This window comes from Rhizobium sp. BK650 (assembly GCF_014195325.1).
Classification (GTDB): Bacteria; Pseudomonadota; Alphaproteobacteria; order Rhizobiales; family Rhizobiaceae; genus Rhizobium.
This window is the reverse complement of the sequence record NZ_JACIBK010000004.1, coordinates 223,001-280,363: the sequence shown is the minus strand read 5'-3', so window position 1 is coordinate 280,363 and position 57,363 is coordinate 223,001. Positions and strand designations below refer to the sequence as shown.

General features: G+C 59.4%; 50 protein-coding genes and 1 pseudogene (2 of these 51 only partly in view). 33 read left to right on the top strand and 18 right to left on the bottom strand.

Going from position 1 to position 57,363, the window contains the following annotated elements:
- The 5 genes from FHX15_RS13165 to FHX15_RS13145 form a co-directional block, all read left to right on the top strand.
- A protein-coding gene (locus FHX15_RS13165; RefSeq protein WP_184397707.1) for an RDD family protein crosses the window boundary here: on the top strand, positions 1-216 show its end. The gene continues 243 nt to the left of window position 1, outside the view; the window shows 216 of its 459 coding nt (coding positions 244-459); its start codon lies off the left edge, out of view; its stop codon occupies positions 214-216.
- A gap of 182 nt (positions 217-398) precedes the next feature.
- A complete protein-coding gene (locus FHX15_RS13160) occupies positions 399-1,175 on the top strand; it encodes an arginyltransferase (RefSeq protein ID WP_184397705.1) in 777 nt (258 codons plus the stop codon).
- The gene (locus FHX15_RS13155; protein WP_184397702.1) at positions 1,175-2,053 is read left to right on the top strand and encodes a DMT family transporter; all 879 of its coding nucleotides are present in this window, start codon (positions 1,175-1,177) and stop codon (positions 2,051-2,053) included. Before FHX15_RS13160 ends, FHX15_RS13155 begins: the two co-directional genes overlap by 1 nt.
- A 57-nt stretch (positions 2,054-2,110) precedes the next feature.
- Complete coding sequence (locus tag FHX15_RS13150) at positions 2,111-2,332, top strand: AbrB/MazE/SpoVT family DNA-binding domain-containing protein (protein ID WP_184397700.1); 222 nt, start codon at positions 2,111-2,113, stop codon at positions 2,330-2,332.
- A complete protein-coding gene (locus FHX15_RS13145; RefSeq protein WP_184397698.1) occupies positions 2,329-2,721 on the top strand; it encodes a type II toxin-antitoxin system death-on-curing family toxin in 393 nt (130 codons plus the stop codon). The genes FHX15_RS13150 and FHX15_RS13145 overlap by 4 nt, the downstream gene beginning before the upstream one ends.
- Here FHX15_RS13145 and FHX15_RS13140 read toward each other — a convergent pair.
- Entirely contained in the window at positions 2,711-3,208 is a 498-nt protein-coding gene (locus FHX15_RS13140; protein ID WP_184397696.1) for an SRPBCC domain-containing protein, read from the bottom strand. The genes FHX15_RS13145 and FHX15_RS13140 overlap by 11 nt on opposite strands.
- A gap of 148 nt (positions 3,209-3,356) precedes the next feature.
- Positions 3,357-5,612, bottom strand: coding sequence for a DNA topoisomerase IV subunit A (parC, locus tag FHX15_RS13135; protein WP_184397694.1), 2,256 nt, complete (start codon positions 5,610-5,612; stop codon positions 3,357-3,359).
- Positions 5,613-5,843: 231 nt separating this feature from the next.
- On the opposite strand from parC, the gene FHX15_RS13130 reads away from it, so the two are divergent.
- The gene (locus FHX15_RS13130; RefSeq protein WP_184397692.1) at positions 5,844-7,034 is read left to right on the top strand and encodes a hypothetical protein; all 1,191 of its coding nucleotides are present in this window, start codon (positions 5,844-5,846) and stop codon (positions 7,032-7,034) included.
- Positions 7,035-7,106: 72 nt separating this feature from the next.
- On the opposite strand, the gene aspS is transcribed toward FHX15_RS13130, so the two are convergent.
- On the bottom strand, positions 7,107-8,897 hold the full coding sequence (gene aspS / locus FHX15_RS13125) for an aspartate--tRNA ligase (protein ID WP_184397690.1): 1,791 nt from the start codon (positions 8,895-8,897) through the stop codon (positions 7,107-7,109).
- A 250-nt stretch (positions 8,898-9,147) separates the two neighbouring features.
- Here aspS and FHX15_RS13120 point away from each other — a divergent pair, with 250 nt between their 5' ends.
- Together FHX15_RS13120 and rnd are read left to right on the top strand one after the other, a co-directional pair.
- Positions 9,148-10,539 carry a multicopper oxidase family protein gene (locus tag FHX15_RS13120; protein ID WP_184397688.1) on the top strand — a complete coding sequence of 464 codons (1,392 nt, stop codon included), beginning with the start codon at positions 9,148-9,150 and terminating at the stop codon, positions 10,537-10,539.
- Between the two features lie 191 nt (positions 10,540-10,730).
- Positions 10,731-11,882: a ribonuclease D gene (gene rnd, locus FHX15_RS13115; protein ID WP_184397686.1), complete on the top strand. Its 1,152-nt coding sequence runs from the start codon at positions 10,731-10,733 to the stop codon at positions 11,880-11,882.
- Positions 11,883-12,564: 682 nt separating this feature from the next.
- On the opposite strand, the gene FHX15_RS13110 is transcribed toward rnd, so the two are convergent.
- Positions 12,565-14,235 (bottom strand): hypothetical protein, encoded by a 1,671-nt coding sequence (locus tag FHX15_RS13110; RefSeq protein ID WP_184397684.1) that lies wholly within the window; start codon positions 14,233-14,235, stop codon positions 12,565-12,567.
- Positions 14,236-15,284: 1,049 nt separating this feature from the next.
- Positions 15,285-15,374, bottom strand: a pseudogene (locus FHX15_RS31765) (thermonuclease family protein); the annotation flags it as partial.
- A gap of 142 nt (positions 15,375-15,516) precedes the next feature.
- Between FHX15_RS31765 and FHX15_RS13105 the strand changes: the two are divergent.
- Both FHX15_RS13105 and FHX15_RS13100 read left to right on the top strand, forming a co-directional pair.
- Positions 15,517-16,578: an adenylate/guanylate cyclase domain-containing protein gene (locus tag FHX15_RS13105; protein WP_184397682.1), complete on the top strand. Its 1,062-nt coding sequence runs from the start codon at positions 15,517-15,519 to the stop codon at positions 16,576-16,578.
- 109 nt (positions 16,579-16,687) lie between these two features.
- Positions 16,688-18,043 (top strand): esterase-like activity of phytase family protein, encoded by a 1,356-nt coding sequence (locus FHX15_RS13100; protein WP_184397680.1) that lies wholly within the window; start codon positions 16,688-16,690, stop codon positions 18,041-18,043.
- A gap of 92 nt (positions 18,044-18,135) precedes the next feature.
- Here the strand turns inward: FHX15_RS13100 and ppx are convergent, their stop codons facing one another.
- From ppx to FHX15_RS13080, 4 genes are all read right to left on the bottom strand, one after another.
- Positions 18,136-19,656 (bottom strand): exopolyphosphatase, encoded by a 1,521-nt coding sequence (ppx, locus tag FHX15_RS13095; protein WP_184397678.1) that lies wholly within the window; start codon positions 19,654-19,656, stop codon positions 18,136-18,138.
- A gap of 10 nt (positions 19,657-19,666) precedes the next feature.
- Positions 19,667-21,871: an RNA degradosome polyphosphate kinase gene (locus FHX15_RS13090; protein ID WP_184397676.1), complete on the bottom strand. Its 2,205-nt coding sequence runs from the start codon at positions 21,869-21,871 to the stop codon at positions 19,667-19,669.
- Positions 21,872-21,936: 65 nt separating this feature from the next.
- Positions 21,937-22,650, bottom strand: coding sequence for a DnaA regulatory inactivator HdaA (gene hdaA, locus FHX15_RS13085; RefSeq protein WP_184397674.1), 714 nt, complete (start codon positions 22,648-22,650; stop codon positions 21,937-21,939).
- Complete coding sequence (locus tag FHX15_RS13080; RefSeq protein WP_184397672.1) at positions 22,643-23,767, bottom strand: AI-2E family transporter; 1,125 nt, start codon at positions 23,765-23,767, stop codon at positions 22,643-22,645. The genes hdaA and FHX15_RS13080 overlap by 8 nt, the downstream gene beginning before the upstream one ends.
- A gap of 224 nt (positions 23,768-23,991) precedes the next feature.
- Between FHX15_RS13080 and purM the strand changes: the two genes are divergently transcribed.
- A complete protein-coding gene (gene purM / locus FHX15_RS13075) occupies positions 23,992-25,065 on the top strand; it encodes a phosphoribosylformylglycinamidine cyclo-ligase (RefSeq protein WP_184397670.1) in 1,074 nt (357 codons plus the stop codon).
- Positions 25,062-25,727: a phosphoribosylglycinamide formyltransferase gene (purN, locus tag FHX15_RS13070; RefSeq protein ID WP_184397668.1), complete on the top strand. Its 666-nt coding sequence runs from the start codon at positions 25,062-25,064 to the stop codon at positions 25,725-25,727. Before purM ends, purN begins: the two co-directional genes overlap by 4 nt.
- 12 nt (positions 25,728-25,739) lie before the next feature.
- Here purN and FHX15_RS13065 read toward each other — a convergent pair whose 3' ends face one another.
- On the bottom strand, positions 25,740-26,909 hold the full coding sequence (locus FHX15_RS13065) for an alpha-D-ribose 1-methylphosphonate 5-triphosphate diphosphatase (RefSeq protein WP_184397666.1): 1,170 nt from the start codon (positions 26,907-26,909) through the stop codon (positions 25,740-25,742).
- 237 nt (positions 26,910-27,146) lie between these two features.
- On the opposite strand from FHX15_RS13065, the gene FHX15_RS13060 reads away from it, so the two are divergent.
- Complete coding sequence (locus tag FHX15_RS13060) at positions 27,147-27,761, top strand: PadR family transcriptional regulator (protein WP_246778947.1); 615 nt, start codon at positions 27,147-27,149, stop codon at positions 27,759-27,761.
- A 10-nt stretch (positions 27,762-27,771) separates the two neighbouring features.
- Positions 27,772-29,070: an NAD(P)/FAD-dependent oxidoreductase gene (locus FHX15_RS13055; RefSeq protein ID WP_184397664.1), complete on the top strand. Its 1,299-nt coding sequence runs from the start codon at positions 27,772-27,774 to the stop codon at positions 29,068-29,070.
- A 67-nt stretch (positions 29,071-29,137) separates the two neighbouring features.
- Here FHX15_RS13055 and FHX15_RS13050 read toward each other — a convergent pair whose 3' ends face one another.
- Positions 29,138-29,725, bottom strand: coding sequence for an NUDIX domain-containing protein (locus FHX15_RS13050; RefSeq protein ID WP_184397662.1), 588 nt, complete (start codon positions 29,723-29,725; stop codon positions 29,138-29,140).
- Positions 29,722-31,857, bottom strand: coding sequence for a molybdopterin-dependent oxidoreductase (locus tag FHX15_RS13045; protein WP_184397660.1), 2,136 nt, complete (start codon positions 31,855-31,857; stop codon positions 29,722-29,724). The genes FHX15_RS13050 and FHX15_RS13045 overlap by 4 nt, the downstream gene beginning before the upstream one ends.
- An 83-nt stretch (positions 31,858-31,940) precedes the next feature.
- On the opposite strand from FHX15_RS13045, the gene FHX15_RS13040 reads away from it, so the two are divergent.
- Complete coding sequence (locus FHX15_RS13040) at positions 31,941-32,810, top strand: 23S rRNA (adenine(2030)-N(6))-methyltransferase RlmJ (RefSeq protein WP_184397658.1); 870 nt, start codon at positions 31,941-31,943, stop codon at positions 32,808-32,810.
- A 54-nt stretch (positions 32,811-32,864) separates the two neighbouring features.
- Positions 32,865-33,461, top strand: a complete 597-nt coding sequence (locus FHX15_RS13035) for a glutathione S-transferase (protein ID WP_184397656.1) — start codon at positions 32,865-32,867, stop codon at positions 33,459-33,461.
- A 75-nt stretch (positions 33,462-33,536) separates the two neighbouring features.
- On the opposite strand, the gene FHX15_RS13030 is transcribed toward FHX15_RS13035, so the two are convergent.
- Positions 33,537-34,169 (bottom strand): outer membrane protein, encoded by a 633-nt coding sequence (locus FHX15_RS13030; RefSeq protein WP_184397654.1) that lies wholly within the window; start codon positions 34,167-34,169, stop codon positions 33,537-33,539.
- Positions 34,170-34,532: 363 nt separating this feature from the next.
- Between FHX15_RS13030 and FHX15_RS13025 the strand changes: the two genes are divergently transcribed.
- From FHX15_RS13025 to FHX15_RS13005, 5 genes are all read left to right on the top strand, one after another.
- Positions 34,533-35,300: an SDR family oxidoreductase gene (locus FHX15_RS13025; protein WP_184397653.1), complete on the top strand. Its 768-nt coding sequence runs from the start codon at positions 34,533-34,535 to the stop codon at positions 35,298-35,300.
- On the top strand, positions 35,297-37,339 hold the full coding sequence (gene uvrC, locus FHX15_RS13020; protein WP_184397651.1) for an excinuclease ABC subunit UvrC: 2,043 nt from the start codon (positions 35,297-35,299) through the stop codon (positions 37,337-37,339). Before FHX15_RS13025 ends, uvrC begins: the two co-directional genes overlap by 4 nt.
- Before the next feature lie 110 nt (positions 37,340-37,449).
- The gene (gene pgsA / locus FHX15_RS13015; protein ID WP_184397649.1) at positions 37,450-38,040 is read left to right on the top strand and encodes a CDP-diacylglycerol--glycerol-3-phosphate 3-phosphatidyltransferase; all 591 of its coding nucleotides are present in this window, start codon (positions 37,450-37,452) and stop codon (positions 38,038-38,040) included.
- Complete coding sequence (gene moaD / locus FHX15_RS13010; protein ID WP_184397648.1) at positions 38,037-38,291, top strand: molybdopterin converting factor subunit 1; 255 nt, start codon at positions 38,037-38,039, stop codon at positions 38,289-38,291. The genes pgsA and moaD overlap by 4 nt, the downstream gene beginning before the upstream one ends.
- A gap of 33 nt (positions 38,292-38,324) precedes the next feature.
- Positions 38,325-38,786: a molybdenum cofactor biosynthesis protein MoaE gene (locus FHX15_RS13005; protein ID WP_184397646.1), complete on the top strand. Its 462-nt coding sequence runs from the start codon at positions 38,325-38,327 to the stop codon at positions 38,784-38,786.
- On the opposite strand, the gene FHX15_RS13000 is transcribed toward FHX15_RS13005, so the two are convergent.
- On the bottom strand, positions 38,787-39,683 hold the full coding sequence (locus FHX15_RS13000; RefSeq protein ID WP_184397644.1) for a branched-chain amino acid ABC transporter permease: 897 nt from the start codon (positions 39,681-39,683) through the stop codon (positions 38,787-38,789). It lies immediately after the preceding gene.
- 66 nt (positions 39,684-39,749) lie between these two features.
- Here FHX15_RS13000 and FHX15_RS12995 point away from each other — a divergent pair, with 66 nt between their 5' ends.
- Together FHX15_RS12995 and FHX15_RS12990 are read left to right on the top strand one after the other, a co-directional pair.
- Positions 39,750-40,298, top strand: coding sequence for a CGNR zinc finger domain-containing protein (locus FHX15_RS12995; RefSeq protein ID WP_184397642.1), 549 nt, complete (start codon positions 39,750-39,752; stop codon positions 40,296-40,298).
- A complete protein-coding gene (locus FHX15_RS12990) occupies positions 40,295-40,801 on the top strand; it encodes a hypothetical protein (RefSeq protein WP_184397640.1) in 507 nt (168 codons plus the stop codon). The genes FHX15_RS12995 and FHX15_RS12990 overlap by 4 nt, the downstream gene beginning before the upstream one ends.
- Positions 40,802-40,868: 67 nt before the next feature.
- On the opposite strand, the gene ndk is transcribed toward FHX15_RS12990, so the two are convergent.
- Both ndk and FHX15_RS12980 read right to left on the bottom strand, forming a co-directional pair.
- Complete coding sequence (gene ndk / locus FHX15_RS12985) at positions 40,869-41,291, bottom strand: nucleoside-diphosphate kinase (protein ID WP_112565949.1); 423 nt, start codon at positions 41,289-41,291, stop codon at positions 40,869-40,871.
- 83 nt (positions 41,292-41,374) lie between these two features.
- Entirely contained in the window at positions 41,375-42,064 is a 690-nt protein-coding gene (locus FHX15_RS12980; RefSeq protein ID WP_184397638.1) for a glutathione S-transferase family protein, read from the bottom strand.
- Positions 42,065-42,589: 525 nt separating this feature from the next.
- On the opposite strand from FHX15_RS12980, the gene FHX15_RS12975 reads away from it, so the two are divergent.
- The 6 genes from FHX15_RS12975 to FHX15_RS12950 all read left to right on the top strand — a co-directional run bounded on the left by FHX15_RS12975 (position 42,590) and on the right by FHX15_RS12950 (position 50,583).
- Positions 42,590-44,632 carry an SPFH domain-containing protein gene (locus FHX15_RS12975; protein WP_184397636.1) on the top strand — a complete coding sequence of 681 codons (2,043 nt, stop codon included), beginning with the start codon at positions 42,590-42,592 and terminating at the stop codon, positions 44,630-44,632.
- A gap of 239 nt (positions 44,633-44,871) precedes the next feature.
- Positions 44,872-45,924: a sensor domain-containing diguanylate cyclase gene (locus FHX15_RS12970; RefSeq protein ID WP_184397634.1), complete on the top strand. Its 1,053-nt coding sequence runs from the start codon at positions 44,872-44,874 to the stop codon at positions 45,922-45,924.
- Positions 45,925-46,046: 122 nt separating this feature from the next.
- Entirely contained in the window at positions 46,047-47,927 is a 1,881-nt protein-coding gene (locus tag FHX15_RS12965; protein WP_184397632.1) for an ABC-F family ATP-binding cassette domain-containing protein, read from the top strand.
- A gap of 186 nt (positions 47,928-48,113) precedes the next feature.
- Positions 48,114-48,944, top strand: a complete 831-nt coding sequence (locus tag FHX15_RS12960; RefSeq protein WP_184397630.1) for a polysaccharide deacetylase family protein — start codon at positions 48,114-48,116, stop codon at positions 48,942-48,944.
- 88 nt (positions 48,945-49,032) lie between these two features.
- Positions 49,033-49,959 carry a Gfo/Idh/MocA family protein gene (locus FHX15_RS12955; RefSeq protein ID WP_184397628.1) on the top strand — a complete coding sequence of 309 codons (927 nt, stop codon included), beginning with the start codon at positions 49,033-49,035 and terminating at the stop codon, positions 49,957-49,959.
- Between the two features lie 72 nt (positions 49,960-50,031).
- The gene (locus FHX15_RS12950) at positions 50,032-50,583 is read left to right on the top strand and encodes a GrpB family protein (protein ID WP_184397626.1); all 552 of its coding nucleotides are present in this window, start codon (positions 50,032-50,034) and stop codon (positions 50,581-50,583) included.
- Positions 50,584-50,689: 106 nt separating this feature from the next.
- Here FHX15_RS12950 and FHX15_RS12945 read toward each other — a convergent pair whose 3' ends face one another.
- Positions 50,690-51,139 (bottom strand): DNA polymerase III subunit chi, encoded by a 450-nt coding sequence (locus tag FHX15_RS12945; protein WP_184397624.1) that lies wholly within the window; start codon positions 51,137-51,139, stop codon positions 50,690-50,692.
- Positions 51,136-52,629, bottom strand: coding sequence for a leucyl aminopeptidase (locus tag FHX15_RS12940; protein ID WP_184397622.1), 1,494 nt, complete (start codon positions 52,627-52,629; stop codon positions 51,136-51,138). The genes FHX15_RS12945 and FHX15_RS12940 overlap by 4 nt, the downstream gene beginning before the upstream one ends.
- Positions 52,630-52,770: 141 nt before the next feature.
- Here FHX15_RS12940 and FHX15_RS12935 point away from each other — a divergent pair, with 141 nt between their 5' ends.
- From FHX15_RS12935 to FHX15_RS12920, 4 genes are all read left to right on the top strand, one after another.
- Positions 52,771-53,544, top strand: a complete 774-nt coding sequence (locus tag FHX15_RS12935) for a phosphatase PAP2 family protein (RefSeq protein WP_184397620.1) — start codon at positions 52,771-52,773, stop codon at positions 53,542-53,544.
- Between the two features lie 99 nt (positions 53,545-53,643).
- On the top strand, positions 53,644-54,825 hold the full coding sequence (locus FHX15_RS12930; protein ID WP_184397618.1) for an LptF/LptG family permease: 1,182 nt from the start codon (positions 53,644-53,646) through the stop codon (positions 54,823-54,825).
- Positions 54,822-55,910 carry an LPS export ABC transporter permease LptG gene (gene lptG / locus FHX15_RS12925; RefSeq protein WP_184397616.1) on the top strand — a complete coding sequence of 363 codons (1,089 nt, stop codon included), beginning with the start codon at positions 54,822-54,824 and terminating at the stop codon, positions 55,908-55,910. Before FHX15_RS12930 ends, lptG begins: the two co-directional genes overlap by 4 nt.
- Positions 55,910-57,363, top strand: the 5' portion of a protein-coding gene (locus FHX15_RS12920) for an LPS-assembly protein LptD (RefSeq protein WP_184397614.1). The gene runs 901 nt beyond the window's last position; only the first 1,454 of its 2,355 coding nucleotides appear in the window; it begins with the start codon at positions 55,910-55,912; its stop codon lies beyond the right edge, outside the window. The genes lptG and FHX15_RS12920 overlap by 1 nt, the downstream gene beginning before the upstream one ends.

The window sequence follows — 57,363 nt, the reverse complement described above, 5'->3', positions numbered from 1 at the left end:
TCGCAGGCTTCGCTTGGCATGCGCGCGATGGGTATCGCGATCGTTCGCGTTGATGGAAGGCCGATGGACTTCATCCTGGCCGTTGCTCACCTCGCGCTCTTCTGGATCCTGAACTCGGTGCTGACGCCGCTGATTCTGCTGGTCGGCTTGTTCACGGAGCGCTCGCGCCTGCTGCACGATTTCCTCGTCGGCACGGCGACTGTCCGCATCAACTGATCCCGTTCCGGCGGAGACGAAATAAAGTCTCCGCCCGCCCTTTGCCGGCCACAAAAGAACGCCATATCCAAGAAATCGAATGTTCGATTGCGCGGCACTGAATGCCGTGCTGTTGACGTTTTCTATTCTTGCGTCATGCTGTCTGGAATGACAGGCGCCCCGAAAGGAAATCTCCGCAAGAGATGAATACGCAGACTACGCCATCCCCGCAGTTTTACCTGACGGCTCCGGCTACCTGTCCGTATCTGCCGCATGAGATGGAACGCAAGGTCTTCACCCATCTCGTCGGCCCGCGGGCGGCGGAAATGAACGATATCCTGACCCAGGGCGGCTTCCGCCGGTCGCAGAACATTGCCTACCGCCCTGCCTGCGAAGCCTGCCGCGCCTGCGTGTCCGTACGCATCCTGGCACAGGAATTCGAGCCCACCAAATCGATGAAGCGGGTGCTGGCGGCCAATTCCGATGTCATTTCCACGGAGTTTGCGGCCCAGCCGTCGAGCGAGCAATATTCCCTCTTCCGCCGTTATCTCGACTATCGCCATCAGCAGGGCGGCATGTCGGACATGACCGTGCTCGACTATGCGATCATGGTGGAAGATACGCATGTGAATACCAAGATCATCGAGTACCGCCGGCGCGAAGAAGGTTCGGGATTGGAAGCGCGGCCGAAAGGCGAACTCCTCGCCGCTGCACTGACCGACACGATGAGCGACGGCCTTTCCATGGTCTATTCGTACTTCAATCCCGACCTCGACCGCCGCTCGCTCGGCACCTTCATGATCCTCGACCATGTGCGCCGTACGAAAGCGCTCGGCCTCCCGCATGTCTATCTTGGCTACTGGGTTCAAGGATCGCGGAAGATGGATTACAAGACACGCTTCCAGCCGCAGGAACATCTGACGCCGCGCGGCTGGGAGCGTTTCGACCCCTCGTCCCTTGAGGACGAACCGCGCGACTGATGCCCCTTCCCCACCTTTCCCATCATCGGAAGGGCCTGCTGCTGACGGCAGTCGGCGGGCTGGCGCTTTCCATGGACATTCCGCTCGTTCGCCTCGCCGATGGCGATATCTGGTCGATTCTCAGCGCGCGGAGCGTGGCGACGGTTCTTGCTACGTTCGTCATCCTGACTGCGATGCGCCTCTTCTCCGGCAGATGGCCGCTGCTCGTTCCGGGTCGTTCCGGCCTGCTGGCCGGGCTGCTCTACGGCCTCTCTTCCGTGACCTTCGTACTGGCAGTCTTCAACACGGCCACCGCCAATGTTGTCTTCATCGTCGCCTTCAACCCGATGTTTGGGGCGCTGTTGTCCTGGCTGTTTCTTAGAGAGAAGCCGCAGCCGGCGACGCTGATCGCCATGTTGTTCATGATCTTCGGCGTCGGACTGATCGTGCGTGAAGGGCTTTCGAGCGGCCATGTCTTCGGCGACGCCATGGCGATGCTCAGTGCGCTGGTGCTTGCTGCCGCCATCACAGTCGGGCGCGCCTCGCGCCGGGAAATGGGTTTCGTGCCGCTGCTTGCCGCAATCCTGCCGGCGGCACTCGGCCTGGCGCAGGTCCTCCCTTCCGGACTTTCAATCGCCCATCCCGGCTGGATCGTCTTCAACGGCGCCATCATGATGCCGGTCGCCTTCTGGTGCCTGGCGACGGGACCGCGTTATCTCTCTGCGCCTGAGGTCGGGATGTTCTACCTGCTGGAAACGGTGCTTGCACCGATCTGGATCTGGCTGATCTTTGCCGAAACGCCAGCCACCATGACGCTCGTCGGCGGTGCGATATTGGTTGCGGCGATCGCCGCCCATTCCGTCTGGATGGCGAAAGGCAAGGGCGTTCAGCCCGCTTGATTGGCGAGTGATTATGACCTATTTTCTGTTATAACCTTGTTATCACAGGAGGCGCTGATGAACGTCACCATTCGCAAGATCGGCAATTCTGAAGGGGTCATCATTCCGAAAGAAGTGCTTCAACGCCTCGGGCTCAGCAGCGGCGATAGCCTTGAGTTGCGCGAGACAGGCGGAACAATTCAACTCGTGCCGGAAGCGGCTGATCTGACAGAACAGATGCGCGCCGCACGCATCGGCATGGAAAAGTATAGGGTTGCCCTTCGTGAACTCGCGAAATGACCCGTTTGAAGTGGCTCAACCGGGAAGCGATTGAAAAGATGCATGAAGAGCAGATCGCCGAACACGGCGGTCTGCCAGGGCTTCGTTCTGTCGATTCATTGGAAATGGGATTGGCACGACCGATTAACAAAGCGGCTTATGGCGAGCTGGATATTTTCGCGTTGGCAGCGGCCTATCTACATGGGATCGTTCGAAACTATCCCTTTGCGGACGGGAACAAGCGCACCGGTTACCTCGCAGCTTTCACATTTCTCTATATCAACGGCTACCTTATCGACACTGACAACGCGCAGATCATCACCTTCGTGCTGGATCTCGCTGCAGGCGAAATAGACGAAGAAGGCGCGACGCGCTTCCTGCGCGATCATACGATCCCGCTCACGCCGTAGCGCCTGCAGACTGACCGGCTTCCGGTTTCGATCGTTTCGAACCAGCGGTAAGCTCCAGTTCCCGATCCAGCCCTTCGACGATATGTGTCCATCCCTGACGTGTCTTTTCCTCATATTCAGCCCATTCCGCGCACATTTCATGCGTGAGGGTCAGGCGGCTGCCGTTGCCGAGAGGTTCGATATCGATTTCGACGCGATCACAATTATGGTCGTGCTCCTCGACCGAAAAGCAGAAGACGATGCGCTTGGGGCGCTTCAATTCCAGGAAGACGCCGTAGTGAAAGGCGTCGCCCGTCGGGCGGCGGTCGACGATAATGAAGCGGCCGCCGACACGCGGGTCGATATCGGCGCGGATGACATCGCCGTCGTCGGTTGCAAATAAAAAGCGGCGGGCGATTTCGGGATTGAGCCAGGCATCGTAAACCCTGGCGGACGGTTCCCGGTAGCTATGGGTGACGTGCAGCTTGATCGTATTGGCGGCAGGCATCGACACTCCTCCATTGTTCGCGCGCACTCAAGCGCACGGCTCACGGCCTTCCGCCCGCCTACGGAACGACGTTGCCTTCTTTTTGGTAACAGGATTGAGATAGAGGAATTGCTCCGCCCGCCAAGGGCGGAGTCTCAAATTTCCGGGATCAGCCGGCGAATTTGCCGCTGCGCGGGAAGCCCTTCGGCACGGTACGGCCGGCGGTGGCACGGTCGGCCAGCCATTCGGCAAGCTCGTCCTTGTTCTTGGTAAAGGTGCGGCCGGCGCTGTCTTCCCAGCTCAGGCCATCGGCGATCGCAAAGCAGCGAACGTCGGAAATGCCGCCATCCTTGTAGCGCTGCAGGCGCACGCCCTTGCCGCGCGTCATTTCCGGCACCTGGTTCAGCGGAAAGACCAGCATCTTGCGGTTTTCGCCGACGACGGCGACGTGATCACCGACTACGGGAACGAGGAGCTTCGTCTCATCCGGCATGGAGACGTTCATGATCTGCTTGCCCTTGCGGGTATTGGCGACCATTTCTGCTTCCGGCACCACGAAGCCGTTGCCGACAGTCGAGACGATCAGCATCTTGCGCGCCGCATCGTGGACGAAGGCCGTCAGCACGTCCTGATCGTTTTCCATGTCGATCATGATGCGCAGCGGCTCGCCATGGCCTCGACCGCCGGGCAGCTTGTCGCCGCCGAGCGTGAAGACCTTGCCGCCGGTCGTGACGATCAGGATCTTGTCCGTCGTCTGAGCGGGGAAAGCCACTTTCAGGCCGTCGCCTTCCTTGAAAGCCAGCGTCGACGTATCGGAAATGTGGCCTTTCAGAGCGCGGATCCAGCCTTTCTCGGAGACGACGACGGTGATCGGCTCCTTCTCGATCATCGCATGCTGGATGGCTTCCTCATCGGCCTCGGGGGCTTCGGCAAACTGCGTGCGGCGGCGGCCGATTTCGGTCGCCTTGGCGAATTTCTTCTTCACCTCGCCGATTTCCCAGGCGACCGTCTGCCACTGCTTCTCATCGGAGGCGAGCAGCGCCTCGATGTCGGCCTTCTCCTTGGTGAGCTCGTCATGTTCCTTGCGGATCTCGAATTCTTCGAGCTTGCGCAATGCGCGCAGCCGCATATTGAGGATCGCCTCGACCTGAACGTCGGTCAGATCCCAGCGGGCCATCATGACGGGTTTCGGCTCATCCTCTTCGCGGATGATGCGGATCACCTCATCGATATTAAGGTAAGCAATAAGCAAGCCGCCGAGGATTTCGAGGCGCTTGTCGATTGCGGCAAGGCGGAAGCGCGAACGGCGCTGCAGGACTTCGCGGCGGTGTTCCAGCCATTCCTTCAGCACTTCGTTCAGCGCCATCACGCGCGGGATGACGCCCATCGACAGCACGTTCATGTTCAGCGGGAAGCGGCTTTCGAGTTCCGTCAGCTTGAACATGGATTCCATGAGGATGGTCGGATCGACGGTGCGGCTCTTCGGCACCAGGACGATGCGGATATCCTCGGCCGATTCATCCCTGATATCTTCGAGAAGCGGCAGCTTGCGCGCGATCAGCAGCTCGGCGATCTTCTCGATCAGGCGCGATTTCTGCACCTGGAAGGGAATCTCGGTCACGATGATCTGGTAGCCGCCGCGGCCGAGATCTTCCGTTTCCCATTTCGCACGTACACGAAAACCGCCGCGGCCGGTACGGTAGCTCTCAATGATGCTTTCTTTGTTGTCGATGATGATGCCGCCCGTCGGGAAATCCGGGCCGGGAATGAATTCCACGAGCTTTTCGACCGTGGCATCCGGATGCTTGATCAGATGGAGTGCTGCGTCGCAGATCTCATGCACATTGTGCGAGGGGATGGACGTCGCCATGCCGACCGCGATGCCCGAGGAACCGTTCGCAAGAAGGTTCGGGAAGGCGCCGGGAAGAACGACCGGCTCGGAATTGGATTCGTCGTAAGTGTCACGGAAATCGACGGCATCCTGATCGATGCCTTCGAGCAGCAGCTCGGAGACCGCGGTCATCTTCGATTCGGTGTATCGCATGGCGGCGGGACTGTCGCCGTCGATATTGCCGAAATTGCCCTGCCCGTTCACCAACGTGTAACGCTGCGAGAAATCCTGCGCCAGGCGCGCCAGTGCGTCATAGATCGACTGGTCGCCGTGCGGGTGATAGTTACCCATCACCTCGCCGACGATCTTGGCGCATTTCCTGAAGGCCGAGTTTGGCCGCAGGCCCATATCGTTCATCGCATAGACGATGCGGCGATGGACCGGCTTTAAGCCATCGCGCACATCTGGCAGCGCGCGGTGCATGATGGTCGACAGCGCGTAACGGAGGTAGCGCTCTTCAAGCGCCGCCTTCAGATCGACCGGATGAATATTGTCGCCGTCTCCGCCGGAAGGCGGTAAAATCTCTTGTCCCATGGACTCCTGACTAGCTCAGAAGCGCCTGTGGGGCAAGGAATCCGGGCGTTCCGGCTGTGGATGACTGTCTCCGTAGTGAGATGAAAACCTCAAAGGGTAATGTCCGCATTTGGAACTTCGTTTGCCGATCCTCTCAACAAATATTTAGGGGTCTGCAAATATAAAGCGGCATCGTTCCGCAATAGCTTCATTGCGATATTCAACGGCACTTGCCACCCAGGGGGCTTTCTCATGACCTTTTACCGCACAACGCGGCTGATGCTGTCGAGCGCAGCCATTCTTTCGTTCGCAGCTTCCGCTTTCGCGCTCGACGGCCAGGATCTCCTGAAGAAGATCAATGCCGCCTACGGCCAGCAAGGCGGGATGGCTGTCGCCGCCGATGGCGTCGATATCGACGGCACGACCGTCACGCTCAAGAATGTCAGCATCAAGCCAGCTGGCGGCGAGGCGCTCTCCATTGGCGAGATCACGCTTTCCGGCGTGGAAGAGCAGGATGACGGCAGCTACTATATCGAAGAGGCTGCCTTCCCGGATATCAACTGGTCCAAAGACGGCGTCACCGTGAGCGCTCAGGGGATGAGCATTGGCGGCATTTCCGTTCCCGCCAAGCCCGGCGACACCATTGATTCCATGTTCTTCGCCGAGAACGCCCATTCCGGCCCGGTCAAGATCGTCAAGGATGGCGCCGAGGTATTCTCGATCCTCGAAAGCGACATGAACGCAACGCTGCGCGAAGATGAATCCGGCTTCGATTTCGACGGCGCATTCAAGAGCATGAAAGCCGATCTCAGCCAGGCCGGCGAAGACCCCGAGAGCAAGGATGCGATCGAGAAGCTGGCGCTTCAGCACGTCCAGGGTGACATCACCATGAAGGGTGCCTGGGATCTCGAGCCCGGCACGATCGATCTTTCCGAGATTTCCCTCGATATCACCAATGTCGGCAAGCTGAACTTCGGATTCAAGATCTCCGGCTATACGATGGCCTTCATGAAGTCGATGCAGGATGCGGTCAAGCAGTCGGAAGCCAATCCGAACAAGGAAGAAGCGCAACAGGCATTTGGCCTCGCCATGCTCGGCCTTGCGCAGCAGCTTAACTTCGAAGGCGCACAGATCCGCTTCGAGGATGCCTCTATCACCAAGCGTGCGCTGGATTATGCCGGCTCCAAGCAGAACGTTTCCGGCCAGCAGATGGCGGAATCGCTGAAGGCCATGACGCCGATCATGCTCGCGCAGCTCAACATTCCGGAACTGCAGAACGCAATCGCCGCTGCTGTCAGCAGCTTCCTAGACAATCCGAAGAGCCTGACCGTCAAAGCCGTACCGGACAAGCCGGTCGCCTTCCCGATGATCGTCGGCGCGGCCATGGGTGCACCGAACACCATACCCCAGATGCTCGGCGTGAAGGTTTCGGCGAACGATTGAGCTCGTTTCCGATCCAACAAAAAGGCCCGGCGATAGTATCGCCGGGCCTTTTTTTCTGAGTAACCCTACACCTCAGTCTTTCTTCTGCGGCGGGATCGGGCGGATCGCCAGTTCGCGCAGTTGGGCGGGCGTTGCCGGGGTCGGCGCGCCCATCAAGAGGTCCTGGGCCTGCTGGTTCATCGGGAAGAGCGAGATTTCGCGCAGGTTCTTGGCGCCGACGAGCAACATGACGATACGATCGATACCGAAGGCGGCACCACCATGCGGAGGCGCGCCGTACTGGAAGGCGCGGTAGAGACCGCCGAAGCGATCCTCGACGTCCTGCTGGCTCAGGCCGACCTTCTCGAAGGCCGCGACCATAGTTTCCGGCGACTGGTTACGGATCGAGCCCGAGGCGATTTCGAAGCCGTTGCAGACCGCGTCGTACTGGAAGGCCTTGATGCCAAGCGGATCCTGGTTTCGCAGCGCATCGAGGCCGCCCTGCGGCATCGAGAACGGGTTATGAGCGAAGTCGACCTTCTTCTCGTCTTCGTTCCATTCGAAGAACGGGAAATCGACGATCCAGCAGAGTTCGAAACGGTCGCGGTCGATGAGGTTCAGTTCGTCGGCGGCGCGGTTACGGGCTTCGCCTGCGAACTTGTAGAACTTCTCCGGCTCGCCGGCGACGAAGAAGCAGGCGTCGCCGTCACCGAGGCCGAGCTGCGTGCGGATGGCATCCGTGCGCTCTTCGCCGATGTTCTTGGCGAGCGGGCCGGCACCCTCGAGCTTTTCGCCCTCCTTGCGCCAGAAGATATAGCCGAGGCCGGGCTGGCCCTGGCTCTGCGCCCAGGCGTTCATACGGTCGCAGAAAGCGCGCGAACCGCCGGTCTTGGCCGGGATTGCCCAGACCTGAACCTTCGGGTTGGAGGCGATCATGTTGGCGAAGACCTTGAAGCCGGAGCCGGCAAAATGGTCGGTCACCGCTTCCATGACGATCGGGTTGCGCAGATCCGGCTTATCGGAGCCGTATTTGCGGATCGCTTCGTCATAAGGAATACGCGGCCATTCCTTGGTGACCGGCTTGCCTTCGGCGAACTCCTCGAAGATTTTGGTCATCAGCGGCCCCATCGTGTTCCAGACGTCTTCCTGGGTCACGAAGCTCATTTCGAGGTCGAGCTGGTAGAATTCGCCCGGAAGGCGGTCGGCACGCGGGTCTTCATCACGGAAGCAGGGCGCGATCTGGAAGTAACGGTCGAAGCCGGCCACCATCAGCAGCTGCTTGTACTGCTGTGGGGCCTGCGGCAAGGCGTAGAAGGTACCGGGATGGATGCGGCTCGGCACGAGGAAGTCGCGCGCTCCTTCCGGCGAGGAGGCGGTCAGGATCGGCGTCGTATATTCGGTGAAGCCGACATTGCCCATTTCACGGCGCATGGCGGAAATTACCTGCGTGCGCTTGACGATGTTCTTATGCAGCGTTTCGCGGCGCAGGTCGAGGAAGCGGTACTTGAGGCGAACGTCTTCCGGATAGTCCGGCTCGCCGAAGACGGGCAGTGGCAGTTCCTTCGCAGCAGAGAGAATTTCGATCTCCTGCGCGTAGAGCTCGATCTCGCCAGTCGGCATGTTCTTGTTAACGGTATCTTCCGTGCGGGCCTTGACGAGACCGTCGACGCGGATCACCCATTCGCCGCGAACGGTTTCCGCCTGCTTGAAGGCGGGCGAATCCGGGTCGGCAACGATCTGCGTCGTGCCGTAATGATCGCGAAGGTCGATGAACAGCACGCCGCCATGATCTCGGACACGATGGACCCAGCCGGAAATACGGACAGTCGAGCCGACGTCCGATTTACGAAGAGCGGCGCATGTGTGGCTGCGGTAGCGGTGCATGATCTCAAATCCTGGCATTTGGCTTAAGACGGCGGCGTGGCCCAAAGGCCTTCTCGCCGACAAGAAAATCGGGCGGACAAGCGCACGGACGCTCTGATTTGTCAAGGCTTGGCGCGGCCAGCGGGCCGTTTGCGTCAGCGTTTCCTGGAGAGTTGGAGGAGCCGTCCTGCGGCAGTTTGGTCGAAGGTGCCATATTGATGAAGGCCATGGTCAACTTTAAAAGGAGGCATCATGCAAGACGGAGTTTCCGATGCCCCTGATTACACGCCGCAACCTCATCAAGGCTTCCGCCGTTGCCGGCGCCTATGGTACGGGCATGGCGATCGCGGGGCGGTTCGGGTTGGCGGAAGCGGCGCCCGAGCCACGGATACTGACTGCGCGAAAGACCGAAGCGCAGATCATCGAGGGTCCACGGACCCGGAACATCATGACCTGGGGTGACGAGGGCCTGCCGCCCGTTCTCAGAGTGCCTCGGGGAAAGCCCTACGCAGCAAAGCTGAGCAACAGTCTCGACGAGCCGACCACGATCCACTGGCATGGCCTGCGCATCGACAACAAGATGGATGGCGTGCCCTTCATCACGCAGCCCTATGTCTATACCGGTGATAATTTCGACTATCTCTTCACACCTCCAGATGCCGGCACCTTCTGGTATCATCCGCACTGCAACACGTTGACCCAGATGGGGCATGGCATGACGGGCGTGCTCGTGGTGGAAGATCCGTCCGATCCTGACTTCGACGCGGAGGTCGTGCTCAACCTGCGCGACTGGCGTCTCGGCGGTGACGGACAATTCATCGCGCCCTTCCGCCCGCGCGATGCAGCCAAGGCCGGCACTTATGGCACGATCCGCACCGCAAACTGGCATCAGGAGCCGACATATGATGCACCCGCCGGCGGGCTGATCCGGCTGCGTATCACCGTCACCGACGTGACCCGCATCTTCTCGCTGAAGATGGAAGGGGCCGATGCGACCGTCATTGCCATCGATGGCAATCCTGTGCCGAAGCGCTTTCCGCTGGACCTCCTGCAGATCGGACCTGGGCAGCGGCTCGATCTTGCCGTTCGCATGCCTGACGGCGAAGGTGCTAGAGCAACGCTGGAAGACATTCGCGGCACGACACCCAAACTGATCGCGAGCCTGCGCGCCATTGGGCAGTCATTGAAGCGCGACATCGGCGATCTGGGCCCGCTTGCAGAAAATCCGGTGCCGAAGGCCGATCTCTCTTCTGCGGAAGCAATTCCGCTCGTGTTATCCGCGACCGCAGAGAATGCCGCCGTCGAGAGCGTCTGCGGCACGCTCGGCTACAGCTTCTGGGCCATCAACAAGGTGCCGTGGCCGGGCGACACATCGGATCCGGCCGCGCCGCTCGCCGAGCTCAAGCTCGGCAAGAGCTACGTCTTCAATCTGGAAAACGTCACGCCGCACGCTCACCCGATCCATCTGCACGGTATGAGCTTCACCGTCGTTTCGTCGTCGACGCGCGAAGTCATGCCGCTGGTCTCCGATACCTACCTCATACAACCGGATGAGAAGGTGCAGCTAGCGTTCGTCGCCGACAACCCGGGCGACTGGGTGCTGCATTGCCATATCATCGAGCATCAAAAGACGGGTATGACGAGTTACGTTCGCGTGGTTTGACATGGTGTTGGCGATGGTCGCCATCGGCGGTTGGATCTCGTGCTCGTAAACGAACGCAGCAATCGCAGAAAACATCGCCCGCAGGCCGGCGAATAAAGCTTCACGAAGGCTAAGCCTGTTGGCTGTATTGACATATCTCTTCGAAAGAGGAAGGAAGGTTTAACCGACCTCTTCCTTGCGAATGAATTGATATGATCGAAACCACCGCCGATCTGGCGGCCGCCTGCAAAGAGCTGGCCAAGTCCGATTTCATTACCATTGACACTGAATTCCTGCGTGAGACGACCTTCTGGCCGGAATTGTGCCTGATCCAGATGGCGAGCCCGACAGTTGAGGTGCTGGTCGATCCGCTCGCGAAAGACATCGATCTTTCGCCCTTCTTCGAGCTGATGGCCAATCCGAACGTGCTGAAAGTTTTCCACGCGGCGCGGCAGGATATTGAAATCATCTTCAATCGCGGCAACCTGATCCCTCACCCGATCTTCGACACGCAAGTCGCCGCCATGGTCTGCGGCTTCGGCGACAGCGTTTCCTACGACCAGCTCATCAGCCGGACCAAGAACGTCCATATCGACAAGTCCTCGCGCTTTACGGACTGGAGCCGCCGGCCGCTGTCCGACAAGCAGCTCGAATATGCGCTGGCCGACGTCACCCATCTGCGCGACGCCTATCTCTACCTGAAGGCCGAACTGGAGCGCGAAGGCCGCTCCTCCTGGCTGCGCGAGGAAATGGACATCCTAGAATCGCGCGAGACCTACGATATCCATCCTGACGATGCCTGGCAGCGCCTGAAGCTTCGCCTGCGCAAGCCGCAGGAGCTGGCGATCCTGAAATATGTCGCCGCCTGGCGCGAGCGTGAGGCGCGGTCGCGCAACGTGCCGCGCTCGCGGGTGCTGAAGGACGATGCGATCTACGAGATAGCGCAGCAGCAGCCGAAGGATGCCGAGGCATTGGGCCGCCTGCGGACGATTCCGAAGGGCTGGGAGCGCTCTGGCGCCGGTGCGGCAGTGCTGGAAGCCGTCAATACGGCGCTTGCCCTGCCTCGTTCCGAAATGCCGCATGCGCCACGTCAGGCGCAGGCTCCGGAAGGTGCGGCAGCCGCCGTCGAGCTTCTCAAGGTGCTGCTGAAGCTGATCTCCGAAAAGCACGGCGTTGCGCCCAAGGTGATCGCCAATAGCGACGATCTGGACAGGATCGCGGCCGAGGGTGAGAAAGCCGATGTCGGCGCGATGCACGGCTGGCGGCGCGATCTGTTCGGCGAGCCGGCGCTGCAGCTCATTCGCGGCGAGATCGCCCTGCGCTTTGCCGGCCGCAAAGTCGAGACCGTCGACCTGCCTGCTTGAGGCGTGTCGCGATCTTCAAATCCTCTTGCCGGGGTTTGAGCCTCTGTTTTGCTATATAATTATCGCAAGACCGCTGCAGACTCTTGCACGACATGTTATAATGAAATGGTTGACGCCGCTTGAATGATGATCGGCAGAAAGCTGTAAGACCAACAATGCGGGCCTGAGAGAGTGTCCAATAACGTCGAGGATAAGCCGCTCTCAGCCGTCTTAATCTTTAATAGCACCAGAAATTGTATAAGAAATACATCTAGCTCTGTGTTAATATGTGAAGGTAGTCGTCGAGCTTACCGAGGGAATTGTTCATGATTTCCATTGGCCGTCTGATTGTATCTTCGATCGGGATTGCAGCTTCCGTACTGTTTGCTCCCCATGATGCTTTTTCGCAGTATGGGGTGCCACCCGCGCCTCCGGTAATTTTACCATATCCCCAAGCTTATCCCAGTCCGCAGGGCTATCCTCAGCCCCCGGCTATGGCGCCGCAGTTCAGTCCGCAACAGTTTCCTCAAAACCCCTATCAGAATCAGATGAATACAAACTTCGACAACCAGCAGCGGTGGGGGCAGCGCTGCTTCACGAATGTAGGCGCATGCCTAATACCTCAGCCTGTTCCACTCGGGTCCCCGTGCGGCTGCGGCAACGCGTACGGTCAAGTTTTCCCTGGTATGGTTGGTCCGTAAACCTACGGATTAAGATCCGTGAAAAGGGCTCTCGCGGGGATGTTGAGGATCAGAGAGATCTCTCTTTGGTTCACAGACGGCACGGGTTCGATTTCATCGACCCAGTCCGACACGCTCTTTGTGAGCAAACGAAGTCTGGTCGCAAGTTGCTCGACCGTCATTTGGTTCTCGTTTAGCGCCTGGCGTAACCCCACCGCCCACCGACTTTTGTCCTCTGTGTCCGCGCCGCCCAGAAGCGTGGAACTTGATCGCTCCAGAACTGCGACAGCGCGATTTGAAAGAAGACCCGCTGTCAGAGAAACGAACGCTATGACAAATGGGCTCAGATTTGCCGATCCTGTCTGTTCCGCATGGTCAGTCACTGCGATGAAACCGGCGCGAAGCAATATGTAAAGCACGAGCGAGCATATGAGACCGAGTATTGGCGGAACGATCAAGTCTCTAAAGTCCGGGTCGCGGTTAGATGTATGGGCTTCAAATACAATCTTCAGAAATGAGCCAAGCATTCCTGCGAAGCAGACGATCAGCAGCGCTATGAATTCGCTCGGGCTCATGATCAGACTCTCCAGGAGTTTCCGTGAGATGATATTGTAGAAGCGGTAACTTGAGACGAGTTCAAAATACTTTTGCTGTTCGGCGAAGGTTGACGCGGTGCGATTGGAACTTTGGCCTAGGGCTACAGCAATTAGATCCGGGTTGGTAATCGCTCCGTCTTTGGGGCTTGGTGTTGTTGCTTCTCCAACCGCCTGGGATTGCTGCTCAGCAGCAGGCTTGTCGCTGGCCGCCTTGTCACTCTTAGATCCAGCTGTGTAAGCTTCGAGCGGCTGGGCCGTGGTAGTTCGCGGCTGAACTATCTGCGGATCCTCGGCCTTCTCTGCGGACAAGGCGCCTACTGCATGATCCAAAGATGCGACTTTACTATCGCCTCCCGGTGCTGGAAGTGGTGGCTTATTCGCCGCCGTAAGCACTTCGATTGACGGTATTTTTTGTTCTGCACCCTCGCAGCCAATGTCATCGACGTCTCTATAGGTCCTAATTTGCTGAGAAATCCAACTCCGATAGTTACACTCCTCTATGTAGGCAGCTCTAGCGAGGACGTAACGCGGTTTCAAAGTTAGTGCGGACGCTTGATTTAGATACGCTATCAACGAAAGGTCGTTGGAATATAGGAATTCATACTCCGAGAACTTCTGACCCTGTGCTTCAGGGTCGCCCATATATTTCGTGAATTGGTCAGAAATCTTCTGCAGAGCATCTTTGTCTAGTCTGGGAATGACCGGCGCTGCCTCATGGTTCTCCTCTCTCTCTGGCGTGTCAACGACTAGGTCGAATGCCTTCTGCATTGAATCGTACTGCTCGGGCATGAAGTCGAAGGGAACTCTGGACAAGAAGGCTTGGCACTTTTCGACAAGGGCTTGGCTACTACCGTCACCTGAAAATGTTCTGCATAGGCGGTTCATACGGAATAGAAGTTCCGCCTGGTTCTTGGATAGGAGTAAAGTTGCCTTACTGAGTTCCTTCCCCTTCGCCTCGATCTTCTGATTGGATGCCGTAATGGCATCTTCCAGCCCTACGAAGTAAATCAGGCGACCGGCAGTGAGGTTGGGCTGCGCGAGTACCAACCTTCCTTGAAATTGCATAAGCGCGATCAAAACCGCAACGATCAGCACCAAAATAACGCTGCTGAAACATACCAACGAAAGGCATATGAACGAACGCAACTGGTCCCATCGGCGTGGCGGAGGGGACACCGGAGCCGTGCTAACAATCCCGCTACCACCTCCGTTCCCAGGACCGCCGCCCCCACCTGCTGATGAGGCTATGGGACTACCCGGAGTTGTCGACGAGCTATTCGCTGAAGTCTCAACCATTTCAGCACCTCCGTGGCTCAGCCCGTCGCGTAATTGCTAAACAACTAATCTTCGGGCAATACCCACACGGTCAGCGTTCGCTTTTGGCTGATCTGCGGGTCTCTCGAAACTTCTCACAAAGACGGCAACGGCAGCGAGCAATGAAGTCGTGGCACGAAATACGCGATCTACTGCCTTTTCGTTCGCAGCTATGTGATCCAACATGATCTCTATGTCGCGCGTGGGATCTTGCAGCTCCTCAGGCCGGCACTATGGCTAGGATCTCATAAAGTTGACCGAGCCTTTGCCGTAGCCAGCGTCCGCTGACAGAGCATTAAGAACGGCCCGAGAACTGTTCGAATGCGATGAGACCTTCTGCGCCGTGAAATTCCGATCTAAGCCAGCCGAAGTCGATGCACATGAATTGATTAAATAAGAAATAAAGGCGCGGAAGAGGGTGGCGATTAGTCGCATAACTTCCCTCGGTGTTTCATCCTCTCACCTGCATCTTCAGGTGTATTGAAAGGCAATTCCTGAAAAAATTCAAGTATTATTATTGGAAATTTACTTCCGTTCTGGATCTTGTCTCACTCATGTTTCCCGCTTTGCTATCAAGTTACCAAGGATCAGTGAGGTTAGAGGCAGTAATAGGGTTGCGAGATCATGGGACCAAAATCGCCGATTCCGGCAATGGCGTCCAACGACACTTATGAATCGGTCGGCATGGATCGATTCATAAGTATCGTTGATGATGTTGGAAGGTCGGGACGGCTTGGCCGAGACGCCTTCGGCGCACGGCTCTACTCGCTCACGTTCCCCGAACCTGCGAACGGTTTCGACCATCCGGTGACGATCCTCTCGCGGTTCTCAGCCCAGCCGTGTCTGGCACCATCCCAGCGCCTGGCGAGAGCCTCGCCGATCAGCTTGTCGCCGAGCGAGCGCCCGGACCGTGCAACGGTACGGGAGCAAACCACCCGCGCCAATTATCTCAAAACTCAGGCTATGCTTCCGCATGAAAGCAGCATGCTCTAAATTCGAAATCGCTTGACCACTGCCCAACGCCGGAAACAATAGCTGAGTGAAGTGCTTCGGCGAAGGAGCAGCATGAGAGAGATATCCCCGACGCAGAACTGGATTCTGATTGCGCTCGTCCTGGCACTCAGCGGCGTGGCCTATAATCTGTATTTCTCTTCGGGTCAGACGCCCGTCATCGGAGCGATCTTCGCGCTTTTCATCGGCATGCCCATCATCGCCTTCGAGCGCATGGTGTTCCTGCGCGGCCTCTACCGGCGCATTCAGAGACTGCCAACACTTCTCTTCATCGCTTCCGAACTCGTCATCTACGAAATTCTGATGAGCATCGGCTTTGCGGCGGCCGGTTTGCTCCTCGCTCTGCTTGGCATGCTGAAGCCACCGAAGATGCTCGACGTGCTGATCATGCCGTTCGATGTCTTCCTCTACGCGCTTGCCGTCTGCGCTACGCTGATCTTCCTGCTCAGGGTGCGCGAATTGCTGGGCCGCGAGGTTTTCATCAGCATGCTTGTCAGCCGCTACCGCAGACCGGTGAAGGAAGAACGCGTCTTCCTGTTCATCGATCTCGCCGAGTCCACCGCCTTTGCAGAAAAGCATGGAGACCTGCGCGCGCAGCAGCTTCTGAGTTCGTTGTTTGCGGCCTTCGCAGAGCCGGTGCGGCGCCACAAGGGCATGATCAATGACTATGTCGGCGACGCAGCGATCATCACCTGGCCCTTGGAACGCGGCGTCAAAGACGCGCGCTGCGTGCGCTGCCTTTTCGATATCCTCGCCGATATCGAAGCCAATGCTGCAAGCTGGAAGAAGAGCTACGGCCATGTGCCGAAGCTCAGGGCCGCTCTTCATGGCGGCAGCGTCATTACGGCTGAGGTCGGCGTCGACCATCACAAGATCAGCTTCTTCGGCGATACGGTGAATACCACGTCGCGGCTGGAATCGCTCTGTCGGACATTGAACCGGCCGGTGCTGATTTCCGCCGAGCTTGCCCAGCGCATGACGCTTCCCGAAGAGATCGTCAGCGAGAACCTCGGCAATCACGCTGTGCGTGGACGCGGCCAGGGGCTGGATGTCGTCGCACTTTCCTCCCGCGCCGTGACCGTTCTCAACCAGCCTGCTACCCTGCGGCGGGGTTGAGCTGCAGCCTTTTGCGCGCGTCACCAAAGCTTCACTCAACCGTCAATGTGGCGACATGAATGCCCTGCTAAGCGGATGGCGCTTTTGCACTCCGTTCTATGGGGACATCATGAAGAACGTTCTTTTTGCTTCCGTATCCATTTTCATGCTCGTCGCAGGCTCTGCCTCTGCCGACCAGCAGCTCTTCTCGGCAAAGCTGACCAGCCAGGCGATCTTGCCCGCCAATACGGTTGCTCCGGCTCCGGCCAATGCGCCGGCTTTTCTCAAGACCTCCGGGAAGTTCACCACCCCCGACCGCAAGCGCACCGAAAAGCTCGGCACGGTTGACGGCAAGGATGGCGCCCGCATCACCGACGTCAAACTGCCGCTCGACGGCCAGCCGATCCAGGGCTTCTCCGGCATCAAGACCATGCCGGACGGCACCTTCTGGACGCTCACCGACAATGGCTTCGGCAGCAAGGCCAATTCCGTCGATGCCATGCTCTTCCTGCACCAGCTGAAGTTCGACTGGGACGCCAACAAGGTTGACGTCGTCAAGAACGTCTTCCTGTCCGACCCGAACAAGATTGCGCCGTTCCCGATCGTCACAGAAGCTTCCGACACGCGCTACCTCACCGGCTCCGATTTCGACATCGAATCCATACAGCCGGTTGCCGACGGCTTCTGGATCGGTGACGAATTCGGTCCATACCTGCTGAAGATCGATACCGAAGGCCGCCTGACGGACGTCATCCCGACGACGCTCGACAGCAAGCCGGTCCTGTCTCCCGACAACCCGCTGATCCAGCTGCCGGCCAACCCGGCTGCCAAGATGCCGGCCTTCAATCTGAGGCGCTCCGGCGGCTTCGAAGGGCTCGCAATGTCCAAGGACGGTTCGAAGCTCTACGCCCTGCTCGAAGGCGCCATCTACATTGATGGCCAGATGGAAACCGTTGACGGCCACACCGCCACCCGTGTCATCGAATTCGACCTCGCTTCCAAGAAGTGGACCGGCCGCAGCTGGCTCTACCCCTTCGAAGACAAGGGTGCTTCGATCGGCGACTTCAACATGCTCGACGACTCTACTGCTCTCGTCATCGAGCGCGACAACGGCGCCGGCACGAAGGATAAGGCTTGTGCCGATCCCAAGCAGCCGAAGTCGAACTGCTTCGAAGCTCCGGCCGAGCTGAAGCGCGTCTACAAGATCGAGTTCAACGATGCCAACGTCGGCAAGGCCGTCCGCAAGATCGGTTACATCGATCTCCTCAACATCCAGGATCCGGACAACAAGAAGAAGGCCGGTGATATCCCTGGTATCTACAACATGCCGTTCGTGACGATCGAAAACGTCGACCGCGTCGATGCTACGCACATCATCATCGGCAACGACAACAACCTGCCTTTCTCGGCCGGCCGCGCTGTCGACAAGGCTGACAACAATGAGTTCAGCATCCTCGAAGTCGGAGAATTCCTGAACGCGAAGTAATCCGCAGTCCGATGTAAATTGAGGGCGGTGTGCAAACGCCGCCCTTTTTGTTTGCCGGCATTGCGTGTCGGTCTGCCTTCGTCGGGACAGACCTATTCGAAGCGGAACGCCAGCCGCTTGTTCGTCAGCCTCGACAATTGCTGCAGGCGGCCGTCGAGACGTTCGCCGGCGAAATCGTGGTATTCGTGCGGGACGACGAATTCCAGATCGAGATCGGGGGACGAAGCCTTGCGGAAGGTCAGGTTGCGCACGATGCCCGGCATCGAAGCCGAGAAGAGATAGACGACGCGCAGCATGCCACCGAGCAGCTTGGCGCGTTCGACGAATTGCGGGCCGGCGATGGAAGCGAGCGGCGCGGTAGAGCCGTCGTCATGAAGGCCTTCGAAACGGTAGTAATTGGTCAGCGCGATGAAGGCGCGGCCGGGATGGCTGATGCCGACGAAGGAGGAATGAGCGATGACGTTCAGCGCCTGAGCACCGCGATAATCAGGGTGGGCGCGCCAACTGATATCGGCAAGCAGGCAGGCCGCCTGGCGATAGCGGCTTTCCTCTTCAGTTTCCTGTATCCCGAAGAAAGGCATCATGCGACCGGTCCATTCAGCCAACTCGCGGGCATGTTCCGGCGAGCGGGCACGCAGGATGGCAAGCTCGCCGGCAGCAGCCAGCAGCGGATCTGTGCGGCGCTCGGATTCGGAGAGCAGCGAATAGAGATAACCTTCACGCACGCCCTGCGCGGAGAAGGAGATCACCGAAGGCTTCATGGCGTTCAGCACTTCCTTCATGGCGATGGCGCCGAAGGGCAATAGCGAACGGCGATGCTTGGAAACCGCCTGCAGGGCCGGCTCCTTGGAATCCTTGGCCGTGACGACCTGATCGAGGAACTGCGTCATGCCTTCGAGAGAGATTTCGTAGCCCTGCATCATGTGCAGCGGATAACGGGTGATCTCCATGTGCAGCTTGGCAATGTTTCGCCAGGTGCCGCCAACGGCGTAGAAGGTGCGCCCCTCCCCCTTGGAGAGAAGCTTGGCGGTCTTGACCTGCTTGCGGGCAAAGGCTCGCGCTTTGGCGAGGGATCCGCCAGCATATTCGGACAGGCGCAGACCGCCGAGCGGCAAGGTAATGCCGCCACTGACATCCTTGCCCCTGATATCGATCAGCTCCAGAGAACCGCCGCCCAGGTCGCCGGCAATGCCGTCGGGATTGTAAAAGCCGCTGATGATGCCAAGCGAGGCGAACCGCGCCTCTTCCTCACCCGACAATATACGGACGTGGCGCTGCAGGATCGTCTCTGCCTGATGGATGAAATCGGGACCGTTGCTCGCCTCGCGCGCGGCGGCTGTGGCCAGCACATACATGGTGGCGGCGCGCGCCTGATCGGAGAGAGCCTTGAACCGATGAAGGGCCTGGAGCGCGCGAGCGACGCTTTCCTCGTCCATCTTACCGGTCAGGGCTATGCCCTTGCCGAGGCCGCAGAGGACCTTTTCGTTGAAGAGGATGGTCGGCGAACGTGACAAGCCTTCGTAGACGACCAGACGGATGGAGTTCGATCCGATATCGACAACGGAGACCGGGGCGATACCCGGAAGTCGCCCCTGGGCTTCAGATTCAACCATAAGGTCCAGTTTACTTGTTGTTCCGGCCGGCAAGCTGACCGGCAATCAGCTTCGGCGCACTCGATTTCAGAGCTTCACCGCGGCCGGACAGGCTGGGATTGGTCATGAAATATTGCTGCGCATTAAAAGGTTCTTCGCCCTTGCGCACTTCCATGCGCCGTGACGTACCGTCGGGCAATATCTCGTAGCTTTGTTGATTGTCAATCACGTTGCCGAGCATAATCTGTGACAAAACCTGCTCGTGGACGGTCGGATTCGTCAGCGGAACGAGCGTTTCGACGCGGCGATCGAGGTTTCTCGGCATCATGTCGGCCGAGCCGATATAGACTAGGGCCTTGTCGGACGGCAGGCCGTAACCATTGCCGAAGCAGAAGATGCGGCTGTGCTCGAGGAAGCGGCCAACGATCGATTTGACGCGAATATTGTCCGAAAGGCCCGGCACCTGCGGACGCAGGCAGCAGATGCCGCGCACGACGAGATCGATCTCGACGCCGGCACGGCTCGCCGTATAGAGCGCGTCGATGATATCCGGATCGACCAGCGCGTTCATCTTCATCCAGATCGACGCCGGACGACCGTTTCGGGCATGCTCGATCTCTTCGTTGATGTGGCGAAGGATGCGCGAGCGCAGCGTGTAAGGCGAAACAGCAAGCTTCATCCCCTCCTCCGGCTCACCGTAACCGGTGATAAAGTTGAAGATATTTGCCATATCGTGGGCGATCACAGGATTGCACGTGAAGAAGGACAGGTCGGTATAGATCTTCGCGGTGATCGGATGATAGTTGCCGGTGCCGAGATGGCAGTAGCTACGCAGCTTACCCTCTTCGCGGCGCACGACCAGCGACATCTTCGCGTGAGTCTTGAGTTCGATGAAGCCGAAGACGACCTGCACGCCGGCGCGCTCCAGATCGCGCGCCCAGCGGATATTGGCTTCTTCATCGAAGCGAGCCTTGAGCTCGACCAGCGCCGTTACCGACTTGCCTGCCTCGGCGGCATCGACCAGAGCGCGCACGATAGGGCTGTCGTTGGAGGTGCGGTAGAGGGTCTGCTTTATCGCCAGAACATCAGGATCGCGTGCAGCCTGGAGAAGGAACTGGACCACCACGTCGAAAGACTCGTAGGGATGATGGACCACCATGTCCTTTTCACGGATGGCGGCGAAGCAATCACCGGCGTGTTCACGGACACGTTCCGGAAATCGCGCATTGTAGGGCGGAAAGCGCAGGTCGTCGCGCGGCGCCTTGGTGATTTCCGAGAGCGTGTTGAGCGCCAACAGGCCCGGCAGGACGGCAACACGATTGTCCGGGATGCTGAGCGCCTGGACCACGAATTGACGCAGCGAAGCCGGCATCTCGGAATCGGTCTCGATACGGATGACCTTGCCGCGGCGGCGGCGTTTCAGCGCGGTTTCGAAGAAGCGCACGAGATCCTCGGCCTCTTCCTCGACTTCGATATCGCTGTCCCTAATGACGCGGAAGGTACCGGAGCCCTGCACCTCGTAGCCGGGATAGAGCCGGTGGATGAAGATATTGGCGACGTCTTCCAGCGTGATGTAGCGGATGGTGTTGTGATCGTCCGGCAGGCGGATGAAGCGGTCGAGTGCCGGAGGCAGGCGTAAGAGGGCCGTCATCGGCTCGCGGCCATTGCGGCTAACGAGCTGCAGGCCGATCGAGAAGCCGAGATTCGGAATGAACGGGAACGGATGGGCCGGATCGATGGAGAGCGGCGTCAGTACCGGGAAGATCGACTGCTCGAATTCGTTTGCCAGCCATTGGCGGTCGGCCTCGTTCAACGCCCCGGGACGTACGATCAGAATATCTTCTTTGGCGAGATACTGCTGCAGGACGGCGAGCGAGGCCTGCTGCTCCATCTGCAAATGATCGATCTCGCTCAGGATCGAGTCGAGCTGTTCGGCCGGTGTGCGACCGTCCGGGCTCTTGATGATGATGCTCTGGCGCACCTGCCCCTCGAGGCCCGCGACGCGCACCATGAAGAATTCGTCGAGGTTGGCCGCCGAGATCGACAGAAATCGTACACGCTCGAGGAGCGGATGCTCGGTGTTCAGCGTTTCCTCAAGGACTCGGCGATTGAACTGCAGCCACGAGAATTCGCGGTTGATGAAGCGCTCCGGGCTGGACAGCAGCTGCTCCAGCGGCGGCAGGTCTGCACTGTTGTCCGGGGTGGATTCCTGATGTTCCTGATATGCACTATCCATGATCCACACACCCTGCTTTTACCCGCCTCGGCGAATATATCAGTTTCACGACGGAACTGTGACAGTCAATCGCCCGAGCCGGAATTGCCTAATTCATTCAATACTTCGGCGGCAAGCGAACGGGTAATCCCCGTGCCTCTGGAAAGCGCCAGCCGATCCAGCCTTTCGACAATCGTCTGGGCGGCATTGAGCGACCGCTCCATGCGATTGACGATATAAAGGACGAGTTTGTCATCTATATAAAGCTGCCGGTCGGCAAAGAGCTTGACGATGACCTGCGACAGCAGTTCCTCATCCGGCTCGCCGATCTCGACCACCGTCGCAGCCTTCAGGCGCGACCGCAGATCGGGCAGCGTGACCGGCCAGGACATCGGCCAGAGGCGGCTCGTCATCAAGAGGCTGGTGCCATTTTCCCGTACGCTGTTGATGACGTGAAAGAGCTTGACGTCGTCGAAGCCTGCGCGATCGACATCCTCGAAAAGAACAGGACCGTTCGCAGCCGTGATCGCGGCATCGGAACCGGCCCTGGGATGGATGGCTTCCGCTCCGCTCAATTCCTTCCAGATGCCGGCGAGATGCGATTTGCCCGAGCCGACAGGGCCGGCAAGAATGACGACTGATGACGGCCAGTTCGGCCAGGCATCGACGATCGAAACGGCAGCCGCCAGACGCTCCGAGACGAGGAGGTCGTCGCGGCCGGTTGCAGCGTCATGCGAAAAGGCCAGGGGAAGCTGCTCTCCGGCCTTGCGCTTCGGATCAGCGTTCTTCACGTCATTCATCGGAAACAGATTTCGTCTTACCGGCCCGGCCGCCCGGCGACCTGCCGTAGTAGAGGTCGCTTTGAAGGTAGCGCGAAAGCGCAAAGCGGACAAGGACGCCGACGGCAGCAGCGGCCGGCACCGCGACCAGCAGACCCACGAAACCGAACAGCGCGCCAAAGGCAAAGAGCGCGAACATCAGCCAGACGGGATGCAGGCCGACACTTGAGCCGACGAGCTTCGGCTGCAGGATATTGCCTTCCAAAAACTGTCCGGAGAAGAAGACCGCGAGAACGGCGACGATCCAGATATAGTCGGGCCAGAACTGTACGAGCGCCACGCCGACCGCAAGCACGAGGCCGACCAGCGAGCCGACATAGGGAATGAAACTGATCATGCCGGCGAAGAGCCCGATGAGCAGGCCGAAGTTCAGTCCGACGATCGAGAGGCCGAGCGCATAATAGATGCCAAGGATGATGCAGAGCGAGCCCTGTCCGCGGATGAAGCCGGCAATCGCCTGATCCACTTCCGTGGCGATCTGGCGCACGTCCTTCACGTAATCGCGCGGCACCCATTGATCGACCTTGGCAACCATGCGGTCCCAATCGAGCAGGATATAGAAAGCAACGACCGGCGTAACGACGAGCAGCGAAATGACGTCGACGATCGCCTTGCCGGAATTCCAGATCTGCGAGAAGAGCCCGGTGAGGAAGCCCATGCCTTCCGACAGGATGGTCGAAAAATTGTTCTTGATGGTGCCGAGCTGGCTCTTGATCCAGCCGGGCAGCACAGAATCCTGATAGTGTGTGATGAATTGCTGCAGCTGACTGATATAACCGGGAACGCGCTCGGCGAAATCGTTGAACTGGTTGATGAGAACGGGGATCAGGATCACCAGCGCCAGCGCGAAGACGATGACGAAGGCCACGAGAATGACGATGGTCGCCATCAGGCGGCTCAAGCCGAGGCGCTCTAGCCTGTCCGCTATAGGATCGAGGAAATAGGCAATCGACATGCCAGCAATGAAGGGCAGCAGGATAGAGCTGAAAATATAGAGGAAGGCGATGAAGATGAGCAGAACCGCCACCCAGAAGACGATCTGGCGCTTCAATATCGTTCCGCTGACCTGTTGTGGCATCGTTTCCCCGCTGATCCGCACGCTCGCCCGTGCCCACCCAGCACATAGGATGGAGGCGCAAAGATGGTCAACCCTGTTGCGCCAAATGCAGAAAGCGCACAGGGATTAGCTGGAAAATGGGGGCTTTTCCCTTGCAACGCTTGCATAAAGCGCACTCTCATGCAATTGCGACCCGCATGTGACGCGGTCTTTAATCCGCAGCTTCAAATCCTCCGGAGATCATCATGAGCCAGTCTGGAAAAAACGGCCTGACCTATAGCGATGCAGGCGTCGACATCGATGCCGGCAATCTGATGGTGGAGAAGATCAAGCCAGCCGTGCGCTCTACGCGCCGTCCGGGAGCCGACGGCGAGATTGGCGGCTTCGGCGGCCTCTTCGACCTCAAGGCTGCGGGCTTTACCGATCCGGTTTTGGTCGCCGCCAATGACGGCGTGGGCACGAAGCTGAAGATCGCTATCGACGCTGATTACCACGACACTGTCGGCATCGACCTCGTCGCCATGTGCGTCAACGATCTTGTCGTACAGGGTGCAGAGCCGCTCTTCTTCCTCGACTATTTCGCGACCGGCAAACTCGATCCGGATCAGGGAGCAGCGATCGTCGGCGGTATCGCTGCCGGCTGCCGCGAGGCGGGCTGTGCGCTGATCGGCGGCGAAACGGCGGAAATGCCAGGCATGTATTCCTCCGGCGATTACGACCTCGCCGGCTTTGCGGTGGGTGCTGCCGAGCGTGGCAAGCTGCTGCCGGCGGGCGATATTGCCGAAGGCGATATCATCCTCGGCCTCTCCTCGTCCGGCGTTCACTCCAACGGCTTCTCGCTGGTACGCAAGATCGTTTCGCTTTCCGGCCTCGACTGGGATGCGGAAGCCCCCTTTGCCGAAGGCAAGAAACTCGGCGAAGCGCTGCTGACACCGACCCGCATCTATGTGAAGCCGCTCTTGAAGGCGATCCGCGAGACGGGCGCGCTGAAAGCGCTTGCCCATATCACCGGCGGCGGCTTTCCCGAAAATATTCCGCGCGTGCTGCCGAAGCAGCTCGCCGCCGAGATCGACCTCGCATCCGTCAAGGTGCCGCCGGTTTTCTCTTGGCTTGCCAGGACGGGCGGCGTCGAGGCCAAGGAAATGCTGCGCACCTTCAATTGCGGCATCGGCATGATCGTTGTGGTCGCGCAGGAAAATGTCGCCGCCGTCTCCAAGGTGCTCGAAGCCGAAGGTGAGACGGTCGTCACGCTTGGCCGGATGGTCGCCCGCGCAGAAGGCGAAGCCGGCACGATCTACAAGGGCACGCTCGCCCTATGAGTTCGCCGCGCAAACGCACCGTCGTCTTCATTTCCGGCAGTGGCTCCAACATGATGGCGCTGGTGCAGGCAGCAAAGGCTGTGGACTATCCGGCCGAGATCGTCGGCGTGATCTCCGACAAGGCTGACGCGGGTGGGCTTGCCAAAGCAGCGGCCGAGGGTATCCCGACCTTTGCCTTCGTGCGCAAGGACTATGCGAGCAAGGACGAGCACGAAGCGGCAATCCTTGCCGCACTCGACGAGCTTGCGCCCGACATCATCTGCCTTGCTGGCTATATGCGGCTGCTCTCGGGTGCGTTCATCCAACGCCATGAAGGCCGGATCATCAACATCCACCCTTCCCTGCTGCCGCTCTTTCCTGGGCTGCATACGCACCGGCGGGCGATCGACGCCGGCATGCGGATTGCCGGCTGCACCGTGCATTTCGTCACCGAAGGCATGGATGAAGGCCCGGCCATCGGCCAGGCGGCCGTGCCGGTGCTGGCAGGCGATACCGCCGAGGCACTGGCAGGACGCGTGCTGACCATCGAGCATCAGCTTTATCCGCAGGCGCTCAAGCTTCTTGCCGAGGGCAAGGTGACGATGGAAGGCGGGAAAGCAGTCAGTGCGACAGCTTCCTACGGCGGCGCCAAATCCCAGCTTATTTCGCTGATCACTGACTAAAATGCACTGAGTTCAGGCCGCAAGGGCCTGAAGCGGATGCAAGGTGCCGTCGCTGTAGACGAATTGGCCGCCGCGGAATGTGGCTCGGATGCGATGGACATCGCCCGGTTCGATCACGACCATATCGGCGCGCTGGCCGACGGCGATCGCGCCGCGGTCCATCAGCCCTGCGGAACGAGCGGCATTCGACGTCGCCATGGCAACGGCAACAGGTAGACCGCCTTCGACCATTTCTGCCAGTTTGAAGATGCCGGGCACGAAGGCAGCCGGATGGTAATCGGCCGCAATCACCGTCAGCAGGCCGGCCTTTGCGGCGTCGAGCGCGCTCAGATTGCCGGACATGGACTTGCCGCGCAGCGCATTCGGCGCACCCATGAGTGTCCAAAGGCCGCGGCGGCGGGCTTCTTCGGCGGCCGGCAGCGTGACTGGAAATTCGCTGATCGTGACGCCGAGATCAAACATTTCGGCGACCTTTTCGACACTGTCATCATCGTGCGAGGCGAGCGACAGGCCATGCTCCTTCGCGAGTGCGACGACATGCTTCAGCTTGGCATCGATCTCGGGATTGTCGCGCATGGCAATGCGCTGGGCGACGATCTCTGCGGCCATTTCCTCCGATACGGCGCGGCGCTCGGAAATGCTCAGGATATAGCTCTTTATGTCGTTGTACTGGCCCTGCCCCGGCGTGTGGTCGGTCAGCGAGACCATATCGACCTGGCCGGCCTCCAGCAGGCGCTCCAGCGCCGGGGCTGCGCCGACATTGGTGATCTCGTAGCGGGCATGGACGCGGTGATCGATCAGCAGGTTGTCGCGCAGCGTGTTGATGCCCTCAATGACGGCGGAGGTCGTCTCCAGCGAACGGACATGGCCGTAGACGCTTTCCGTCGCGAAGGAGACGGCTGCGAAGGCCGTGGTCACACCGGCAGCGGCGAGCTTCTTGTCCAGTTCGTGGATACCGAAATCGATCGGCATGTGGGCGTTCGGACGCGGGGCGATCTCGCGTTCGATCATGTCGCCGTGCAGATCGACGAAACCGGGCATCAGCAGGCGGCCGCCGCCATCGATGACGGCATTGGGCACCGGCTCCTGCCTGATTTCGGCAATGGCGCCGTCTTCAACACGCACGGAACCTTCGCTCACGACCTCGTCCGGGAGAACGAGGGTGAAATTGCTGAGCCACATGGGCTTTCTCCTGACCATATTCGATGATTGGCAAACAGCAGCCGATAGAACGGCTTCGTGACAGTCGTATGAAATATTGAATCCTCATTATCTTAAAGCGCAAACCTGCGCTTTGGAAATGGTCGGATGCACCGCCACCAGTTCATGATTATCGATCCGGCCCGGCAAGTGTCCAGGAGAACCAGCCAGTCGGAGGCATAGTTGACTAGTTATATTTTAACTAGTAAGATTATAACTATGACATCAGTTAAGCGCTCTCCAATTGCCCTCGCAGTCCTTGCAATGCTCATGGAAGAGCCGCTGCATCCCTACCGAATGCAGCGTCTCATCAAGGAGCGCGGCAAGGATGAGGTGATCAATGTCACGCAGAGGGCAAGCCTTTATCAAACGATCCAGCGGCTCGAACGCGAGGGTTTGATCACCCCGCAGAAAACAGTCCGGGACGACAAACGCCCCGAACGGACGGTGTATGAGATAACCGTGAGAGGCCGCGACGTCGCGCTGGAATGGATGCGGGCGATACTCTCGACCTTGACGCAGGAATATCCGGAATTCCCCGCAGCCATATCATTTCTTCCCCTGCTTACGCCTGACGATGTCTCGCGCCAGCTCGAACTCAGAGCAAAAGCCATCGAGTCCGAGCTTCGCCGGATCGACGAAGCCCTGCAGGAGGCGCAGGCCGTTCCAAGGCTCTTCCTTCTCGAGATGGAATATCTCCGCGCGCTTCACGCAACCGAATTGTCCTGGGTCAAGGGCATTGTCGAAGACCTGCGCGCCCAGCGCATCACCTGGACGGAAGAGTGGCTGAGGCAGATCGCCGCAAAATTCTCCACTGATCCTAAGCTCGACTGAGGCTGGCACCATGAAGGTTTTGATCGTAGGAGCCGGGACTGGCGGCCTGGCACTCGCTCATCTGCTTAAGCAGGCCGGCATTGGCGTTGCGATGTACGAGTGCGATGTCGCGCCGAACGCCGATACCGGTGGCTATCGCGTCGGCATCAGTCCGGCTGGGAGCCGAGCACTAAAAGCCTGTATCCCCAGCGAACTCTACGACCTCTATATTGCCACCTGCGCCAGGTCGCCGCGCTATTTCAATATGCTCACCGAACAGCTCCGTGAGGTGTTGAGCTTCGACGTCGATGATGCTGGATCGAACGCTCTTGACGGTGAAAAGAACATCGTTCGGAAGACGCTAAGGCGGGTTTTGCTCAGGGGACTTGAAGACGACGTTTTCTTCGGGAAGGCGCTTGAAAGTTATACAAGCAATGCCGACGGGTCTGTCACCGCTTGCTTCCAGGACGGAAGCCGCGCGACTGGAGACGTCCTGGTGGGAGCTGACGGCACGAGCTCCACAGTACGCAAACAACGCTTGCCGGAAGCGCGCCTGGAAGACACGGGGATGCTATCGCTCGGCGGCAAAGTTGCGATGACCGCCGAGGCGAAAGCGCTGCTGTCGGACAAAATGTTTGAGGGCATGTCGCTGATCATGGCACCGATGGGCTTCGGCGCGATCATTCACTCGCTCGAGTTCGCCGGCGGCCGAAGCGACCCTGGTTTTGCTGCTCGTTGGCCGGATTTCGTCGAAGCGCTCGACGAGGACAGCATCGGCTGGGGCATATGGGGCGCTCGGCAGAATTTCCCGCGGGATCCGGCCGGCCTGAGCGGCGAACAATTAAGAGCGCTTGGCCTCGAGATCTCCCGGACCTGGCATCCGCACCTGCAGGCGCTCATCCGCATGACGGAGCCCTCGACGATCCACAATATCAAGATAAGGACCTCCGTGCCCCTGGCGCCCTGGACAAGTTCGAATGTCACGCTGCTCGGCGACGCCGTCCATACGATGACCCCGGGACGAGGCGCGGGCGCCAATACAGCGCTTCGAGATGCCGCTCTGCTTGGACGCATGCTGGTCGAAGCGAATCAAGGACGAAAGCCTCTCATCGACGCCATACATGCTTACGAAGTCGAGATGCTTCGCTACAGTGCCGAAGCAGTCCGAGAATCGAAAAAGCAGATGGATGCCGGCGATCTGGCCCATCGGCCGATTGCCGGTAGATTTCAGCTCGCTCTCATGCGCGGCGTCATGCGCATCATCAATGCAATCCCCGCGCTAAAGCGGCGCGCCTTTCGAAAGATGATGCGGGTTCGCGGGGAAAATTAAGATCGTCGCGACACTGTCGGGCACGCCAGCGGCAGCTTGAGGAACCAGGCGCCGATCGCCTTACCCGCTATCGAAGTTTGTCTTTGTTCAGCATGGCCCATTGCAACAGCGTAATCGTCTTCAGATCGAAGATTTCGCCGCTTTCGATCATCGCCATCGCCTCGGGCAGCGGGATTTCCAGCACCTCGATATCCTCGTGCTCCTCCTCCAGTCCACCGCCATTCGACGTGCGGTCGGCGAGATCGATCGCGGCAGCGAAGAAGTGGATGATTTCCGTGATGGCGCCGGGACTGCTGTAGGATTTGAAGAGAAAACTGACGTCACGCACCGTATAGCCCGTCTCCTCCACTGCCTCGCGGCGGATGGCGGCTTCGGGATCCTCGCCATCGAGCAAACCAGCCGGAACTTCGATCACCCATGCCGGGTCACCTTCGAGGTGGGCAGGCAGACGGAACTGCTTCACCAGCACGACGATATCGCGCTTCGGGTCGTAAAGCAGGATACAGGCGGCGGGCGTGCGGTGATAGATTTCACGCCTCAGCCGATGGGTCGCACCCTTACTGTCGGTATAATCGATCTGATAGCTTTCCAGCCTCGTCCAGGCATCGGACAGCGTTTGGCTGTCGACGATTTCCACTTTTGCCTTGTGCGTCATGCAATTTCCTTTACGGTGTCCTTGCGGAGCCAGACCTTGTTGTCGTGGACGGCAGCGCCGCCATAGGGCGCTACGGGATCGGCGCCGGTGAGAACATTGATGCCTTCGCCGTCGACATGCGCCTTGTTGGGCCAGAGACCTTCTGCAATCAGCACGCCGGGTTTTACCTCGGTCGTGACGCGGGCATGGATGCGCAGATCACCGCGCATATTGCCGATCCGGACGAGGTCGCCGTTGCCGATGCTATTGGCCTCGGCATCGACAGGGTTGATCATCACTTCGGGGCGGCCTTCCTTCTGGCGCGATGTCTTGGTTTCCGAGAAGCTCGAATTCAGGAAGTTGCGCGCCGGCGAGGTCGCCAGCCGGAAGGGATGTTCGGAATCGGCGGTTTCGATGACGTCGACCTGATCCGGGAACGGCGGCAGTTCAGCATAGGGGCCGAGCGTGCCGACCGAAGCCGGCGGCTTGTTCGGGGCAGCGCCGTTCATCCAGTCCGGCCGGAAATGGAACTTGCCGTCGGGATGGGCAAAGCCGTTGAGATAATGTGCTTCCTCGAAGACCGGCTGTCGGTCGAACCACTTGTGTTCGAGGAAATAATCGTAATCCGGCAGATTGCTGGCTGCCAGCACTCGGTCGATCATTTCGCGGGCCGTGAAGCCGAAGCCGGGGCGATCGGCGACGCCAAGGCGCTTTGCCAGTTCTTCGATGACGAAGAGGTTGGTGCGCACGGTCTCCGGCGGCTCGACCAGCTTGGGTCCAAGCAGAATGTGGTTCTGGCCGCCGGCGCGGTAGATGTCGTCATGCTCGACGAACATGGTGGCGGGAATGACGATATCGGCCATTTCAGCCGTCTCGGTCATGAACTGCTCATGGACGGCTATGAAAAGGTCCTCACGGGCAAAGCCGCGCTTCACTAGCCGCTGTTCCGGCGCGATATTCACCGGATTGGTGTTCTGGATCAGCATGGCGGTGATCGGGCCACGATGGCGAAGGGCCACCGCATCGCCCGTCAGCGCCCGGCCGATCTGCGACTGGTCGATCATGCGGATGTCGGCATCCTTCATCGACTTGCCGGTGAGCTCTGCATTGTTCATGCGGAAGATATCGCTGTTGGAATGGAAGGCGCCGCCGCCTTCATATTGCCAGGAGCCGAGCACGGTGGCGACCGAGGCGGCTGCATGCATGGCGACAGCACCGTTGCGCTGGCGGGTAAAACCGTAGCCGAGGCGGAAGAAGGTCTTTTTCGTCGTGCCGACGAGCTTGCCGAAGGCTTCGATCTCCTCGACCGAAAGGCCGGTTATCGCAGCCGCCCATTCCGGCGTCTTCGATTTCAGATGCGCTTCGAGACCGGCTGGATCGTCGGCATATCTGGCCATGTAATCGCGGTCGGCGTAACCGTCGCGGAAGGCGATGTGCATGACGGCGCAGGCGAGTGCTGCATCCGTGCCGGGCCTGACGACGAGGGCCATGTCGGCCTGCTTCATCGTCGGATTATCGTAGATGTCGATGACGACGATCTTGGCGCCACGCTCCTTGCGCGACTTGATCGCGTGGGTCATCACATTGACCTGCGTGGCAACCGCGTTGGTGCCCCAGATGACGACGCAATCGGTACGTGCCATCTCGCGCGGATCGGGGCCACGCAGCATGCCGGTGGCCATGGTGAAGCCAGTCCAGGCAGGATTGGTGCAGATCGAGGAGAAAAAGCCGGAATAGCGCTTGGCATGACGCAGCCGCTCGATCGAGTCGCGCTGCACCCAGCCCATGGTACCGGCGTAAAAATAGGGCCAGATCGCTTCGCTGCCGTCTTTAGTCTCGGCTTTCACGAAGGCTTCGGCAATCTCGTCCAGCGCGTCGTCCCAGGAAATCTGCTGCCACTGCCCCGCCCCCTTGGCGCCGGTGCGGCGCAGCGGATGCATGAGACGATCCGGATGATAGAGGCGCTCGGCATAACGGGCGACCTTGGCGCAGATGACGCCCGATGTATAGGAGTGGTCATTCGCACCGCGGACACGGCCGATGCGGCCGTCTTCCGTAATATCCACCTCCAACGCGCAGGTGGAGGGACAGTCGTGCGGACAGGCCGTGTGACCGATCCGGGATTTGGCGTGGATGGGGGTCGCAATGTTCATGCGATTTCTATATGCCAAGCCTCAGGCGGCCAAAAGGCACAAAAACTCCCTGTCATCCGAATTCATAACAGGCATCAGCGAAAATGAACTATCGCCATATCTATCATGCAGGTAATTTTGCCGATGTTCTGAAGCATGCGGTGCTGGCGCGGCTCATCCGTTACATGCAGAAAAAGGAGGGCGGTTTCCGGGTGCTCGACACGCATGCCGGTATCGGCCTTTATGACCTATCCTCCGAGGAAGCGCAGAAGACGGGGGAATGGCAGGGCGGTATCGGCAAGCTGCTCGAAATCGATCTCGGACCGCAGGTTTCAGAGCTTCTGGAACCCTATCTCTCCGCCATCCGCGAGCTGAATCCCCAGGGCGGTCTGCGCTTCTATCCCGGCTCGCCGAAGCTTGCCCGCATGCTCTTCCGCCCGCAGGACCGGCTTTCGGCGATGGAACTGCATCCGGAAGATTTTGTCCGGTTGCATCGCGTCTTCGAAGGCGATCACCATGCGCGCATCACCGAGCTCGATGGCTGGCTGGCGCTCGGCGCGCATCTGCCGCCCAAGGAAAAGCGCGGTATCGTGCTCGTCGATCCGCCTTTCGAAGAGGACGGCGAATATGAGCGGCTGGTGGATGGCCTTGCCAAGGCCTTCAGGCGCTTCCCCGGCGGCACCTATTGCCTCTGGTATCCGCTGAAAAAGGGCGCGCCGATCAAGGAGTTCCACGAGGCGCTGCAGGCGACGGAGATTCCGAAAATGCTTTGCGCCGAACTTGCCGTGCGCAGCGACCGCGAGACGACGGGACTGACGGGCTCCGGCCTCATCATCGTCAACCCGCCCTTCACGCTGAAGGATGAATTGCACCAGCTGCTTCCGGCTTTGAAGGACCATCTGGCGCAGGATCGTTTCGCCTCGCAACGTGCCTTCTGGCTGCGCGGCGAGACGAAGGCCACCAGGGGCGATTGACCGAATCTCCGGGGACGGGAAATAGTTCCGTCATCCGCAATTCAAAGGTGCCTCATGAAGCTTCTCTGCTCCCCGACCTCCCCTTTCTCCAGCAAGGTGCGAATGGCCGCCCGCCATCTCGGCCTCGAGATGGCGGAAATCCGGGTCGATACGAATGCAGGCCCGGCGATCCTTGTGGACAACAATCCGCTCGGCAAAATCCCGACGCTGCTGACTGACGGCGGCACCTCCGTCTTCGACAGCATCGCAATCATGCATTATTTCGACCGGTTGACGAAAGGTGCGCTCTATCCTTCAAAGAAGGGCAAGCGCACCGATGCCGAAGTGCTGGAGGCGCTTTGCGATGGCGTTTGCGATTGCCTGCTGGCGATCGTCTACGAGCGCCGTTTCCGCGATGAGGAAAAGGTGCATCAGCCCTGGATCGACCGGCAGTGGAAAAAGGTCGAGACCTCACTGAACTATCTGGCTGCCAATGCGCCGAAGCTCGGCAAGAAGCTGCATGGCGGGCATTTCGCGCTTGCCGCTACGATCGGCTACCTCGATCTGCGCTTCAAGGGCCAGTGGGAGGAGGACCATGCTGAGCTGATCGACTGGCTCGGAAAGTTCGAAAAGGCGTTCGACGGCTACGAGCAGCTGAAGCCCCAGGCTTGAGAAATTTGAGAGCAAGGAAGACGACAAAAAAGCCGGGCGCGAGGCCCGGCTTTTTCATGCTGGATGCAATCCGTATCAGAACTTGACGCCGATACCGACCTTGACGCTGTTTTCGTCGAAGCCGCGCGAAACGCTGCCGGAGTCGAGGTTGTAATCCTTGCTCTGGTAGTCGGTATAGCGGTATTCGAGGCGCGTCGTGATGTTGTTGGTCACGAAGGCTTCGACACCGGCGCCGACCGTGTAGCCATAGGCGGTCTTGCTGTCGGAAGACGTGCCGTCGGAGACCTTGGTATCAGCAAGCGCCAGACCCGCGGTACCATAGAGCAGGAAGGGGTTCAGGTCGTAACCGACGCGGCCGCGGACGGAGCCGTTCCAGCCGGTCTTGTTCTTGATGCCGCCTTCAGTGACGTCAGCGTCGCCATAACCGAGATCGGCTTCAGCGCCGTAAACGATCTGACCCTGCTGGAAATTGTAGCCGGTGAAGAGCTGGCCGCCCCAATCATAGGTGTTGCGGTCATGACCGAAGCTACCCATGTTGTAGGTGGCTGCGCCACCGAGATAAAAGCCCTGCCAGTTATTGACCGGAGCCGGGGTTTCCTCAGCGACCGGAGCCTGCGGAACCTGATCCACGGCGTCGGCTGCCTGTGCGACCGAGAAACCGCCAACGGCGAGAGCGGAAGCCATGAGGCCAGCAAACAGTATACGCATACTTATCTCCTTTCAGTCCCGCGCGCTCGTCAACTCAAACTCGGCGAAGCATTCACGGGGGATTACTAAATGTCCCTTCCGGATCGAGAGTGAAATTGGAATGCAAATGCGGATTTGAAAGAGCCAAATTGTGATATCATTGTGGCTGGGCGACGGCAGAAATTCGATGTTGCTTGAGTGCAACATACATTTTATTAAGGATAATATTCCGTTAAACCGAAACTACACTCTTTAATAAATCAATCCGTCAAATAATACATAGAATATCCACACCAGATGGGCAATGCTTTCGGCCTATTTATATAATGAAGACCCGCCCTTATATAGTCGACAACCAGACTCGCAGGACCAGAAGGCAGGAACTTGACCCAGAAGAGACTTCGCGCAGCGCTTGTAACCGGTTCCGCCAAAAGAATAGGCCGGGCAATCGCCGAAGACCTTGTTGCCAATGGTTTTTCAGTCGCGATCCACGCCAATGGCGCGATGGCTGAGGCTGAAGATTTTGTGGCGGAATTGCGGCAAAAGGGCCATCAGGCGGTTGCGATCAAAGCTGATATCGCCCAAATCGATCAAGCGAGCGGGCTTATCGAAAAGGTCTGCAAGGCGCTTGGACCAATCGATTTGCTTGTCAACAATGCATCGATTTTTCTTGAGGATTCGCTCTCCAAATTCGATGCGCAGGTGTGGGACCAGCACTTCGCCATCCATGTTCGTGCGCCGTCGATCCTTGCCGCCAAGTTCGCGGAACAGTTGCCGGAGACGGCTGAGGGGCTGATCGTCAATATCATCGACCAGCGTGTCTGGGCCCTACGGCCGAGTTTCTATTCCTACACACTGTCGAAATCGGCGCTGTGGACGGCGACACAGACCATGGCACAGGCGCTGGCTCCACGCATCCGCGTCAATGCGATTGGCCCCGGCCCGTCGATGCCAAGCGAACGGCAATTGCAGGAAGACTTCCAAGCGCAGGTCTCAGCCCTTATCTTGAAGCGTGGACCTCAGCTCAGGGAATTCGGCCGAACGATTCGTTTTCTGTTCGAGACTCCTTCGATCACGGGTCAGATGATTGCACTCGACGGCGGCCAGCATCTCGCGTGGCAGACGCCTGACGTGCTGGAGATCAAGGAATGAATGCCAAGAAGCTGCCCGATGGCGGTGTTCTTTACGACGAGACCGACGACAATGACGACGATATCATCGAGGTGGAAGGCGATGCCGCAGCCTCGCCGATTTCGGCGTCGATCGACTGGAATGCCGGCAGCATCAACGAAACTGGCCTTGTCGGCGCGGAGCTGATCGCCGAATTCGTCAAGCGCCTGCCGAACAGCCCCGGTGTCTACCGCATGTTCAACGAGGCGGGCGACGTGCTCTATGTCGGCAAGGCCCGCAGCCTGAAGAAGCGCGTCGGCAATTACGCAATGGGCCGCGTGCATTCCAACCGCATTGCCCAGATGGTGCGTCAGACCGCCAATATGGAATTCGTCACGACACGGACGGAGACCGAGGCGCTGCTCCTGGAAGCGAATCTGATCAAGCGTTTGCGGCCGCGCTTTAACGTGCTGCTGCGAGACGACAAGTCGTTTCCCTATATTCTGATAACAGGTGATCATCGCGCTCCCGCCATCTTCAAGCACCGCGGCGCCCGCGCCCGCAAGGGCGACTATTTCGGTCCCTTCGCCTCGGCTGGTGCGGTCGGCCGCACGATCAATTCGCTGCAGCGCGCTTTCCTGATCCGCACCTGTACCGACAGCGTCTTCGAAACACGCACCCGGCCCTGCCTGCTCTATCAGATCAAGCGCTGCTCAGGACCCTGTACGCATGAGGTCAGCGACGAAGGCTATGCGGAACTGGTGCAGGAGGCCAAGGACTTCCTTTCCGGCAAGAGCCAGAAGGTGAAGGAACATATGGCGGAGGCGATGAACGCTGCCGCCGAGGATCTCGATTTCGAACGCGCTGCCATCTATCGCGACCGTCTTGCCGCTCTGTCGCATGTGCAGAGCCATCAGGGCATCAATCCGGCCGGCGTCGAGGAGGCGGATGTCTTCGCCATCCATCACGAAGGCGGGATTTCCTGCATCCAGGTGTTCTTCTTCCGCACGGGACAGAACTGGGGCAACCGCGCCTATTTCCCGAAGGCCGACCCGCAACTGTCGGGAGCCGAGGTGCTGAACGCGTTCCTGGCGCAATTCTATGACGACAAGCCGGTGCCGCGGCAGATCATGCTGTCGGAGACGGTCGAGGAACTGGAACTGCTGGCAGCGGCTCTGAGTGAAAAAGCCGGGCACAAAGTCTCGATCCTCGTTCCCCAGCGCGGCGAAAAGCGCGATCTGGTCGAGCATGTAATCGCCAACGCCCGCGAGGCGCATGGCCGAAAGCTTGCCGAGACGGCATCACAATCGCGGCTGCTGGAAGGCTTCAAGGAGACTTTCGGCCTGCCCTATGTACCGCAGCGCGTCGAGATTTACGATAACTCGCATATCATGGGCACGAATGCGGTTGGCGGCATGGTGGTCGCCGGGCCGGAAGGTTTCGTGAAGAACCAGTATCGCAAGTTCAACATCAAATCGACCGACATCACGCCGGGCGATGACTTCGGCATGATGCGCGAGGTGATGACCCGGCGCTTCTCGCGTCTACTAAAGGAAGAGGGCATTCCGGACCGGACTGCGCAAAACTCCCCCGCTGATGCGGCCGATATGCCCTTCCCTGCATGGCCGGATGTCATCCTGATCGACGGCGGCCAGGGGCAGATGACGGCGGTGCGCGCCATCCTGGAAGAGCTCGGCATTACCGACAGCGTGATCGCCATCGGTGTCGCCAAGGGTGTCGACCGTGAAGCCGGGCGCGAACGTTTCTTCGCGCCAGGCAAGGGAAGTTTCACGCTGCCGCCGCGCGATCCGGTTCTCTATTTCATTCAGCGCATGCGCGACGAGGCCCACCGTTTCGCGATCGGTTCCCACCGCGCACGGCGTAAGAAGGAGATGGTCAAGAACCCGCTCGACGAGATCGGCGGCATTGGTCCGTCGCGCAAGCGGGCGCTACTGCAGCATTTCGGTACGGCGAAAGCTGTATCGCGCGCCGCGCTTTCCGACCTGATGGCGGTAGAAGGCATTTCCGAGACCGTCGCAAAGCAGGTCTACAATCATTTTCACGACGACGCCGCGAAATAGGCGGCGACGGTCGCAAATTCCGCCCAAAGGCGGCGAAAAAACAGAAAGAATGTTGACGGTCGAAGGGCAAAGCCGTCATCTACCGCCGCACTATCAAAGAGAACCGCTTCATGGCATCGCGCGCGTATAACATTCCCAATCTCCTGACTTACGGCCGCATCCTGGCGGTGCCGCTGATCGTCGTCTGCTTCTTCATCGAAGGCCGGCTCAACAGCAGCGACACGGCGCGCTGGGTGGCGCTGTGGATCTTCATCATCGCCTCGCTCACCGATTTTCTCGACGGATATCTCGCGCGCATCTGGAACCAGACGTCGAATATCGGTCGCATGCTGGACCCGATCGCCGACAAGCTGCTGGTTTCCGCGATCCTGCTGCTGGTCGCAGCCGACGGCACGATCGCCGGCTGGTCGCTCTGGGCGGCGATCATTATCCTCTGCCGTGAAATTCTGGTGTCGGGCCTGCGCGAATATCTGGCAGGGCTGAAGGTCAGCGTGCCGGTGACGCGCATTGCGAAGTGGAAGACGACGCTGCAGCTTGTGGCCATCGCTTTCCTGCTCGCCGGCCCGGCCGGTGACGCGATTTTCCCCTATACGACCTGGACCGGGATTGCACTTCTCTGGATCGCCGCACTCCTGACGATCTATACTGGCTATGATTATTTCCGCGCCGGCCTGAAACACGTGGTGGATAACGAAGAATGACACGGCTTGTCTATTTCGCCTGGGTGCGCGAACGCATCGGCAAGGGCGAGGAGGAAATCGAACTCCCCTCCTCCGTCGTCAGCGTTGCCGATCTTCTGAATCATTTGAAGAGCCTGGGCGAAGAATATGAGATGGCTCTTCAATATCCCGACGTGATCCGGGTCGCGATCGATCAGGAACATGTGGAGCATGACGAGCCCATAACAGGCGCAAAGGAAATCGGCATTTTCCCGCCGATGACGGGTGGCTGAGAACGGCAGTACCGTCGGGCTGAGGAGCCTGCTGTGACCATTATTCCCACCATACGCGTCCAGCGCGAGGATTTCGACCTGCAGACGGAAGTCGACCGGCTTTCCAAAGGCAAGCCCGGTATCGGCGCGGTCGTCACCTTCTCCGGCCTCTGTCGCGATGAAGGCGGCACACTCTCGGCACTCGAACTGGAACACTACCCTGGTATGGCCGAGGCGGAGATGACCCGCATCGGCGAACTCGCCATCGAGCGGTTCGGGCTTAACGGCCTCACCGCGATCCACCGCTTCGGCAAAATTGCGGCGGGTGAGAATATCGTGCTGGTCGTCGCAGCAGCTCCGCACCGGCAGGCCGCCTTCGACGGTGCCAACTTCGTGATGGATTTCCTGAAGACCTCCGCACCCTTCTGGAAGAAGGAGCACGGCAAGGATGGACATTCGGGTGAATGGGTCCCGGCAAAGGACACCGACGACAAGGCGCGCGACCGCTGGAAATAATCAGAGCACGACGCGTTCGCGGCGGCTCATCACCAGCAGGAGTACCAGCAGCGCGAAGATGGCGAGATCACGCCAAATGAAGGAGCCGTAGGCGCCCCAGAGCGTCTCGACCAGCGCCAGGCCGGCCGCGCCGCCCGCCGAGCGCAGCGGATCGGAATAGCCGCCGACTGCCGCAATCATCAGCACCTTGAGGCCGAACATCAGCCCGGCGCCGAAATCCATCGAACCGTAATAGAAGGTCGCTAGAATGCCGCAGCATGTGGCGACGAGCGCGGCCGCCGCGTAGGAAACCAAAAAGACGCGGCTGGCGCTGGTGCCGCAGAGTTCGGCGGCAAGCGGATCGTCGATGACGGCCCGCCACAGACGCCCCCATGCTGTGCGCTTCACGATCAACGTGCCGATCGCGATGATCGCGCACATCAGCAGAGTATCCAGAAGCTGGATATAGGTGAGGGTCACCTGAAAGACGCCGTCGCTCCAGAAGGCGACGGTATCATTCAGGAGTGGCGGCAGCCAGATGGCGCGGGTATTGGCGGCCAGGCGCGCCGTCTCCATCAGCACGATCATCATGCCGAGTGCCGCAACCATCACCGTGTTCGGCGACTTGCTGGCGAGCGGCTGCATGATGGATCGTCCGATCCAGATGCCTGCCCCGACCGAATAGATCAGCGAGGCGAAAACACCGATCGCGATCGCCGCCGGCAGCACCAGCCACAGCCGGTTATAGGCCATATCAGTGAAGAGCAGCAGAATCTGGCCGGCAAAGGCGATGATCGCCCCGTAGGTGATGTCGGCCCTCTTCGTCACGCCAAAAGCTATCGAGTAACCGAAGGCAAGCGTGGCGTAGAGTGCTGCGAGCGGCACCGCATTCGCCAGTTGCTGCAGAAGATAAGCCATTCCCGACACTCCGGATCGCTATAAATAATAACTGGCAAAATGTGTTTTACCAGTTATATTTTTCCCATGAGCTTTTCCTGGACCCCTCACCGCTTTTCCGGCGGCGCGCTGGCGCTTGATGTCGCCAACAGCGTCATCCTTCGTCACGACACGGCGCGCCGTATCGACCGCTTCGAGGCCGAAGAGCAAATGGAGCGTTTCCCGGCGGCGGCACAGGAATTCTGCGCCGAACGGGCGCTTTTCGGCGACATAGCGCCGGTAGGAGCGCAGAATAGAGAGAACTTTATCGAACTGCGCGAAGCGACGGACAGATACTTCCGGCAGCGCGTACTTGAGGGAAATGACGACAGGCTGCTCGCCGAACTGCTGGAGACGCTGGCTCGAACGCTGCGCGGGGCAGCGGAAAAGGGTCTCGATACGGCGACGGCTCATTCTGTCTTGCGGCTGCTCGCCATGCCGGACCCGCAGCGAATGAAGATCTGCGGCAATTGCGGCTGGCTGTTCATCGACCGCAGCAAGAACAAAAGCCGTGCCTGGTGCGACATGGCCGTCTGCGGCAATCGCGCCAAGGCGATCAGGCATTACCGGAGGAAAAAGAAGGAGGAGACGCCATGAAGCGGCGCTCAATCATCACGGCTCTAGCGGCAGCGGGACTTTTGCTTTCCGCTTGCCAGCGCCAGGCCGAAACCATGCTGGAAGTGACGGGGCACCTCTTCGTCTTCAATTATCGCGTCGCAAGCGCCACCTATCTGCTGACGCTGAAGAAGACGGCGCCTATCCCCGATGGGTCATCCATTGTCGCCGAATTCGAAAATCCGCAGGGCGGTGCGCCGCTGGTTCTGAACCAGAAGGTTTTTCCGATGGATGACAAGATTTCGGTCCAGAGTGAAAACCTGCACTGCGTGGTCAAGGACCGGCTCTATTCGGTGACAGTCAAGCTGGTCGATAAAGATGGCAAGGTCCTGCAGGAGTTGAAGGCGCAGTTCAAATCCGATCTCGACCAAACGGTGCTGCCGAGCAAACCGCTGGTGGTCGGCGCGGGATACGAGAAGAACCCTGAGGTTTTCAAACCGGACGGCACGACGGATTTTTCCAATACGGACAAGTGTCCGGCCTGAATCCGCAAAACAAAAAAGCCGAGACAAGCCCGGCTTTTCTCGATCAATTCAATGCTCGCGCGCTGAATCAGCCGACGATTTCGGTGTCGGAGAACCAGTACTTGATTTCCTGGGCAGCCGTTTCCGGGGCGTCGGAACCGTGGACCGAGTTTTCGCCGATCGAGAGAGCATGAACCTTGCGGATCGTGCCTTCGGCAGCGTTTGCCGGGTTGGTTGCGCCCATGATTTCGCGGTTCTTGAGGATGGCGCCTTCGCCTTCCAGAACCTGAACGACGGTCGGGCCGGAGGTCATGCCTTCGACGAGCTCGCCGAAGAACGGACGGTCCTTGTGAACAGCGTAGAAGCCCTCAGCTTCGCGCTTGCTCATCCAGACGCGCTTGGAGGCGACGACGCGCAGGCCGGCATCTTCGAGCATCTTGGTGATAGCGCCCGTCAGGTTGCGCTTCGTTGCATCCGGCTTGATCATCGAGAAGGTGCGTTCAATCGCCATAATTCAGATCCTCATACTCATCGGGGAAAAGTGGGCGGTCTTTACCCGCCTCACCGCCTGAAAACAAGGGGTCTATGGCAATTTCACGCCGCTGTCACAGTCCGGCCCCGGCTTTCATGGAGATCGAGGCAGCGCTCGAACCAGACCATGACGGGGTCGTCAGCAGCCAGCATGGCAAGGCCGGCGGCGATGCGCAGCCATTGCAGCGCCCCGAAGACGATGTAATCGGCAAAGAGCGGGCCGTCGCCGCCGATGAAAGGCTGAAACTTCAGCATATGGCGCATCGGCTCAAGCTTGGTGGCGAAGGCTTCTCTCTCCGCGTCGCGTCCGGCGGCGAATTCTTCCAACGGCTTGCCCAGGCGCTCCTCACGGCTGGCCCTGAAATAGGCTTTGTCGCCCTCATCGAGGATCGAATGAATATCGAGTAGCGCAATCCGCATGACCGCCGGATGAATGATCATTTGCGAATAGCCTTCAACCATTCGCGACAGGGCCTTGCCGCCCTCCCCCTTGAAGAGCGACGGGCGGTCGGGATAGGCCTCTTCCAGATAGAGAGCGATATCGAAACTGTCCGATACCAGCCGGCCATTGTCATCCAAAACCGGCACGGTTTTGGAAAAGCCACCGCCGACCGCGGCGATGCGGCTATAGGTCGTTGGTACCTCCTCGAAATCGAGGCCCTTGTGGGCAAGCGCCATCACCGCCTTCCAGCAATGCGGCGAGAAGAGGTGGCGCTCGTCAGCGCCGCACAGGGAATAGAGAGCTCTGGTCATATCAGTCCTTTCGATATCGCGGCTTTCTCCACTCCACGACAAAAGGCGCCCGCGATCAAATCAGGAAAATTCATGGCGTCATCACTCTCGCTTCTACAGACTGTGACGATTTCCTTGCCAGCTTCGGGCTTCGTCCAACTCACAGTGATCGCCATTTGGCTTAGAAGTTAGTTCGACGCCATCGCCCATGTATAATTCAGCAGAATTGAATGCTACAAATAGCGAAACCGCTGGAAATACTTACCCGATTTCTGCGCTAGACGCCTTTAAACTTGTAGGCGTCGTCCCTACGTGCTTAAGCGTTATGTCTATCAAGGCAACACCGATGTGAGATCACTCACGACTGCACCGCCCTTAGTGGGGACTCGGAACGCGCGGTCATTTTTCCAGACAACGAGCAGCCCAAGCGTTCGACACGTTCACAGTGCGTCGAGCGAATAGGCGCGCCCCTCCCCCTCTTATCAACCAACAACCAACCAGGCGGCCGTCGGGTGGACGAACCCGCACGCCCATGCGAGAGAAAAAATGGAAACCCTGCAATATCTTAGTCCGGCGGGATGGAAGGCAATCGAAATCGCCGTCCTGCTCCTCGTGCTGGCAGCCCTGTTCCGGTGGAGTGGCGTGGTCCGCTATATCCCAAACGACAGGCTCGGCATTCTCGAAAAACTGTGGAGTTTTCGCGGCTCCGTCGAGAACGGCTTCATTGCGCTCTATGGAGAGGCCGGCTTCCAGCCGGAAGTCGTGCGCGGCGGCCTGCATTTCTTCATGCCGTTCCAGTATTCGATGCATCGCGCCAATCTCGTGACCATTCCACAAGGACAGATCGGTTATGTCTTCGCCCGCGACGGCGAGCCGTTGCCGCCGACCCAGACGCTTGCCTCGAATGTCGACGCCGATGATTTCGAGGACGTACGCGGCTTTCTCACGAAAGGCGGCCAGAAAGGGCCGCAGCGCAAGATCTTGCGCGAAGGCACCTATGCTATCAATCTCGCGCAGTTCATCGTGCTGACCGCCCAGTCGACCTATGCCGTCAACCTGAATGCTTCGGAACAAAGACTGTTTGCCGACATGTCGACTTTGATTGCTGAGCGAGACGGCTTCGTGCCCGTCGTAATCCATGATGCCGAGGACCTGATCGGCATCGTGACCATCCATGACGGTCCGGCGTTGCCGGATGGCGAGATCATTGCCCCGAGCGTTGCCAACAACCCGAAGGATCCAAACTTCCACAACAATTTCCAGGATCCGGAGAAGTTTCTCAATGCCGGCGGTTATCGCGGGCGGCAATTGCAGGTGCTTGCCGACGGCAGCTATTTCCTCAACCGCATCTTCGCAACAGTCGAACTGGTCGAGAAGACGATTATCGACGTTGGTACGGTGGGCGTCGTTGTCTCCTATACCGGCCGTCGCGGCGCGGATATCTCGGGCCAATCCTATCGTCACGGCGAACTCGTCGAGACGGGCGCACGCGGTGTCTGGTCGACGCCGCTTCTGCCGGGCAAATATGCCTTCAACACCTATGCCGGCAATATCGTCATCGTCCCGACCACCAACTTCGTGCTCAAATGGACCAAGGAACAGTTCGGCGAGCACAGGCTGGACGAGAACCTTTCGGAAGTGTCGCTGATCACCAAGGATGCGTTCGAACCGGTGCTGCCACTCTCGGTCGTCGTGCATATCGACTATATGAAGGCGCCCCTCGTCGTGCAGCGTTTCGGGGATATCAAACGTCTCGTCGAACAGACGCTCGACCCGATGGTTTCGGCCTATTTCAAGAATATCGCCCAGACCAAGACCTTGATCGAGCTGCTGCAGGAGCGCAGCGAAATCCAGCGCAAATCCGGCGAGGAAATGCGTGAGAAGTTCGGCTCCTACAGCCTCGAACTGCAGGAGGTACTGATCGGCACGCCCCGCGCCGGCAGTGGCCAGAACAGCATAGAGCAGATCCTGATCCAGTTGCGCGAGCGCCAGATCGCCGTTGAAAAGGTCGAGACCTATAAATTGCAGGAGGCGGCTGCGATCCAGGAGCGCACATTGCGCGAAAAGGAAGCGCTCGCCGAACAACAGGCCAAAATCACGACATCGGCACTCACGATCGAGATCAGCGAAAACGAAGGCAAGGCGCAGCTCGCCCGCACCCGCCAGCAGGCGGAAACTATACAGGTTACCGCCAAGGCGGAGGCCGAGAAGGTGCGCCTTGCAGGCCTCGGCGAAGCCGACCGGATCAAGGCCGTCGCCCTTGCCGATGCCGAACGCATCAAGGCCACCGGTCTTGCGGATGCCCAGAAGGTGCGCGCCATCGGTCTGGCGGAAGCCGAGGCCACCGAGAAGAAAGTCGCCGCCTTCGGCGGGCCGGACTACCAGCTCAACTCGCAGGTCCTCATGCGCTTTGCCGAGGCGATCGAAAATGGCAGGCTGCCACTGGTGCCGCAGATCCAAGTCGGCGGCGGCGGCGAAAAAGGCGCCACCAATGGCCTTGTGGAAATGATGCTGTCGATGCTGGTCGCCGACCGGCTTGGAAGGCAGGGCTCACCGGCTGCGGTACCGGGGCCGACCGAGCAGAATTGAGTACGGATGGGCCGTTCATTCCGGCCCATTCTTTTTGCGCTGCCATCCAAAGCGGAACTGGGGTTTCGTCAAATTGGCGGCCATGACGGCGCTAGGCTCTTCCAGCCAGCAAGACCGCATTAACCGCCTTTGCCGGCTCCCCCGCCAATCCAGCGTTTCCCGTTGAAAATTCAGCCTCCATTAAAATCTTGCAGGCATAGCGGAACGAAGGAATCGAAGCCGGACTGCGGGGGATCGTCATGCAGACTGCCGTTGCAAATGCATTGAATGCGCGAGAGGCGACGCGGCCGGCGCCGGCGGCTGACGTGCAGAAAGTCGCTCAGCACATGATGCGGCTGAACGTGGCGGGCCTGCCGCGCAACTATGAACTGTTCCATGAGGCACTGATCGGCCTGAATGCCGGGCTGGCGCAGGATATCGCAGCCCTCGGTTCACGTCCGCAGCAAGAGGCTCTGGACGATCTCGGCCTGCGCTATCGGCTCGTCGGCCATTACGGGCTGGCGGGCGACCGCTCGCGCGACGAAGCGAGCCGCATTCTCAGGGAAACTGCCGAGCGGCTCGCCGAGGGGCGCCTGCATCACCAGGCCTTCTCGCGTGCCTGCGAGACAATCCTCAAATCCGTCACGGGTCAGCAGGAGCACCAGAGCCTTGCCGACTTCATGGCCGAGGTCGAGTATCTCGCCGCCTCGCTTTCAGCCGTGCTTGCCGCTGAGCGCACGATCGGCACGACGCTGGAAAAGGATATCGAACGGCTGGCGGCGCTGGAGCGCGGCATTTCGGCCGTGCAGGCGGCAACGGTCACCGACAAGATCACCGGCCTGCCAAACCGTATCGGCCTCAATCGTGCACTCGACGACCTCTATGGTCAGGAAGACGGTGCGGCCGGCAGCGCGCTGATCATGATCGACATCGATGATTTCAAGGGACTTACCGCACGCTACGGTGCGCAGACTGGCAACAAGCTTCTGAAGAAGCTTGCCGGCCTCTTCCGCAAGACGGTGAAGAAAAACGATTTCATTGCGCGCCTGGAGGCTGACGAATTCGCCTTCCTCTTTGCCAATGTCGGCATGCAGGATGCGCTGGCGATCGCCGAACGGCTGCGCAGTTCCGTCGAGGACAATCTCGTCTTCGCGGCGTCCGACACGTCGGCGGCAAGCGGCCTGACGATTTCGGTTGGGGTAGCACTCAGCGGCGATGCGGCAACACCCAGCCAGCTCCAGGCCAATGCCCGTGTGGCGCTGCTCGCCGCCCGGTCCAACCCACGCCAACCGGTGCAGGCCTTCGGGCGCTGACGCGGTGAACTATCGACGGCGGACAACAGTCATCAGCCATTCGCTGTCTACGACGAACCGATCGTCGAAGCCGGCGCTGCTCCATCTTGCCTTGGCGGCGGCTTTCGGCCAAAACCGCGCGCATGATCACGATTTCAGATATCTCCGCCCGCATCGCCGGCCGACTGCTTCTCGACCATGCCAGCGTTTCGCTGCCGTCAGGCACGAAGGCGGGGCTTGTGGGACGCAACGGCGCCGGCAAATCCACCCTTTTCCGCGTCATATCAGGCGATCTGGGAGCGGAAAGCGGGACGATATCGATCCCCAAGAATGCGCGCATGGGCCAGGTGAAGCAGGAAGCGCCAGGTACCGAGGAATCGCTGATCAATATCGTACTGTCCGCCGACAAGGAGCGCGCGGCACTGCTTTGGGAGGCGGAGACGGCCACCGACCCACACCGTATCGCTGAAATCCAGATGCGCCTCGTCGATATCGACGCGCATTCGGCGGAAGCGCGCGCCGCCAGCATCCTCTCAGGCCTCGGCTTCAATCAGGAAGCCCAGGCGCGGCCGGCCTCCTCCTTCTCGGGCGGCTGGAGGATGCGCGTGGCGCTCGCCTCCGTGCTCTTTACGGAGCCGGACCTGCTGCTGCTCGACGAGCCGACGAACTATCTCGACCTCGAAGGAACGATGTGGCTCGAAGATTACATCCGCCGCTACCCGCATACGGTCATCATCATCAGCCACGACCGCGATCTGCTCAACAATGCGGTCAATTCGATCGTGCATCTCGACCAGAAGAAGCTCACCTTCTACCGCGGCAATTACGACCAGTTCGAGCGGCAGAAGGCGGAAGCCGACGAGCTGCAGATGAAGGCAAAGGCGAAGAACGAGGCCGCGCGCAAACACCTGCAGAGCTTCATCGACCGCTTCAAGGCCAAGGCTTCCAAGGCAAAGCAGGCCCAGTCGCGCGTCAAGGCGCTGGAGCGCATGGGCACGGTCGCGGCCGTGGTCGAGGATCACGTTCAGCCGATCACCTTTCCCGAACCCGAAAAGCAGCCGGCATCGCCGATCGTCGCGATCAGCGGCGGCGCGGTCGGCTACGAGCCTGGCAAGCCGATCCTCAAGGGGCTCAATCTGCGCATCGACAATGACGATCGCATTGCGCTGCTCGGCTCGAACGGCAACGGTAAGTCGACCTTTGCCAAATTCATCTCAGGGCGGCTTGCGGCTGAGAGCGGTGAGATGCGCCTCGCACCGGGCCTGAAGATCGGCTTCTTCGCGCAGCATCAGCTCGACGATCTCGTGCCGAACGAAACGCCGGTCGAACATGTGCGCCGGCTGATGCCGACGGAGCCCGAGGCCAAGGTGCGCGCCCGCGTGGCGCAGATGGGCCTTGCAACGGAGAAGATGGCGACAGCTGCGAAAGACCTCTCGGGTGGCGAGAAGGCGCGCCTGCTGATGGGGCTTGCTGCCTTTCATGCGCCGAATCTCCTGATCCTCGATGAACCGACGAACCACCTGGATATCGACAGCCGCCGCGCGCTGATCGAGGCGCTGAACGATTACAATGGCGCCGTTATCCTGATCTCGCACGACCGGCACCTGATCGAGGCGACCGTCGACCGTCTCTGGCTGGTCAACAACGGCACGGTGACGACATTCGAAGGCGACATGGATGAGTATCGCGACCTGATCGTTGCGTCCGGCAAGAAGAAGGAAGAGCCGAAACAGGCCGACGAGTCTTCTTCGAAGGCCGACCAGCGCAAGCTGAACGCCGACAAGCGCGCCTCGCTTGCTCCGCTCAAGAAAAAGATCAACGAAATCGAATCCTTGACCGGCAAGCTGGAGAAATTGATTCAGGCTCTTGATGCGGAGCTTGCAGATCCGGCGCTCTACGAAAAAGCACCCGCCAAGGCCGCCGAAAAAGCCAAGCAGCGCGGTGAGGCCGCCGCCAAGCTCGCCGCTGCCGAAGAGCAGTGGTTGGAACTATCCTCGGAATATGAGGAAGCGATGGCGAGCTGACGCGTTGACCGCGCTTCGCACAGCCGGGCTCCGCGCAGGCCGGCTTTTTCATGCCTAAAAATCCACCCTTTTTTGGTACGCGGCGAAGTGCCGCGCAATGGCACAGATCGAGCCGTTCTCAACCGATCGTTAACCATAATCAGAAAGGTTGTCTCAACTTTCCTCGCTGATTTGTTGAGCCCTTTCATGTATCGTTTCATCGCCTTGTCCAGCATTGCGCTGACCGTTGCCCTTGCCGGTTGCGCCACTACCAAGCAGCCGGAACCGGATACCACGATCAAGACGTCTTCCATCATTGCGCCCGAGGGCAAAAGCCCCGCCAAAAAGAACGAGGAAGAGGCTGATGTCTCCCACTATGACGGCTGGCATCATCTGGCCGGCCGCACACTTGAGGTCTCCTCGCTCTCCGAATTGAAGCTGCATGACAAGGAAGTGATCCTGAGCTTCGACGACGGGCCGATCCCCGGACGTACCGACAGGGTTCTGGCGATCCTCGACAAGTTCGGCGTCAAGGGCGCCTTCATGATGGTTGGCCACATGGCCGAGTTGCACCCGGAGCTTGCCCGCAAGGTCGCCGAGGATGGCAATGCGATCGGAAGCCATACCTACCAGCACGCCGATCTCGCCACCCTGGGCTTCGATGCCGCGATGAAGGAGGTCGTCAAGGGCCAACTGGCCGTGACCAGGGCGACCGGTGAGGATGTGAACTTCTTCCGCTTCCCCTATCTTGCCGAAAGCCAGAAGCTGCGTACCGCCATCGCCATGCGCGACATGGTCGTCATGGATGTGGATATCGACAGCAAGGACTATTTCAACACGACGCCGGTCGCCGTCACCAGACGGACGATGGACCAACTGCACAAGCGCGGCCGCGGCATCATCCTGATGCACGACATCCACAAGCGTACCGCGACGATGTTGCCGACGCTGCTTTCGAAACTCGAAACAGAAGGCTACAAGGTAGTGACGCTGAAGTTCAAAAAGAGCTCCGCACCGGTGGAAATGGCTTCGCTCTGACAGGGGTGGCTTGCCCGCGGATCGCTTTCTGATAAAACGGCGCGCAATAAGTCATACTTTTAGCGAAACACCGAACGCGAGCTTCACCATGTCAGCCATCAACCTCGCCATCGTCGGCGTCGGCAAGATCGTCCGCGACCAGCACCTCCCCTCCATCGCCGCCAATGCCGACTTCCAGCTGGTGGCGACGGCAAGCCGCCACGGCACGGTCGACGGCGTTACCGCCTATACGTCGATAGACGAGATGCTGGCCGCCGAACCGTCGATCGATGCCGTTTCGCTCTGCATGCCGCCTCAGTATCGCTATGAAGCCGCATACAAGGCACTGGTCGCCGGCAAGCATGTCTTCCTCGAAAAGCCGCCGGGCGCGACGCTGAGCGAAGTGGCCGATCTCGAAGACCTCGCCAGCAAGCAGGGGGCGACACTGTTTGCAAGCTGGCACTCGCGCTACGCAGCAGCCGTCGAAGCCGCAAAATCCTTCCTCGCTTCAACCGAGATCAAGAGCGTGCACGTGATCTGGAAGGAAGACGTGCGGCACTGGCATCCGAATCAGGAATGGATCTGGCAGGCCGGCGGCCTCGGCGTATTCGATCCCGGCATCAACGCGCTTTCGATCGTCACGCACATCCTCCCCAAGGCGATTTTCTTGAGCGCCGGCACGCTGGAATTCCCTGAGAACCGTGACTCGCCGATCGCTGCCGATCTGCATTTTCGCAATGTCGACTACGTTCCGGTTCATGCCGAGTTTGACTGGCGCCAGACGGGCAAGCAGAGCTGGGACGTCATCGCGGAAACGGCCGCCGGTCAGATGGTTCTGTCCGAAGGCGGATCGAAGCTCTCTGTCAACGGCGAGCTGAAGTTCTCCGCGCCCGAAGCCGAATATCCGGCGCTTTACCGCCGTTTTGCCGAACTCATCAAGGACGGCAAATCGGATGTCGATCTGGCACCGCTGCGCCATGTCGCCGACGCTTTCATGCTCGGAAAACGGAAGTTCGTAGAAGCGTTTTACGACTGATCGGTCTCGCGGCAGATGCTATCCCTCCCGCATAATGCTAGAATGGGGCACCGACATTTGAGGGCCGCTTCCATGCAGCAGGAGCAGGATGATTCTTTCGGATTGGGCGTTCGGCATCTGACGGTCAGGCTTGCCGACGCCAATGCGAAATGGCGGGAAGCCTATCTGCTGGAAGAGGCCAGGATTCGCGAGGCGCTTGGCTCTCTGGCGATCGACATCCAGCATTTCGGCAGCACCGCTATTCCCGGCATCAAGGCGAAGCCGATCATCGACATCCTGATCGGCGTGCCGTGCCTCGAGGACGGGCTTGCCTGCATCGAGCCGATGGAAAAGATCGGCTACGACTACGCCGGGGCGGACATAGTGCCCGACGACCACCTCTTCGGCCGCGGCGTTACAGGCGAGACGCGCACGCATCTTGCCCATGTCGTCGAATATCAAGGCTTCAACTGGAGGCGGAATATTTTCTTCCGCGACAGGCTGCGAAACGACCCGCTGCTTGCGCTGGCCTATGAAGATCTGAAGATCGGCCTTGCGCAGAAATATGCCGAAAGCCGCGCCGCCTACACCGGTGCGAAGAAGGATTTCATCGACACGGTTCTGGCAGAAGCGGGCCTCGCCTGACGACCTAAAGCGCACTGCGATCTCTCAGATTCGCCTGCCGCGCTTTAGGCCTTTGTTTCGCTTATCATACTTGCAAATCCGCACTCTTTTGCGCGGCATGCTCCAGTCAGGCCTTCTTTTCCCAACGCCCCTCCGGGGTTTGCTGCCAATAGGTGAGGTTGTGCCCCTCGCCTTTCAGCCTCTTCCATTGGGAGCGGGCGCCTTCGAGCTGCTCCTGATCATAACCGTCGAACATGAAGACGATCCGCTCGTAATCTGCTGCGGGCGGCGGCTCGGCACCGTCGACGATGAAGCGGACGGTGGCGGCATTTCGGTTTTCCGTCGAGGTGGTGAGGAGAACAGGTTGATCCTCGGCACAATCGGCCTCGTCCGTCCCATGCGGCAGGAAGCTGTCCTCCCGATAGGTCCACAGATGCGCGTCCAGCGCGTCGCGCCGCGTGGCTTCCTTCATCTGGATGGCGACGCGCCAGCCGCGTTCGACACTCTTGTCGAGCAGCGGCGGAAGCGCGTCTTCCAGCTTCGATTCCGTCAGGTGGTAGAAGAGAATTTCCGTCATCGTGTTTCGTAGTTCGCACGCACCAGTTCATCGAGCAGGCGCACGCCGAAGCCGGACCCCCAGGACTGGTTGATCTCATCCTGCACCGAACCCATCGCAGTTCCGGCAATGTCGAGGTGCGCCCAGGGCGTATCCTGCACGAATCGTTTCAGAAAATGGGCCGCAGTGATGGAGCCGGCGAGGCGGCCGCCGGTATTCTTCATGTCGGCAAACTTGCTGTCGATCATCTTGTCGTATTCCTTGCCGAGCGGCATGCGCCACAGTTTCTCGTTCGTCACGAGACCGGCTGCGGTCAACTGTGCAGACAGCGGATCGTCATTCGAGAAGAGACCTGCATGGCTATTGCCGAGTGCGACCAGGATAGCGCCCGTCAGGGTCGCGAGATTGATCATGAACCGGGGCTTGAAGCGGTCGTTGCAATACCAGAGCGCATCGCAGAGCACGAGGCGGCCTTCCGCGTCTGTGTTGATCACCTCGATCGTCTGACCGGACATGGAGGTGACGATGTCGCCCGGACGCTGGGCGTTGCCATCGGGCATATTTTCCACAAGGCCGATGATGCCGACGGCATTGACCTCGGCCTTGCGTGCGGCAAGCGTGTGAATGAGCCCGGTAACGGCTGCGGCGCCACCCATATCGCCCTTCATGTCTTCCATGTTGGCGGCCGGCTTGATCGAGATGCCACCAGTATCGAAGACGACGCCCTTGCCGATGAAGGCGATCGGCCGGTCCTTGCTCTTGCCGCCCTTCCACTGCATGACCGCCAGGCGCGGCGGACGAACGGAGCCCTGGGCGACGCCGAGCAGCGCTCCCATGCCAAGACGACGCATCTCGCGCTCTGTCAGGATTTCCACCTCAACACCGAGCTTTTCCAGATCCTTGGCCTTGGCGGCAAATTCCACCGGGCCAAGGACGTTCGGCGGCTCGTTGACCAGATCGCGGGCGAGATTGACGCCGCCAGCGATCGCCTCGGCATCGGCAAAGGCCTTCTTGGCGGCAACAGCGTCGGCCGTGACGATCGTCACCTTGACCGACTTTGCCTGCTTCTCTTCGTCGTCATTCTTCTTCGTCTTATAGGTATCGAAGCTGTAGGCACGCAGCAGCATTCCGAGGGCAAAATCTGCCGCAGCCTTGGCGCTGACATTTACGCCCGGCGCGTCGATGAAGATTGTTGCCCTCTCGGTGTTCCTGATCCGCGAGGCGGCGCTGCCGCCGGCCTTCAACCAGTCGTGAACGGCAAGATCTGCCGCCTTACCGAGGCCGATGACGACGATGCGCTCGACAGGCGCACCCTCTGGCGCCACCAGGTCGAGGGCTGCCATCGATTTTGCCGAGAAGCGCGCAATTTTCGATGCCTTGGCGATCACCCCCGCCGGATCGGCGATATCGGCTCCAGCCGCAGAATCGGCCTCGGATGTCTTCAGAAGGATCGCGAGGCCGCCGCTCGGCTTTACCGATTTTGAGAATGAAATTTCGAATTTTGCAGACATGTCTTCTCCGATGGGATTCATGAAATCCGTTCGGGAGGGATAATTTCGCGTTTGGCAGGTCTGTCAATGGCCGACGACAGTTGTTATGTTCCGCGCGGCCGCCCGGCCAAATGGTTTTCGTCAGTTTCGTAGATGTTTGCGTTGACAGTTTTTTCGAAAAATCGATGGCGGGGTCCGGCAATCCGCCTGCCGCAAACGGCATTCGGCGTATTCGTGCTGCTCTTCTGGGTCTGGTGGCTTCTGCTCGCCCTGTTTCGGGCCTTTCCCGGGATAGATATTTATTTTTCCCAGCTTTTTTTCGTGCAGGAGGCATGCGGCCCATCGGCGCCCGCCACGCAGATCTGCGGCTCATTCCCTTATCGGAGCGAGGCTGTCCTCGGCCTCTTGCGCACGCTCTTCTTCTACATCCCCTATATCGTTACCGCCGTGATGCTATGGAAGCTCGCCGAGTGTTATCAACAGCATGGCGCGACGTTCAACGCGCCGCGTGCCCGTAATCTCAAGGTCGCGCTCGGCACGCTGCTCATCGGCCCTGTCCTTCTCGTCAATGTGATCCTCAAGGATCATTGGGGCCGGCCGCGCCCGGTCCAGACGGATTTCTTCGGCGGCACGCTGCATTTCGCCGAGGCCGGTTCACTCGCCGGCAAGTGCGTCTCGAACTGCTCCTTCATCTCCGGCGAGGCGGCAAGCGCGGGCTGGCTGTTCTGCCTGCTGATCTTCGTTCCGAAATCTCTGCGCTATGCGCTTCTGGCACCCGTTGCCGCCGTTTCCATCCTGACGCCAGCGATGCGGCTTTCATTCGGCGCTCACTATTTATCTGATGTGGTACTGGGGTGGCTTTCTTCGGTCGTCATATTCGCAGCGCTGATGGCGCTTGCTGAGTCGCCACGGCGACAAAAAAATTCTGAAATTTGAATGAATTTTTGACACTGCCTTGTCGCAAAACCGCGACAAACAGCGTAGAGGGAATCTCCTGTCGGCCATAACGGCCCGCAGGTGCTTTCAAGGGCGAGCATGAAACTACTCGAGACATACATATTGCGGCGTGTCGGCCAGATGTTTCTCGTGGCCCTGCTTCCGGTGCTCGCGATCATCTGGACCACCCAGGTCCTCCAGCGCATCAACTTGGTGACCGACAGCGGCCAGTCGATCGGCTCCTTCGCAATGCTGGCGACGCTGATCCTGCCGTCGATCATCCCGATCGTGCTGCCCTTCGCTCTCGTCATCGGCATTACCCAGACGCTGACGACGATGAACAATGATTCCGAACTGACCGTGATCGATGCGGCCGGCGCCCGCCGCAGCATCCTGGCGCGGCCGATTCTGCTTCTGGCCGTCCTCGTCAGCGTCTTCTCGTTATTCGTCGACAATGTCGTCGAGCCGCGCGCAAAGACCGTCGTGCGTGAGATGATCGCCGCCACCTATGCCGACCTTCTTTCGTCCGTGATCGAGGAAAAGACCTTCCGTAAGATCGACGAAGGCCTCTATGTACAGATCTCGCAACGCCTCGCCGGGCGCACGCTGAAAGGCCTCTTCGTCGCCGACGAGCGCGACCCGAATTACGAGCTTATCTATTATGCGCGCGAGGGCGCCGTGGACGATGTCGGTACGTCGCTGATCATGCATGACGGCGAAGTTCATCGCAAAACGGCCGATGGCAGCGTTTCGGTCATCAAATTCGATTCCTATTCCTTCGACCTTTCGGACATGACGGAAAACAACGGACAGGCCACACTTCGCGCCAGCGACCGCGATCTTGCCTTCCTGCTCAATCCCGATCCGAAAGATCCCGACTATATCGCCAAGCCTGGCAGCTATACCGCCGAACTGCATCGCCGGCTGACCGACTGGACGCTTCCCTTCGTTTTTGCGCTATTCTCGCTTGCCATAGCCGGGGATGCCCGGTCGCACCGAGAGGCGCGATTGCATCCGATGATCGGCGCACTGGGCCTCGCATTCGTACTGCGCTGGGCGGCATTTTACGTCGCCAACCAGATCGACAAGAACACGGTCTATATTCCGATCCTTTATGCGGTCCCGATCGTGACCAGCCTGGTTTCGATTGTTTTCCTGAACATGCATAAGCGGCTCGCCATGCCGGTTGTCGTCAGAGATCGAACTTCGACAATGTGGAAGCGTGCACAGAAGCGGGTCCTTGCCGCAACGGGCCGGACCGGCAGAGGCGCTACGCGATGATTTTCGGAACGCTGTCGCGGTACTTCTTCCGCCGCTATGTCGTAACCACCATGTGGTTCCTGATCGGCATGAGCGCCATCACCTTTCTGCTCGACTTCAGCGAGACGGCGAGTCGCATCTCCAATTTCCCCGGCTATACGCTGGGCGGTGCCGTGCTGCTCACCGCCGTTCGACTGCCGCTGATCCTGCAGCAGACGATCCCCTTCGTAGCGCTGTTCGTCGGCATTACCGTACTGATCGGCCTCAACCGGAAATATGAACTCGTCGTCACCCGCGCGGCCGGCATTTCGGTCTGGCAGTTCATGCTGCCTTTTATCGTCGGATCCCTGATTCTTGGCGTACTGACAGTTGTCGCACTCAACCCGCTCGCCGCCTGGGGTCAAAGGCAGGCAACCCAGTTCGAAACGGCGTGGCGCGGTCAGGACAATGCGATGATCAGGGCGCTGCAGGTTCCCTGGCTGCGCCAGATCAGCGGCCGGGACGATGTCATCATCGGTGCCAAGACCGTGCTGGAGAATGGCACGCTGCTCATGGACGCCGTGCTTATCCACTTCGATTCCACCGGTCAGGTCATTATGAGGCAGGATGCCTCATCTGCCAAATTGGAAGATGGTTACTGGCAGCTTAACAATGTCGTCGAACGCAGGCCTGGAGAAATCCCGGTGCGCAAGGCTTCGGAACAGCTTCGTACCAATCTGAAACAAGACTTCATCAAGGAGCGGCTGACAGCACCGGAAACAATTGGTTTCTTTGACCTTTCCAACCGTATCGCTGCCGCCAAATCCTTCGGAATCTCTACGAAGGCACTTGAGACTCAATTCAACTCGCTGCTGTCGCAACCGCTGCTTCTGGTAGCGATGACTCTCATTGCTGCAACAGTGTCTCTGAAATTTAGCCGGTTCAACCAGTCACGGTCCGTGATTCTGGGTGGAATCCTTTCAGGCTTCATGCTTTATGTCGTCACCGTGCTTGTAAAAGCATTCGGAAGCAGCGGTGTCGTGCCGCCGTTTGTGGCGACTTGGATACCGGTGGTCGTGGCGCTCGCTTTAGGCGCAACGATTCTGCTTCATCAGGAGGATGGCTAGTGGCGGTAGGCGACCGCAAGAACTTTAGTAAACAGTTGGTTGCCCTGCTCTTAGGCGCAGCTCTGTGCAGCTATTTTGAAAATGCTCCGCTGGCCTACGGCCAGGAGAACAATACAGGCATGCCTGCGATCGGCAGCAATATCTCGCCGGACGCAAAACTGATGCTGTCGGCAAACGAACTGGTCTATGACAAGGACCAGCAGATCGTCTCTGTCATCGGGGGCGTGCAGATCAATTACGGCGGCTACAGGATGGTCGCCCAGAAGGTCGACTATAACCAGAAGACCGGCCGCATGATGGCGTCCGGCAACATCGAACTGGCAACCCCTGACGGCAACCGTATTTATGCCGACAGCCTCGACGTGACCGACAATTTCGCAGACGGCTTCATGAACGCGCTGCGAATCGAGACGAGCGACAATACCCGGCTTGTTGCCGAAACCGGGCAGAGGGTCGGCGGCACGCAGATGATTCTGAACAAGGGTGTCTATACTGCCTGCTTGCCTTGCGCCGAAAAACCCGATCGCGCGCCCTTCTGGCAGGTCAAGGCAAAACGCGTCATTCAGGACGGCCAGAAGCACACGATCACGCTGGAACATGCTCGTTTCGAACTGCTTGGCCAGCCGATCGCCTATGTTCCGTGGATCACGGTCCCCGATAATACAGTGAAGCGCAAGTCGGGCTTTCTGTTCCCGTCGATGAGCGTTTCGCAGAATATCGGCTACGGTCTGCACGTTCCCTATTATTACGTCATTTCTCCGAGCTCGGATTTTACTGTCACGGGCAGCGGCTATACCTCTCAGGGCTTCCTGCTCGAGGGTGAATACCGCCGCCGCTTCGAAAACGGCACGGTGACGATGCACCTCGCCGGCATCGATCAGATGAACCCCGCCAAATTCAGTCCGGGTACGAGCGATGCGGAAGCCAAACAGCGCGGCATGGTCGCGTCGGCAGGGCATTTCGTGATCAATCCCCGCTGGAGCTTCGGCTGGGACGTGATGGTGCAGAGCGACAACAACTTCTCGCGCACCTATAAGATAGATGGTTACGACAATACGCCGCACGCCAACACCGTCTACCTGACTGGTGTCGGCAAGCGGAATTATTTCGACCTGCGGTCCTTCTATTTCGACGTACAGGATGCCGACCGTAACAGCACCGCGGAAAAACAGCAGGCGATCGTTTATCCGACGCTCGATTATCATTATGTCGCGCCGAGGCCGGTTGCTGGCGGTGAACTTTCCGCAGATGTCAATCTGACCAATATTTCGCGCACGCATGACGACTTCTACAACGTCGCCGGTTTCGACCGCTTCCGTGGCTTGGAGGGCCAGACGACCCGCTTGAGCACGGAAGTACAGTGGAAGCGCACCTACGTAACACCGACCGGGCTGGTTATTACGCCGTTGCTCGCGGCACGTGGCGATGCTTTCGCACTCAACATGGACAGCCC

Bases quoted from the DNA above. Each gene is read 5' to 3' on its own strand.
- FHX15_RS13160 (WP_184397705.1), top strand. From the start codon at position 399: ATGAATACGCAGACTACGCCATCCCCGCAGTTTTACCTGACGGCTCCG.
- FHX15_RS13155 (WP_184397702.1), top strand. From the start codon at position 1,175: ATGCCCCTTCCCCACCTTTCCCATCATCGGAAGGGCCTGCTGCTGACG.
- FHX15_RS13150 (WP_184397700.1), top strand. From the start codon at position 2,111: ATGAACGTCACCATTCGCAAGATCGGCAATTCTGAAGGGGTCATCATT.
- FHX15_RS13145 (WP_184397698.1), top strand. From the start codon at position 2,329: ATGACCCGTTTGAAGTGGCTCAACCGGGAAGCGATTGAAAAGATGCAT.
- FHX15_RS13140 (WP_184397696.1), bottom strand. From the start codon at position 3,208: ATGCCTGCCGCCAATACGATCAAGCTGCACGTCACCCATAGCTACCGG.
- parC (WP_184397694.1), bottom strand. From the start codon at position 5,612: ATGGGACAAGAGATTTTACCGCCTTCCGGCGGAGACGGCGACAATATT.
- FHX15_RS13130 (WP_184397692.1), top strand. From the start codon at position 5,844: ATGACCTTTTACCGCACAACGCGGCTGATGCTGTCGAGCGCAGCCATT.
- aspS (WP_184397690.1), bottom strand. From the start codon at position 8,897: ATGCACCGCTACCGCAGCCACACATGCGCCGCTCTTCGTAAATCGGAC.
- FHX15_RS13120 (WP_184397688.1), top strand. From the start codon at position 9,148: ATGCCCCTGATTACACGCCGCAACCTCATCAAGGCTTCCGCCGTTGCC.
- rnd (WP_184397686.1), top strand. From the start codon at position 10,731: ATGATCGAAACCACCGCCGATCTGGCGGCCGCCTGCAAAGAGCTGGCC.
- FHX15_RS13105 (WP_184397682.1), top strand. From the start codon at position 15,517: ATGAGAGAGATATCCCCGACGCAGAACTGGATTCTGATTGCGCTCGTC.
- FHX15_RS13100 (WP_184397680.1), top strand. From the start codon at position 16,688: ATGAAGAACGTTCTTTTTGCTTCCGTATCCATTTTCATGCTCGTCGCA.
- ppx (WP_184397678.1), bottom strand. From the start codon at position 19,656: ATGGTTGAATCTGAAGCCCAGGGGCGACTTCCGGGTATCGCCCCGGTC.
- FHX15_RS13090 (WP_184397676.1), bottom strand. From the start codon at position 21,871: ATGGATAGTGCATATCAGGAACATCAGGAATCCACCCCGGACAACAGT.
- hdaA (WP_184397674.1), bottom strand. From the start codon at position 22,650: ATGAATGACGTGAAGAACGCTGATCCGAAGCGCAAGGCCGGAGAGCAG.
- FHX15_RS13080 (WP_184397672.1), bottom strand. From the start codon at position 23,767: ATGCCACAACAGGTCAGCGGAACGATATTGAAGCGCCAGATCGTCTTC.
- purM (WP_184397670.1), top strand. From the start codon at position 23,992: ATGAGCCAGTCTGGAAAAAACGGCCTGACCTATAGCGATGCAGGCGTC.
- purN (WP_184397668.1), top strand. From the start codon at position 25,062: ATGAGTTCGCCGCGCAAACGCACCGTCGTCTTCATTTCCGGCAGTGGC.
- FHX15_RS13065 (WP_184397666.1), bottom strand. From the start codon at position 26,909: ATGTGGCTCAGCAATTTCACCCTCGTTCTCCCGGACGAGGTCGTGAGC.
- FHX15_RS13060 (WP_246778947.1), top strand. From the start codon at position 27,147: ATGACATCAGTTAAGCGCTCTCCAATTGCCCTCGCAGTCCTTGCAATG.
- FHX15_RS13055 (WP_184397664.1), top strand. From the start codon at position 27,772: ATGAAGGTTTTGATCGTAGGAGCCGGGACTGGCGGCCTGGCACTCGCT.
- FHX15_RS13050 (WP_184397662.1), bottom strand. From the start codon at position 29,725: ATGACGCACAAGGCAAAAGTGGAAATCGTCGACAGCCAAACGCTGTCC.
- FHX15_RS13045 (WP_184397660.1), bottom strand. From the start codon at position 31,857: ATGAACATTGCGACCCCCATCCACGCCAAATCCCGGATCGGTCACACG.
- FHX15_RS13040 (WP_184397658.1), top strand. From the start codon at position 31,941: ATGAACTATCGCCATATCTATCATGCAGGTAATTTTGCCGATGTTCTG.
- FHX15_RS13035 (WP_184397656.1), top strand. From the start codon at position 32,865: ATGAAGCTTCTCTGCTCCCCGACCTCCCCTTTCTCCAGCAAGGTGCGA.
- FHX15_RS13030 (WP_184397654.1), bottom strand. From the start codon at position 34,169: ATGCGTATACTGTTTGCTGGCCTCATGGCTTCCGCTCTCGCCGTTGGC.
- uvrC (WP_184397651.1), top strand. From the start codon at position 35,297: ATGAATGCCAAGAAGCTGCCCGATGGCGGTGTTCTTTACGACGAGACC.
- pgsA (WP_184397649.1), top strand. From the start codon at position 37,450: ATGGCATCGCGCGCGTATAACATTCCCAATCTCCTGACTTACGGCCGC.
- moaD (WP_184397648.1), top strand. From the start codon at position 38,037: ATGACACGGCTTGTCTATTTCGCCTGGGTGCGCGAACGCATCGGCAAG.
- FHX15_RS13000 (WP_184397644.1), bottom strand. From the start codon at position 39,683: ATGGCTTATCTTCTGCAGCAACTGGCGAATGCGGTGCCGCTCGCAGCA.
- FHX15_RS12995 (WP_184397642.1), top strand. From the start codon at position 39,750: ATGAGCTTTTCCTGGACCCCTCACCGCTTTTCCGGCGGCGCGCTGGCG.
- FHX15_RS12990 (WP_184397640.1), top strand. From the start codon at position 40,295: ATGAAGCGGCGCTCAATCATCACGGCTCTAGCGGCAGCGGGACTTTTG.
- ndk (WP_112565949.1), bottom strand. From the start codon at position 41,291: ATGGCGATTGAACGCACCTTCTCGATGATCAAGCCGGATGCAACGAAG.
- FHX15_RS12980 (WP_184397638.1), bottom strand. From the start codon at position 42,064: ATGACCAGAGCTCTCTATTCCCTGTGCGGCGCTGACGAGCGCCACCTC.
- FHX15_RS12975 (WP_184397636.1), top strand. From the start codon at position 42,590: ATGGAAACCCTGCAATATCTTAGTCCGGCGGGATGGAAGGCAATCGAA.
- FHX15_RS12970 (WP_184397634.1), top strand. From the start codon at position 44,872: ATGCAGACTGCCGTTGCAAATGCATTGAATGCGCGAGAGGCGACGCGG.
- FHX15_RS12965 (WP_184397632.1), top strand. From the start codon at position 46,047: ATGATCACGATTTCAGATATCTCCGCCCGCATCGCCGGCCGACTGCTT.
- FHX15_RS12960 (WP_184397630.1), top strand. From the start codon at position 48,114: ATGTATCGTTTCATCGCCTTGTCCAGCATTGCGCTGACCGTTGCCCTT.
- FHX15_RS12955 (WP_184397628.1), top strand. From the start codon at position 49,033: ATGTCAGCCATCAACCTCGCCATCGTCGGCGTCGGCAAGATCGTCCGC.
- FHX15_RS12950 (WP_184397626.1), top strand. From the start codon at position 50,032: ATGCAGCAGGAGCAGGATGATTCTTTCGGATTGGGCGTTCGGCATCTG.
- FHX15_RS12945 (WP_184397624.1), bottom strand. From the start codon at position 51,139: ATGACGGAAATTCTCTTCTACCACCTGACGGAATCGAAGCTGGAAGAC.
- FHX15_RS12940 (WP_184397622.1), bottom strand. From the start codon at position 52,629: ATGTCTGCAAAATTCGAAATTTCATTCTCAAAATCGGTAAAGCCGAGC.
- FHX15_RS12930 (WP_184397618.1), top strand. From the start codon at position 53,644: ATGAAACTACTCGAGACATACATATTGCGGCGTGTCGGCCAGATGTTT.
- lptG (WP_184397616.1), top strand. From the start codon at position 54,822: ATGATTTTCGGAACGCTGTCGCGGTACTTCTTCCGCCGCTATGTCGTA.